Origin of the sequence: Enterovibrio gelatinilyticus (assembly GCF_028683095.1) — a bacterium.
GTDB lineage: Bacteria > Pseudomonadota > Gammaproteobacteria > Enterobacterales > Vibrionaceae > Enterovibrio > Enterovibrio gelatinilyticus.
Genome location: NZ_JAJUBC010000027.1, coordinates 1 through 57,671, shown reverse-complemented (window position 1 = coordinate 57,671; position 57,671 = coordinate 1). Strand labels below are relative to the sequence as shown.

Annotated in this window: 45 protein-coding genes (1 of these 45 running past the window's edge); 13 read left to right on the top strand and 32 right to left on the bottom strand. The window is 45.2% G+C overall.

Annotated features, from left to right (window positions below; translation table 11 throughout):
* A protein-coding gene (locus LRP50_RS19450) for a DUF2750 domain-containing protein (protein ID WP_274166115.1) crosses the window boundary here: on the top strand, window positions 1-76 show its final stretch. The gene continues 284 nt to the left of window position 1, outside the view; 76 of the gene's 360 nt are visible here — the last part of the coding sequence; its start codon lies off the left edge, out of view; the stop codon is at window positions 74-76.
* Between the two features lie 188 nt (window positions 77-264).
* Complete coding sequence (gene hppD, locus LRP50_RS19445; protein ID WP_274166114.1) at window positions 265-1,338, top strand: 4-hydroxyphenylpyruvate dioxygenase; 1,074 nt, start codon at window positions 265-267, stop codon at window positions 1,336-1,338.
* A 34-nt stretch (window positions 1,339-1,372) separates the two neighbouring features.
* On the opposite strand, the gene LRP50_RS19440 is transcribed toward hppD, so the two are convergent.
* Together LRP50_RS19440 and LRP50_RS19435 are read right to left on the bottom strand one after the other, a co-directional pair.
* Entirely contained in the window at window positions 1,373-2,053 is a 681-nt protein-coding gene (locus tag LRP50_RS19440; protein ID WP_274166113.1) for a flagellar brake protein, read from the bottom strand.
* Window positions 2,054-2,077: 24 nt separating this feature from the next.
* Window positions 2,078-2,860, bottom strand: coding sequence for a substrate-binding periplasmic protein (locus LRP50_RS19435; RefSeq protein WP_274166112.1), 783 nt, complete (start codon window positions 2,858-2,860; stop codon window positions 2,078-2,080).
* A gap of 154 nt (window positions 2,861-3,014) precedes the next feature.
* On the opposite strand from LRP50_RS19435, the gene LRP50_RS19430 reads away from it, so the two are divergent.
* Window positions 3,015-5,264 (top strand): response regulator, encoded by a 2,250-nt coding sequence (locus tag LRP50_RS19430; RefSeq protein WP_274166111.1) that lies wholly within the window; start codon window positions 3,015-3,017, stop codon window positions 5,262-5,264.
* 127 nt (window positions 5,265-5,391) lie between these two features.
* On the opposite strand, the gene LRP50_RS19425 is transcribed toward LRP50_RS19430, so the two are convergent.
* The 6 genes from LRP50_RS19425 to LRP50_RS19400 are packed head-to-tail and all read right to left on the bottom strand — an operon-like array spanning window position 5,392 to window position 11,320.
* On the bottom strand, window positions 5,392-7,125 hold the full coding sequence (locus LRP50_RS19425) for an ABC transporter substrate-binding protein (RefSeq protein ID WP_274166110.1): 1,734 nt from the start codon (window positions 7,123-7,125) through the stop codon (window positions 5,392-5,394).
* Between the two features lie 24 nt (window positions 7,126-7,149).
* Window positions 7,150-7,422, bottom strand: a complete 273-nt coding sequence (locus LRP50_RS19420; RefSeq protein ID WP_028021751.1) for a DUF2160 domain-containing protein — start codon at window positions 7,420-7,422, stop codon at window positions 7,150-7,152.
* An 11-nt stretch (window positions 7,423-7,433) separates the two neighbouring features.
* The gene (locus tag LRP50_RS19415; protein ID WP_274166109.1) at window positions 7,434-8,231 is read right to left on the bottom strand and encodes a carbohydrate ABC transporter permease; all 798 of its coding nucleotides are present in this window, start codon (window positions 8,229-8,231) and stop codon (window positions 7,434-7,436) included.
* 3 nt (window positions 8,232-8,234) lie between these two features.
* Entirely contained in the window at window positions 8,235-9,104 is an 870-nt protein-coding gene (locus LRP50_RS19410; RefSeq protein WP_274166108.1) for a carbohydrate ABC transporter permease, read from the bottom strand.
* Window positions 9,094-10,230 carry an ABC transporter ATP-binding protein gene (locus tag LRP50_RS19405; protein WP_274166107.1) on the bottom strand — a complete coding sequence of 379 codons (1,137 nt, stop codon included), beginning with the start codon at window positions 10,228-10,230 and terminating at the stop codon, window positions 9,094-9,096. The genes LRP50_RS19410 and LRP50_RS19405 overlap by 11 nt, the downstream gene beginning before the upstream one ends.
* Window positions 10,231-10,240: 10 nt before the next feature.
* Window positions 10,241-11,320 (bottom strand): ABC transporter ATP-binding protein, encoded by a 1,080-nt coding sequence (locus LRP50_RS19400; protein WP_274166106.1) that lies wholly within the window; start codon window positions 11,318-11,320, stop codon window positions 10,241-10,243.
* Between the two features lie 268 nt (window positions 11,321-11,588).
* On the opposite strand from LRP50_RS19400, the gene LRP50_RS19395 reads away from it, so the two are divergent.
* Window positions 11,589-13,460 carry a sigma-54-dependent Fis family transcriptional regulator gene (locus LRP50_RS19395; protein ID WP_274166105.1) on the top strand — a complete coding sequence of 624 codons (1,872 nt, stop codon included), beginning with the start codon at window positions 11,589-11,591 and terminating at the stop codon, window positions 13,458-13,460.
* Window positions 13,461-13,904: 444 nt separating this feature from the next.
* Window positions 13,905-14,969: a porin gene (locus LRP50_RS19390; protein ID WP_274166104.1), complete on the top strand. Its 1,065-nt coding sequence runs from the start codon at window positions 13,905-13,907 to the stop codon at window positions 14,967-14,969.
* Between the two features lie 188 nt (window positions 14,970-15,157).
* Here the strand turns inward: LRP50_RS19390 and LRP50_RS19385 are convergent, their stop codons facing one another.
* Window positions 15,158-15,466 carry a DUF496 family protein gene (locus tag LRP50_RS19385; RefSeq protein WP_274166103.1) on the bottom strand — a complete coding sequence of 103 codons (309 nt, stop codon included), beginning with the start codon at window positions 15,464-15,466 and terminating at the stop codon, window positions 15,158-15,160.
* A 204-nt stretch (window positions 15,467-15,670) separates the two neighbouring features.
* On the bottom strand, window positions 15,671-16,594 hold the full coding sequence (locus tag LRP50_RS19380; RefSeq protein ID WP_274166102.1) for a chemotaxis protein: 924 nt from the start codon (window positions 16,592-16,594) through the stop codon (window positions 15,671-15,673).
* A 329-nt stretch (window positions 16,595-16,923) separates the two neighbouring features.
* Between LRP50_RS19380 and LRP50_RS19375 the strand changes: the two genes are divergently transcribed.
* The 3 genes from LRP50_RS19375 to LRP50_RS19365 all read left to right on the top strand — a co-directional run bounded on the left by LRP50_RS19375 (window position 16,924) and on the right by LRP50_RS19365 (window position 20,899).
* Window positions 16,924-17,877, top strand: coding sequence for a chemotaxis protein CheV (locus LRP50_RS19375; protein ID WP_274166133.1), 954 nt, complete (start codon window positions 16,924-16,926; stop codon window positions 17,875-17,877).
* Between the two features lie 351 nt (window positions 17,878-18,228).
* Complete coding sequence (locus LRP50_RS19370) at window positions 18,229-19,587, top strand: hypothetical protein (RefSeq protein WP_274166101.1); 1,359 nt, start codon at window positions 18,229-18,231, stop codon at window positions 19,585-19,587.
* Between the two features lie 325 nt (window positions 19,588-19,912).
* The gene (locus LRP50_RS19365) at window positions 19,913-20,899 is read left to right on the top strand and encodes a PDDEXK family nuclease (protein ID WP_274166100.1); all 987 of its coding nucleotides are present in this window, start codon (window positions 19,913-19,915) and stop codon (window positions 20,897-20,899) included.
* A gap of 161 nt (window positions 20,900-21,060) precedes the next feature.
* On the opposite strand, the gene LRP50_RS19360 is transcribed toward LRP50_RS19365, so the two are convergent.
* From LRP50_RS19360 to imuA, 11 genes are all read right to left on the bottom strand, one after another.
* The gene (locus LRP50_RS19360) at window positions 21,061-22,632 is read right to left on the bottom strand and encodes a BspA family leucine-rich repeat surface protein (protein WP_274166099.1); all 1,572 of its coding nucleotides are present in this window, start codon (window positions 22,630-22,632) and stop codon (window positions 21,061-21,063) included.
* A 781-nt stretch (window positions 22,633-23,413) separates the two neighbouring features.
* Complete coding sequence (locus LRP50_RS19355; protein ID WP_274166098.1) at window positions 23,414-24,418, bottom strand: substrate-binding domain-containing protein; 1,005 nt, start codon at window positions 24,416-24,418, stop codon at window positions 23,414-23,416.
* A gap of 12 nt (window positions 24,419-24,430) precedes the next feature.
* Entirely contained in the window at window positions 24,431-25,351 is a 921-nt protein-coding gene (gene rbsK / locus LRP50_RS19350) for a ribokinase (RefSeq protein WP_274166097.1), read from the bottom strand.
* Window positions 25,352-25,551: 200 nt separating this feature from the next.
* Window positions 25,552-26,556, bottom strand: coding sequence for an aldose 1-epimerase family protein (locus LRP50_RS19345; RefSeq protein ID WP_274166096.1), 1,005 nt, complete (start codon window positions 26,554-26,556; stop codon window positions 25,552-25,554).
* Between the two features lie 48 nt (window positions 26,557-26,604).
* Window positions 26,605-27,927, bottom strand: a complete 1,323-nt coding sequence (gene fucP / locus LRP50_RS19340; RefSeq protein WP_274166095.1) for an L-fucose:H+ symporter permease — start codon at window positions 27,925-27,927, stop codon at window positions 26,605-26,607.
* Window positions 27,928-28,013: 86 nt separating this feature from the next.
* Window positions 28,014-28,433, bottom strand: coding sequence for a D-ribose pyranase (gene rbsD / locus LRP50_RS19335; protein WP_274166094.1), 420 nt, complete (start codon window positions 28,431-28,433; stop codon window positions 28,014-28,016).
* Window positions 28,434-29,100: 667 nt separating this feature from the next.
* On the bottom strand, window positions 29,101-30,579 hold the full coding sequence (locus LRP50_RS19330) for a DUF1501 domain-containing protein (protein ID WP_274166093.1): 1,479 nt from the start codon (window positions 30,577-30,579) through the stop codon (window positions 29,101-29,103).
* A gap of 57 nt (window positions 30,580-30,636) precedes the next feature.
* A complete protein-coding gene (locus LRP50_RS19325) occupies window positions 30,637-32,403 on the bottom strand; it encodes a DUF1800 family protein (protein WP_274166092.1) in 1,767 nt (588 codons plus the stop codon).
* 539 nt (window positions 32,404-32,942) lie between these two features.
* Window positions 32,943-36,056 (bottom strand): error-prone DNA polymerase, encoded by a 3,114-nt coding sequence (locus LRP50_RS19320; protein WP_274166091.1) that lies wholly within the window; start codon window positions 36,054-36,056, stop codon window positions 32,943-32,945.
* An 11-nt stretch (window positions 36,057-36,067) separates the two neighbouring features.
* Entirely contained in the window at window positions 36,068-37,474 is a 1,407-nt protein-coding gene (locus tag LRP50_RS19315) for a Y-family DNA polymerase (protein ID WP_274166090.1), read from the bottom strand.
* On the bottom strand, window positions 37,471-38,166 hold the full coding sequence (gene imuA, locus LRP50_RS19310) for a translesion DNA synthesis-associated protein ImuA (RefSeq protein WP_274166089.1): 696 nt from the start codon (window positions 38,164-38,166) through the stop codon (window positions 37,471-37,473). The genes LRP50_RS19315 and imuA overlap by 4 nt, the downstream gene beginning before the upstream one ends.
* 158 nt (window positions 38,167-38,324) lie before the next feature.
* Here imuA and LRP50_RS19305 point away from each other — a divergent pair, with 158 nt between their 5' ends.
* The gene (locus LRP50_RS19305; RefSeq protein ID WP_274166088.1) at window positions 38,325-38,648 is read left to right on the top strand and encodes a DUF4156 domain-containing protein; all 324 of its coding nucleotides are present in this window, start codon (window positions 38,325-38,327) and stop codon (window positions 38,646-38,648) included.
* Here the strand turns inward: LRP50_RS19305 and LRP50_RS19300 are convergent.
* The 9 genes from LRP50_RS19300 to cspE all read right to left on the bottom strand — a co-directional run bounded on the left by LRP50_RS19300 (window position 38,639) and on the right by cspE (window position 50,102).
* Entirely contained in the window at window positions 38,639-40,147 is a 1,509-nt protein-coding gene (locus tag LRP50_RS19300; protein ID WP_274166087.1) for a glycosyltransferase, read from the bottom strand. The genes LRP50_RS19305 and LRP50_RS19300 overlap by 10 nt on opposite strands.
* Window positions 40,144-41,745, bottom strand: a complete 1,602-nt coding sequence (locus LRP50_RS19295; protein WP_274166086.1) for an HlyD family secretion protein — start codon at window positions 41,743-41,745, stop codon at window positions 40,144-40,146. The genes LRP50_RS19300 and LRP50_RS19295 overlap by 4 nt, the downstream gene beginning before the upstream one ends.
* 376 nt (window positions 41,746-42,121) lie before the next feature.
* A complete protein-coding gene (locus LRP50_RS19290; RefSeq protein ID WP_274166085.1) occupies window positions 42,122-42,460 on the bottom strand; it encodes a hypothetical protein in 339 nt (112 codons plus the stop codon).
* A 181-nt stretch (window positions 42,461-42,641) separates the two neighbouring features.
* Complete coding sequence (locus LRP50_RS19285; protein ID WP_274166084.1) at window positions 42,642-46,664, bottom strand: PAS domain-containing hybrid sensor histidine kinase/response regulator; 4,023 nt, start codon at window positions 46,662-46,664, stop codon at window positions 42,642-42,644.
* A 10-nt stretch (window positions 46,665-46,674) separates the two neighbouring features.
* Window positions 46,675-47,679, bottom strand: a complete 1,005-nt coding sequence (locus LRP50_RS19280) for a hemerythrin domain-containing protein (protein WP_274166083.1) — start codon at window positions 47,677-47,679, stop codon at window positions 46,675-46,677.
* Window positions 47,680-47,806: 127 nt separating this feature from the next.
* Window positions 47,807-48,112, bottom strand: a complete 306-nt coding sequence (locus LRP50_RS19275; RefSeq protein WP_274166082.1) for an AzlD domain-containing protein — start codon at window positions 48,110-48,112, stop codon at window positions 47,807-47,809.
* Window positions 48,109-48,846: an AzlC family ABC transporter permease gene (locus LRP50_RS19270; protein ID WP_274166081.1), complete on the bottom strand. Its 738-nt coding sequence runs from the start codon at window positions 48,844-48,846 to the stop codon at window positions 48,109-48,111. Before LRP50_RS19270 ends, LRP50_RS19275 begins: the two co-directional genes overlap by 4 nt.
* Before the next feature lie 50 nt (window positions 48,847-48,896).
* Entirely contained in the window at window positions 48,897-49,721 is an 825-nt protein-coding gene (locus tag LRP50_RS19265; protein WP_274166080.1) for an AraC family transcriptional regulator, read from the bottom strand.
* 174 nt (window positions 49,722-49,895) lie between these two features.
* Window positions 49,896-50,102 (bottom strand): transcription antiterminator/RNA stability regulator CspE, encoded by a 207-nt coding sequence (cspE, locus tag LRP50_RS19260; RefSeq protein WP_016959796.1) that lies wholly within the window; start codon window positions 50,100-50,102, stop codon window positions 49,896-49,898.
* A gap of 629 nt (window positions 50,103-50,731) precedes the next feature.
* On the opposite strand from cspE, the gene mak reads away from it, so the two are divergent.
* The 4 genes from mak to LRP50_RS19240 all read left to right on the top strand — a co-directional run bounded on the left by mak (window position 50,732) and on the right by LRP50_RS19240 (window position 54,663).
* On the top strand, window positions 50,732-51,631 hold the full coding sequence (gene mak / locus LRP50_RS19255; RefSeq protein WP_274166079.1) for a fructokinase: 900 nt from the start codon (window positions 50,732-50,734) through the stop codon (window positions 51,629-51,631).
* Window positions 51,632-51,916: 285 nt separating this feature from the next.
* Window positions 51,917-52,864 (top strand): SPFH domain-containing protein, encoded by a 948-nt coding sequence (locus LRP50_RS19250; RefSeq protein WP_274166078.1) that lies wholly within the window; start codon window positions 51,917-51,919, stop codon window positions 52,862-52,864.
* Window positions 52,864-53,358: an NfeD family protein gene (locus LRP50_RS19245; RefSeq protein ID WP_274166077.1), complete on the top strand. Its 495-nt coding sequence runs from the start codon at window positions 52,864-52,866 to the stop codon at window positions 53,356-53,358. The genes LRP50_RS19250 and LRP50_RS19245 overlap by 1 nt, the downstream gene beginning before the upstream one ends.
* Window positions 53,359-53,715: 357 nt before the next feature.
* Entirely contained in the window at window positions 53,716-54,663 is a 948-nt protein-coding gene (locus tag LRP50_RS19240; protein ID WP_274166076.1) for an aminoimidazole riboside kinase, read from the top strand.
* 99 nt (window positions 54,664-54,762) lie between these two features.
* Here the strand turns inward: LRP50_RS19240 and LRP50_RS19235 are convergent, their stop codons facing one another.
* Window positions 54,763-57,435, bottom strand: a complete 2,673-nt coding sequence (locus tag LRP50_RS19235; RefSeq protein ID WP_274166075.1) for a hybrid sensor histidine kinase/response regulator — start codon at window positions 57,433-57,435, stop codon at window positions 54,763-54,765.
* A gap of 3 nt (window positions 57,436-57,438) precedes the next feature.
* A partial coding sequence (locus LRP50_RS19230) for a PhnD/SsuA/transferrin family substrate-binding protein (RefSeq protein WP_274166074.1) occupies window positions 57,439-57,671 on the bottom strand: 233 nt, incomplete at its 5' end.

Here is a 57,671-nt window from a genome sequence, read left to right as displayed (position 1 = left end):
AAGCGATCTCAGCGGTGAAGAAATTGAAGCGGCCGAACTGATTGCTCAATATTTACAGATTAGCCTTCCTCACTAACGTGCACACACCCGTACTGTCAATTTCCATTTACAGAATTTTCTTTACAGCGAGTGCTGCTGATGAGTGTCCCCTTGCGTTGCCGTTTCTGATTACCGACTGCTATTCCTTTTAGTGACTGTGTTGGCAATGCTGCCAACAAAAAAGGAATCGATTTGCTTAATTGCAAGCAGGCAGGAGAATTGAGGATGGCAAATACAACCATTAACCCAATGGGTACGGATGGCTTTGAGTTTGTGGAATATACCGCGCCGAATGCGGCAGGCATTGCTGAACTCAAGACACTATTTTCACTGATGGGCTTTGCAGAAATTGCGAAGCACAAACACAAAGACGTTTGGTTATATCGCCAAGGCGACATCAATTTTATTGTAAACGGTGAGCATGACTCGCAGGCCGAAGGTTTTGCTAAACAACATGGTGCGAGCGTGAATGCCATGGCATTTCGGGTGAAGGATTCAAACCACGCGATGCAGTATGCGGTGCAACAAGGCGCTGAAGCTTGCGAACCGCGTATTGGTTTAATGGAGCTCAACATTCCAGCGATACACGGTATCGGAGGTTCGTACCTGTATCTTGTTGACCGTTATGGTGAGAGCGAAATTTATGACATCGACTTTACCTTCTACCCTAATTGGAAAGAGACGCTAAAAGCAGCGGATGCGGGCCTGCAGGTTATTGATCATCTCACCCATAATGTCGAAAAAGGCAACATGGATGTTTGGTCTGATTTTTATGATCGGATTGCTAACTTCAAAGAGATCCGATATTTCGACATTGAAGGCAAACTGACGGGGTTGAAATCGCGCGCGTTGACAGCGCCTTGTGGCAAAATCCGTATTCCTATCAATGAATCAAGTGATGATAAATCTCAAATTGCCGAGTATCTCGATGCCTACAACGGAGAAGGTATTCAGCATATCGCATTGAGTACGGACGATATTTACCAGACAGTTGAAACACTGAGATCGCGTGGTATGCGTTTTATGAATACGCCTGATACGTATTATGAGAATGTCGACTCACGCGTGGAAGGGCATGAAGAAAGTGTCACCCAACTTCGTGATTATCGCGTATTGATTGATGGCAGTGTCAGCACTGGTATTTTGCTACAAATATTCACTGACACCGTTATTGGTCCTGTGTTTTTCGAAATTATTCAACGCAAGGGCAATCAAGGCTTTGGCGAAGGGAATTTCCAAGCACTGTTTGAATCTATTGAATTGGATCAGATTCGACGAGGCGTTTTAGACGCGGGCTAATACGATATCAAATAGAAAGAGCGATTAAGACGGCTTAAACCTCTAATGATTTATCGTTCTTACGCATATCGAACAGCAACTGATAGAAAAACTCTTTACGCAGAGTTGATTCACTGTCATCAAACTGAAGGCCTGCCGTTGGTGGGTCTTTTTCATTGTTAACCGCGACGACAGAGCCAGTTATCTTCCCGCTGATTGAATCACCATATTCCAAAACTATTTGAAGCGTTTCATCTTCGAAGAGTAGATGTTCATTAGCAGGAACTTCCAAACAGCACCCTGTTACAGAATAGTCTGTCATCGTCGCGTTGAACGTGCTGTCGCTGTCTTGGATACGAACTGACATGTTGGTGTCAATACGCGGTTGTTGACGAATTTGTCTGTGCGCGACGTTATCGGGAATGGACACAATTAGGAGCCTTATAGGCTTTTGAATAACGCCCATGACCAAGCAACGAAAAGCGATGACATCCCGAAACTCGCTGTCGGTAACGGCACGAATGATGACTTCATTGTTGGGTATTTGAAACCGTTCGATAACAGGATCTTGACCTGTGGGGCAATCAATAAGAAGAAACTGCTCTTTTCTGTATCCGACTAGCCGAGAGACGACCTGCGTTTTACGCGGATCATCAGAGAGTTCGATATTGAGTCGAGCCCCAACGGCAAGAAGTCGATAGAAACTGTCAGAGCCTTCGGTTTTGAGTGATTGCATGGCAATGTTCCGTCAGGGTTACGCTTAGAGATATTTATTAATGATAGTCTTTATCTCATCTGTTTCTGCCATTTGAATAATGCGTTTATCGATAAATTGCTTGATTTGAGGGGCTATGTCGGGTGAATACGCCAAATGAATGTTGTAGTTTGGGATCAGATTGCTCGCCTTATGAAGTTGGTAGTCTTGGTCAGTGAAGCCTAAGCGTTTTAAGTGGTACTTGAGGCGAATATCCATTTCGACAAACCCCCCAGTTTTTTTGATACGATCGACGACTCGAAATGCAGCATCATAATTTTTCACACGGACTTCGCTGACTTGCCCTTTGGCGATTTTCACATCAAGTCCTGGATAGTCGAATCCAAAGAGCAATACGGCAATCTTCCCGTTTAAATCATCGGGTGATTTATAAGGAAAGCCATCATTCGTGTTGCTGACAATACTGTGTTCGACCTCAAATAGGGGGGATGAAGATAAGTTGACGGACTGCATGCCTCCCCATTGTGGACTGCCGTATGTGATCCAGTTTGTGTTCTGGCTGTCTGATAGCAAAGTCATCATCCGATTAAATGGGTAAGTGTGGATACGCAGTTCATGTGGGCTGCCTTCTAGGGCTCTCATCAGAATATCCGTAATGATTCCGCGGTGATTCTGGCCTTCTTCTTGTATTTGTAGTGGCTCTGATTGGTCTTGTACGACGTAGTAATCAAGCGTTATTGCATGGGCGGGCGAATGAATAAAGAGCCCTAGCAGACAATATAGAGAAAGTAGGCAGATACGAGAAACCCACAGACATTTTTTAGACATAGCAATGTTCATCCAAGTTTGAGACTTTTGGCTACTATTAGAGATAGCTGCTTCTTTATCGGGACATCCATAAGCCTAGTCTATGTTGAATCAAAAAGAGAATCTCCCTCACCCTTCGAGTATGGCCGCCAGGTTGGTGAGCAGGGTGCTATTCGTGTGTAGTCTGTTGGCATTTTTGGTCGCTGCGTTTGCTCTATTTCTTGACTATCAAGCGCGCTCTGAGCAACTCCGTCAGAATGCGTTGCTGATCCATGACACCGATTTATCGAGTATCTCAAATAGTGTTTGGCAAGAAGATCTCGAGCAAGTTGGAGTGATCGTTAAAGGGATTTTTCAGCACCCCGATATCTCATATGTTCGTGTTTTTGATTCTGACCGTGTGCTAGCGGAAGCGGGGAAAAGCCCGCCAGAACCGAAAATTTCGTATCAATGGCCAATGGTCCATCAGCAATTCGGCAATAAATATAGCCTAGGCACTGTGCAGATCGAAGTGAGCTTGCAGCAAGTTTATAACGCGCTGACTGAGCGTTTTGTCATGCTGCTTCTGTTTTTAGGTGGCGCGATATTGGTACTGGGAGGTCTCGTCTTTTTCATTGTTTATATCGACGTGGTTCGGCCATTGATCTGGATTTCTCAAGGTGTGACGAAGTTTGATGCTGATAACCTACCCAAGGAAATAGAACCCCCCAAAAGTAGAATGGGTGAGGAGTTGGTGACCTTGTACACCCAATACAATAAAACCGTTGAAAAAATGCGTGAGTATAATGCTGAGCTTCATCAATCCAAAGAAACGGCAGAAGACGCAAATCTAAAGAAAAGTGAATTTCTGGCAAACATGAGCCATGAAATACGGACACCGATGAACGGCATTATTGGTATGTCCTCACTGCTTAAAGGTACGCCACTGAATGATGAGCAGCAAGAGTTCATCGATATGCTTGAAACGTCGTCATTGTCTTTACTGGATATCATTAATGATATTTTGGATTTTTCGAAAATCGAAGCGGGTAAGTTTGACTTGGAAGTCTTGGAGCTTAACTTGCTTGAGCTTAACCGCGACATAGAGCATCTATTTCGATTAAGAACGAAAGAAAAAGATCTTGCGTTTGAATGCCATGTGGATGAAAGCCTAGCGCCACTCTTGATGGGTGATGCGGTGAGATTGCGTCAGGTGATGATTAACTTGGTGGGCAATGCCGTGAAGTTTACGGAACATGGCAGTGTTCATGTCGGTATTCGACAGGTAGAAAGCAAAGACCAACAAGTTACTGTGCTATTTGAGGTTCGTGATACAGGAATTGGCATACCAGGGAGCAAGCAAGACAAGATCTTTGAGAAGTTTGAACAGGCGGATGGGAGCATGAGCCGTAATTTTGGCGGCACAGGACTTGGGCTGGCGATTTCTAGTCAGATTGTCGAGTTGATGGGGGGACGGTTACAGCTTGAAAGTACGGAAAATGAAGGCAGTCGTTTCTTTTTCAATGTGACTTTTGAGAGAGCGCAAGTACCGGAAGGTGCACCGTTCGACTCACTGTTATTTGCCGATGCAGCGATGTTGCTGGTGGACGATAGTCGATTAAATATGCGTATTACCAGCGCGCAACTGGGCAGTATGGGATGTCAGGTGTCTTGTTGCCTGCGACCAGAAGATACAGAAGAGATGATTGCAGAGCGGATGGACTCTGGGAAACCGTTCAAAGTCGTGATTCTCGATAAATTGATGCCAAACGTAGATGGTTTTTCGATTGCTTCTAGGCTGAGAAATCGCTTTGGGCAGCGCTGTCCAAGTCTTATGATGATCACGGCCGCGCCAGATATGCATGATAGTGTGAAACTCGATAATTTTCGCATCGAGGGCTACTTGTCTCGGCCTTATAAGTTTAACGACCTCAAAAATGTGTTAGCGCGTATTTTGCGAGGCCAGCAAACGCAACTGGGCGTCATTTCGCTAACGGGAGAAGTCACTGAACAAACCCAAGCAACGAGGGAAGTCGAAGTGTCTGACTCCTACCAAGGGCGAGTTTTGGTAGTGGAAGATACCATGGTCAATCAACGTGTCGTACAGGCGATGCTCACGCGCCTTGGTGTCGAGGTCGTGTTAGCAGAAAACGGCAAGGTCGCGATAGAGCTTTGCCAACAAGAGAGCTTTGATTTGATCTTCATGGATTGCCAAATGCCTATCATGGATGGGTATCAAGCCTCAAGGTTGCTTCGAGAGCATGGATACGCGCCTCAGACACCCATTGTTGCACTCACCGCCAATGCAACCTCACAAGATAGAGAGGCTTGCTTAAGGGCGGGTATGGATGACTATATTGCGAAACCGGTTAGAAAAATTGACCTAGAGCGCATGATAAAGCTTCACATGCCAGGGTCGGAGCAAGAGCAAGCCCAGACCAATTAAGTGAACAAAACGCATAAAAAAACGCCTGCAAAAATCCTGCAGGCGTTTTTGTTTTCACGTGGCTGTCTGCTTAATTTAGGATATTAAACGTTAAACCAGTATGTGAGTGTCATGTGGATCAGCGCCATTACATGGCGGATTTCCATTCCTCAAGCAAAGCATCATAATTGATGGTTTGCCCTTTGGGCTTCTCATTTTGCAGCTTCGCTTTTGGTGCGCCGGGAAGGTTTAGCCAATAGTCAGCATCGCGAGGTTTGTTGAGTTTAGGTCCACATTCACCTTGAACGTTGGCACGCTCAAGACGACGTAACACTTTATCTTGCGCCGCGGCTAAGCCGTTAAGTGCTTCTTGCGGTGTTTTTTCGCCGTTCGCGGCTTCTGCAATGAATTGCCACCAAAGCTGTGCCAGTTTTGGATAATCAGGGACGTTAGTACCTGTTGGCGTCCACTGAACACGTGCTGGGCTTCGATAGAATTCGACCAGACCACCGAGTTTCGGAGCAACATCGGTCATGGCTTGCGAGTTAATATCAGACTCACGAATTGGCGTTAAACCCACGAGCGTCTTTTTCAGTGAAACAGTTTTAGCCACTGTAAACTGCGCATATAGCCATGCTGCCATACGACGTTTTGGTTCAGTAGACTGCATGAGCGTCCAAGAGCCAGTGTCTTGGTAACCCAGTTTCATGCCATCTTCCCAGTATGGACCGCGAGGTGAAGGTGCCATTCGCCACTTCGGCGTACCATCAGTGTTAACAACAGCCAAGCCGGGTTTGGTCATGTCAGCCGTAAACGCGGTATACCAGAAGATTTGTTGAGCAATCGATCCCTGAGCGGGAACTGGGCCCGCTTCTGAGAAGGTCATGCCTTGCGCTTCTGGTGGTGCAAAGTCACGTAGCCAATCGACGTATTTGGTGGTTGCGAACACCGCAGCTGGGCCATTGGTAGCACCGCCACGCTCGACACTCGAACCCACAGGGGAACAACCGTCTACACGAATGCCCCATTCATCGACAGGAACACCGTTAGGGATACCTTTGTCACCCGCGCCTGCCATGGAGAACCATGCATCAGTAAAACGCCATCCCAAAGAGGGGTCTTTTTTACCGTAATCCATGTGGCCATAAACACGTTCGCCGTCGATTTCTTTTACGTGAACCGAAAAGAACTCAGCGATGTCTTCATAGGCAGACCAGTTGACAGGAACACCGAGCTCATAGCCATAAATGCCTTTGAATTTGGCTTTGAGATCGTCGCGGGCAAACCAGTCAGCGCGGAACCAATAGAGATTGGCAAATTGTTGATCCGGCAGTTGGTAGATTTTCCCATCTGGACCTGTGGTAAAACTAAGGCCAATAAAGTCATCAAGGTCGAGTGTTGGTAATGTGATGTCTTTACCTTCACTTTCGATGTAGTCACTGATAGGAAAAACTTTCCCATAGCGAAAGTGAGTACCAATCAAATCAGAATCATTGATGTATGCATCATAGATACTGCGGTTTGATTGCATCTCGGTTTGCAGTTTTTCGACCACATCACCTTCTTGGATCAAGTCGTGTGTCACCTTGATCCCCGTGAGTTCTTCGAAGGCCTTTGCAAGCACTTTCGATTCGTATTCATGGGTGGTGATGGTTTCGGATACGACCTTGATTTCCATACCGCGGAAAGGTTTGGCAGCGTTGGTGAACCACGCCATTTCCTTTAGCTGTTCATCTTTGTTAAGCGTTGAAGGGGTAAATTCATCATTCACCCACTTCGATGCTGCGTCGCTGTACTGATCGGCGTGTACCGCCGGTGCCAGTAACAACCCGATCATGAACCCAAGAGGCGTCCATTTGGTTACAGCAGGCAATTGCTTCATAGTTTCGCTCCTTTGTCGTTTTCCCTAACCCCAACGAAGAACGGTGACTAGCCATACAATGGCAATCCCAAAGGGATACCAAATGGGAAGGTCCGTCATTCCGATGAAGAGAAGGTGGATATAGGCACTGCCAAGCAGGCCTATAAATAGTCGATCACCCCGGGTTGTGCGGATAGGCAAAAATCCTTTCCTTTCCACACAAGGCCGAAGTACTTCGAATACGGTCATGGCTGTCAACATGCAGCCAATGGTGATAAAAAACAGAGCACTTGGGAGTGTCCAGGCCATCCAACTCATCGTATTTCTCCTTAAACGCGTCCTAGTGCAAAACCTTTAGCGACGTGGTTACGAACGAACCAAATCACCAATAATCCGGGTACGATGGTGAGCACCCCTGCCGCTGCCAGTACACCCCAGTCAATACCAGATGCACTCACCGTACGGGTCATGGTGGCGACAATCGGTTTGGCGTTCACTGAGGTCAATGTGCGCGCGAGTAAGAGCTCGACCCAGCTGAACATGAAACAAAAGAAGGCTGTGACACCAATGCCTGAGCGGATCATGGGAATGAAAATTCGCACAAAGAACCGCGGAAAGCTGTAGCCGTCTATGTAAGCTGTTTCGTCTATCTCTTTGGGAACCCCAGAGATAAAGCCTTCTAATATCCAGACAGCGAGCGGCACGTTGAACAAACAATGTGCAAGTGCTACCGCAATGTGGGTATCAAATAAGCCTACAGAGCTATAAAGCTGGAAGAACGGCAGCAAAAACACGGCTGGTGGCGCCATTCTGTTGGTGAGTAGCCAGAAGAACAGGTGCTTGTCGCCAATGAAACGGTAGCGAGAAAACGCGTATGCCGCGGGCAAGGCTACCGACAACGACAGCAAGGTATTAATGGTCACGTAGGTCAGCGAGTTGAGATAACCGTTGTACCAGCTTGGATCAGTAAAAATGATGATGTAATTTTCTAAGGTGAATGATTGAGGCCAGAAAGTCAGCCCTCCGAGGATTTCCTCGTTGGTCTTGAATGACATCATCAGTAGCCAATAGATAGGCAACATCAAAAATAGGATATAGGCAGAAAGGCCAATCGATTTTTTATTCATGACTTAATCCCTCCTGTCCATGCTGGTCATGGCGGTATAGAACATCCAACACACCAACAAAATAATTAAGAAATATATGATGGAAAATGCAGCCGCAGGGCCAATATCAAACTGACCTACCGCCATTTTCGTCAGGGCTTGCGATAAGAAAGTGGTGGAGTTACCCGGCCCACCACCGGTGAGCACAAAGGGCTCGGTGTAGATCATGAAGCTGTCCATAAAGCGCAGCAGAACACCCAGTAAGAGCACGCTTTTGAGCTTGGGTAATTGGATGTAACGAAATACAGCCCAGTTGGACGCTCGGTCGATTTTTGCTGCTTGGTAGTAAACATCGGGAATGGCGCGTAACCCTGAATAGCAAAGCAGTGCGACTAACGATGTCCAATGCCACACATCCATCACCAATACGGTGATCCATGCATCGACGGGGTCGGAGGCATAGTTATATTCCACACCAATGTTGTTGAGGAACCAGCCGAGCAGGCCGATGTCCGCCCGACCAAATATTTGCCAGATAGTGCCGACGACGTTCCACGGGATCAGCAGGGGGATAGCAAGCACGATCAGTACTATTGATGCTTTGAGTCCACGGGCTGGCATGGTGAGTGCTACGGCAATTCCTAGCGGTATTTCAATGGCGAGTACGCAAAAGGAATAGATAAATTGGCGCACAAGTGAGTCGTGTAAGCGTGGGTCGTTAAGGATTTCGCGGTACCATTCTGTACCGACGAAGTAACGCGTATTTTGATCGAATATGTCCTGTATGGAATAGTTCACCACGGTCATCAATGGGATGATGGCGGAGAAGGCGACCAAGAGGAACACGGGCATGACCAAGAGCCATGCGCGATTGTTTTCGGTTTTAGTTTGCATCCTGCTCTCCCGTTTCCATCTCTGATTGTTGCGGTTCACCGGCCAAAAATTCGTCGATGTATAGCTTTAACCATTGAGCGGGAAAGCTGATATGGGCGTGGTCAGCCGGAACAGGCGCTTCTTCTGCAATGCGCAGTTTTAACAATTGTTTGCCAAAGCGAACGGTAACGATTTTATACGTGCCGAGGTCTTCAACGAACTCCACGGGGACTTGCCACGCGTCGTCTCGCTTTTCCTGCCACAGGTGAACGAATTCGGGCCGAATGCCCACTTTGATATTGCTGCTATCGGTTTGGGCCAAGACATTGCGCTGTTCGTCAGTTAACAACAGCTCTATATCTTCAAAGCTGACATTGCCGTCGGGAGTTCTTTGTACGGGCAACAGGTTCATGCCTGGACTGCCAATAAAGAATCCAACGAAAGTGTGATTGGGTGACTCAAACAATTCGCGTGGTGTACCAAACTGCACAATGACACCGTCGTACATCACGGCGATCTCTTCCGCGAACGTGGCGGCTTCCAGTTGGTCGTGGGTCACGTAAATCATGGTGATGTGAAACTGTTCGTGAATCTGCCTCAGCTTACGGCGCAGTTTCCATTTGAGATGGGGGTCAATCACCGTCAGCGGTTCATCGAACAAGATCGCGGAAACATCTTCACGTACGAGTCCTCGTCCCATGGACACTTTTTGCTTTTCATCAGCGGTAAGGTTGCTAGCACGTTTGTCGAGTACAGGAGTGAGTTCAAGCAACTCAGCCACATCGCTCACGCGAGAGCGCACTTTGGCTTCAGGCGTTTTCATATTCCGTAATGGAAAGGCAAGGTTGTCATAAACGGTCATGGTGTCGTACACCACAGGAAACTGAAAAACCTGTGCGATGTTTCTTTCTTGCGGCGCTAGCTGGCTGACGTCTTGGTGGTCGAAAACCACCTTCCCTTCCGAGGGGGTCAATAACCCTGAAATGATGTTCAGCATGGTGCTCTTGCCACAGCCAGAAGGCCCAAGCAGGGCATAGGCACCGCCATCTCGCCATGTATGGGTCATTTTTCTAATGGCGTAGTCGTTGCGACCTTGCGGAGAGGACGAGTAAGAATGCGCTAATGAATCGAGAATTATTTCTGCCATGCTTATCTCCTCACAAACGGCGTGCAGATTGAATTAGCTGCTTTGACTGGTCGAACACATACAGTTTGTGTGTAGGCACATAGATGCTGATGCGTGCATCGACGGGGTAATCGTGAACACCAGGTAAGTGCAGAACCATGTTGATATCGCGGTTTCGTACGTGCAGGAAGGTTTCGCTGCCGCTGATCTCAGCCAGTTCAACGTCAACAGACAGCTCAAGGTCGTCGTCGTTATGTGGGACCAAACTCAAATGGTTAGGGCGGATACCAAATTGGTACTGTCCGTCACTGAGTTCTCCCAGATCGGTATTGAGGGGAAAGTGAATCGTTTCATTGAACGACACATTGCCAGCGCCAACACTGCCATTGATCAGGTTGATTGGCGGCTCGCCGAACAGATCTGCGCATGTGACAGAAGCGGGATGGTGATATACCTCCGCGGTAGGGCCGGACTGGATCACCTTGCCTTCATGAATGAGCAAAACGTTTCCGCCCAATGCGAGCGCTTCATTGGGCTCTGTGGTGGCGTACACGGCAATCGTGTTGCGTTCAGCAAATAACTCTCGCATTTCTTGGCGAAGCTCTTCACGAAGTTTGTAATCGAGGTTCACGAGAGGTTCGTCAAACAAAATGAGATCGGCACTTTTAACAAGGGCGCGTGCCATGGCAGTTCGCTGTTGTTGACCACCTGAAAGCTCAAGCGGAAGGCGATCGAGGAAAGATTCGATACGCAACATTTCGGCGGTTTCCTGCACGCGCTCTTTGATGATGTGTTCAGGGTGTTTTTCTAGGCGCAGTGGAGAAGCGATGTTTTCATACACTGTCATGTTGGGGTAATTGATAAATTGTTGGTACACCATAGAAACGTTACGCTCACGCACAGGTATGCCAGTGACATCTTGGCCATTGAACAAGACGCTGCCAGAAGAGGGTTTATCTAATCCCGCCATGAGTCGCATTAGGCTGGTTTTTCCCGCTAACGTTCTGCCGAGCAAGACGTTGAATGAACCGGGTTCGATACGCAGATCGATATTGTCTAGCCACACCTCGTTATTACTTATTCGTGTGACGCTTTTCAGTTCAAGTGACATGAAGGCTCCCTGAATCAGTGTTGGGGTCAATGTGGTAGCGTGAAATTTCTCTTTGCGAAAACGCGCGCATACATCACATTCCGAATGATATACGCTAGAACCGTGCCAATAGTTAATGAAATGTTATATCGTTGATTTATAATCATATAAATGAAATGTGAACATTGGTGGTATGAAAAAAGTGTCACCTATTGTGTTGACTGTTAACAAAATGTGAACAATGATTAACGCTCATTTTATGTTCGAATGCGCATGGTGGGATGTTGTAATGAGCGATAAAGCTCACTCTCATAGTGAGATAATCCAAGCTTCATGGCGGCGCTGTCAGTCATTTGGTTTGTCACAAAAAAACTCGCCTGAAATTGTGAAACTCGATACCGGAGATTGGGGAGATGTTCGCGATCGGTCTCATGACCTGATTGCGACGACGCAAGAACAAGTCCTACCTTTTTACGAAAATATTTTGGTAAACAGCAACAGCTTAGTGCTCTTGGCAGACAATGATGGCAACTTGCTGAGTCGCTGGGGGCGGCCAGGTTTTATTAATCAAATGGAGAAACATCTGTTTGACGAAGGAACGAACTGGCGAGAAAAATACAACGGTACAAACGCTGTGGGTACAGCCTTGCAAACCGGAGAAGCCGTCGCGGTGGGGCGAGATGAACATTATTTGATAGCAAACCGCTACATGACCGCATCTGCCGCCCCGATATTCAATAGTGATAGGCATTTGGTCGGTGTATTGAACATTTCTTCGGACGCTTATTTGCCGACATCACATGTCGCAGGCATGGTGAAGGTGATGACACAATCGGTTGAGAATCAACTGATCATCGCTACTTACCGTCATCACTGCCACATGCTCACCTTTAACACCAGTAGTGATAACCTCGCTAGCCAGTGGGCTGGGCTGTTAGTGTTTAATGAAACTGGCGACATCATTGCTGCTAATCGGCGAGCGGATTTGTTAGTCGGGCAGACCTTAGTGGGTTTGGACATTGGGTCAGTCACTGGAATTTCGGCGCTCAAGCTGTCGGCACATCCTGAACATCACCCTCTGTCATTTATTGGGTTGTCTAAATACCGCCTGTTTGGAACGATTAAGCGACCAGTCAACCGCGCAATTCGATCGCCACTCTCGGTACCGTTTCCTATTTCAGGGTCATCGATTCCCTCTCAAAAGGCGGCTATCAAGCCCAGCGAACGTCAGCTTCAACATTTGGACCTTGGCGACATCAAAATGCAAAAGGCCATTCGGCAAGCTCAGAGTGTAGTAAACAGTGATATTCCGTTGGTGATCCAAGGTGAAACAGGGGTTGGCAAAGAGGTGTTTGCTAAAGCAACCCATGCTTCATCAAGTCGCGCCCACAAAAAGCTGGTGGCGGTAAACTGCGCAGCGATTCCGGCTGATCTGGTGGAATCTGAATTATTTGGCTATGTGAAAGGTGCTTTTACAGGGGCGAATACGAAAGGCAGCATTGGCTATATCCGACAAGCAGACGGCGGCACCTTAATGTTGGATGAAATTGGCGATATGCCACTGCATGTGCAAGCTCGATTACTTAGAGTACTGCAAGAAAAAGCCGTGACGCCCCTTGGCAGCACCGAAAGTTATTCGGTGGATTTTCGTGTGATATGTGCAACGCACCAATCGCTACGAGAAGCCGTCGCGCAGAAAAAATTCAGAGAAGATCTGTACTATCGCATTAATGGATTGACGCTTTTCCTACCAGCTTTGAAAGAACGTTCTGACATAAATGCTCTTGTTAATGTATTACTGCCCGAGCTTGCAGGAGAGATCAGTACGCAAATTGATGATGAAGTGTTTGCGCTATTTAATCGCCACCCTTGGCCGGGCAATATTCGACAGTTGGTAAACACGCTTCGTGTTGCTTTGGCGCTGTCAAACAATGAGAGAGTGCAAACTCACCACCTTCCAGATGATTTCTTCCTCGACCTTCGCAATGACGTTATACCACTTTCATCACAGCCAGAAGTGACTCCTCGTGTTGCTAGCTGGCGCGAAAGCCTCCCTTTGTTGTATGCCGAAACGGAAGGCAACATTACCCGAATTGCAGAAATTTCAGGTGTGAGTCGTAACACTATCTATAAGCGCCTTCGGATGCTGGGCATCAAATAGCCAAAACTTAACCTGCACTATAAATGTCAATTAAATTAGTGTCTTGTTGCACGTTATTTCCGCATTGAGCCGAAAAAACTCATTACAACCCTAAATATTATTTCCCTGATTAGAGATCTGAGTCGCATTTATAGTTCAGGGTGATGTTAACCGTATTGCGTGTTTTTTACGCATATTTTGTGTGGGGATTAAGCGGCTTTGCTTTACGTTCTCATGAATGTTTAGTTGCATTAGTGCGCCATTTGATTCGTTTTAGCGACTTATTATTCGTTTTTGTGTTGTTTTTATGAATGTTTGATTGTTGGTGAAATGTTAGCCCAAGTGTCTGTCAAGTGCTTTAAATGTTAATAAATATATCGTTGAACTCTGTGTTTCTAGGATGTTAATTTTTATTCCGCAGCATCAATGCAAACGGAATTTATAAGAAATACAGGAACGTATTCTATGAAAAAGACAATCTTAGCAGTAGCAATCCCAGCAGTACTTTTGGCAGGCAACGTAAGCGCATTCGAAGCATATAACGGCGATGCAGGTTCAGTAGAAGTTTACGGCCAACTTCGCGCAACACTATCTAAGTCGCCAGATAAAGATATCACTCTGAATGACGGCAGCTCTCGTGCCGGTGTTAATGCGCTATACACTGTCACTGATGACGTTGATGTGTTCGCAAGACTTGAGTACAGCATTAGCTATGATAAAGATGCGATGGCAAACCGTTTAGGCTACTTCGGTTTTACGGGTGACTTCGGTAAAGTCATTCTAGGTAAACAGTACCTGACTGCTGATGACCTATGGGGTGTTGATAACTCTTACTGGTTCGGTGGCTCTCACGTAGTAGAAGGTACAGTTTCTGGCGGTAAACACGACAGCGCTATTCGATATATCCTAGAAACGGATTTTGCAACGTTTGACGCAAGCTATGGCCTTGCGGAAGATGGCGCAGCAGCACAGGTAGCAGAACTGTTCGTTAGTAAAGATATTGCAGGCTTCTCTCTAACTGCGGGTGTGTCTTCTGCTGAGCAAGAACATGGCGCATTCGATTATAAGGTTGACGACACGACAACTGTTAACGTTAAGGCGGGTGCCGTAGACGATCTTTACTACACATTGTGGGCAGAGCGTACTTTTGGTGACTTGACCGTTGGCGCGCAATTCGCGAGCAGCGCAATGGAAAGTGATGCGTTGGCTGTAGACATTGATCGCCAAGGTTACACATTAGCGCTGAACTATGCACTGTCTGCTAAATCAGACGTATATGGTGGCTATGAATTCACTGAAATTGAAGCGCGCGCTGACCAAGTTGGACTTGCTGAGAACGATGACTACACCAATGTTTACGTAGGTGCAGTACACAGATTTAATTCATACTTCCGCCTTTGGGCTGAAGCAGCTTACTCAGATGGCGTCACTTTGGGTTACAAGAACAACAAAAATGATGGTTTCAGCGTTTCACCTAGTGTTGTAGACGGTGACGCTCAGTTCGCCATCGGTGCACGTGTTTACTGGTAATCAATACCGTTAACAACGCTTAAACTTCACACTGTCTTTAAAGCTCAGCATTTGTTGGGCTTTTTTCGTTGTACTCGTTTAATGACCAAGAGCTGCTTGATGGCACTTGTCTCAATGCAACAAAAAAGGAGGCAGTAGCCTCCTTTTGTTCAATCTGATACTGGTGACAGCATCCTATGTATAAATGCTTACTTCTTGCCTTCTTTCTCTAGGCGCGTCAATTCTTTGATTTGACGACTGATTTCGCGGCGTTCTTTTGAAATCTCAGCGCTGCTGATAATGTGGTCATCAACACGATCTTCATAATCTGCTTTCATGTTCTTGACGATTTCTACGATTTCGTCAGGAGTCATGTTTGGCTGAATGTAGTCAAGCAGGTTCTCAAGCAAAGTAACGCGCTTTTGGTTGTCGCGGATTTTTTTCTCGTTGTCCTGAATTTCCCGCTTCAGTTTATTTTTGCGACGAGAGAACTTAACGATCTCGAATACATTGTTCATCTGTGTTCAACCTTCTATGTGTAATCCTGACGAAATTAAACCACATCGGGAGCGTTGGAAACAGTCTTTTGATCAAGGAAAAGTGAGTAATTTTGGAAGTTGTAATCAGCGTGGAGTGTACGGAAGTATTGGCGGTTTTTTGTCGTCATGCTGTGAAAGAAATTGTTTGGGTCGCAGACCTGCATGACGACAAATGAAAGTAAATTACTCGACGGTCCCTTCTAATCGAACAGATTCGTTTTGTGTTTTTAGTGTCGCCCCTCTCAACATAGCGGTGACTAACTCAGTTGCATCAAATTTCTCTAGCGCTTCGTGTGCCCCTACTTGGTGAGCGCGATCAACACTGATTTCACTCGAAAGCGAGGTATGTAGGATGAGGTATGCTTCAGACAATGAATTATTGCTGCGTATTTCAAATGCTAACTCGTAACCATCGATTCCCGGCATTTCAATATCACTGACTACAATGTCGAAGGGGCGTCCTTGCATGGCTGAATCTTTCATTTTCTCCAGCGCATCAAGGCCATTGGCGCTGACCACGTAAGGGATGTTTATGCTGTCGAGTGCCTCTGACAGTTGGCGTCTTGCCAGGCTGCTGTCATCAACCAAAAGAATATGCATAGGTTTGAGCTTTTCGCGATCAACATCAGCGAGGATCGGATGCAGTTTGTCTTCTGAGGTTGGAAAGACTTTAGACATGATGAGTTCGACGTCGAGTAACTGAACGATTTTCTCATCGACATTCATCACACCCGTTAAGAAAGCGTGTGTGCCAAGCGTATTTGGAGGCGGAGTGATATTTCTCCAATCGCATTCACTGATTTTTTCTATACCACGAACAAGAAAGCCGACCACGCGACGTTGACAATCGGTAATGATGATAAAGCAATTATCATATTCTTCTTTACCCACTGCGGGGTAACCAATTGCCTTTGCCATATCAATGATAGGTGTGGTGATGCCACGCATGTTAGCTGTACCAACAACAGTGTGATGGGAACCTGGCAGTGCTGTTAGTGAGCAATATGGCACTATTTCACGGACTTTCAGCGTGCCGATAGCAAATGTCTGCATGGCTGAGAGTTTAAATAGCAGCATTCCCTGAGATTCATTAGCCTTGCTTTTCATATTCGCGCCTGTCACTAACAGTAGTGTTTTTATAATTGTACTTTAATTGTAGCGTTTCGTTGGCATGATAACACCTAGGTTGTTCTGATTTTTTTTAAATCTTTAGCTAGTTGTTCTGCTCTAGCGGCATGTTTTGTAACGATCTGTTATTGTGTCTCTTCATTAGGACTTCGCATTATTCTCGAACTTTTTCTATGATTAATGGTGATAGATAACACGATAAATAACACTGCCTTGATGAGTGGAAGCAGTAAATGTGCTTTACTGTTACTCACTTGATAGACAAAGAGAAATCACACCATGATGTGATTAAACATTGGTTTATACCCATGACGAGTATTCTTGATTCTGTAGACTCCCGAACGCGCCTTGTTGGTGAAAATCGACTTGAACTGCTGATTTTTCAACTTGGTACACGACAGCTTTTTGCCATAAACGTGTTCAAAGTACGCGAAGTGCTGAAAGTGCCACATCTTAATCAGATGCCAGGCGCTCACCCCAAAATTAGCGGTGTTGCGACCATTCGTGGGCATTCGATTCCCGTTATAGATATGCGTCAGTCCATAGGTATGAGGCCACTGGAGAAAGATCAGGACTCTAACCTGATAGTCACCGAGTATAATCGGACAATTCAGGCCTTCATGGTTGGTAAAGTGGTGTATATCAAAAATATGGGGTGGGATGAAATATTGGAGCCGCCGACCACAGGGCGCGGAAACTACCTGACTGCAATCACTCGACTTGAGCATGAAGATGCGCTTAAGTTGGTTGAGATTATTGATGTTGAAAAGGTATTGGCGGAGATTGTTTCTTACGATATCGGCATTTCTGAAGAGGTACTCGATCAGGATCTCTCTCAGCACTTGATGGGACAGAAAGTGTTGGTGGTGGATGATTCTTCGACAGCGAGGAAGCAAGTCACAGAAACACTAGGACAACTCGGCATTGAATGCATAGAAATGAAAAACGGCGCGCATGCTCTGAATCTTCTGAAATCTTGGTGTGATGAAGGCAAAAAAGTGACCGACGAAATCTTGTTGATGATCACTGATGCGGAAATGCCAGAGATGGATGGATATAAACTCACCTCCGAGGTGCGTGCAGACACAAGGATGAGTAATCTTTACATTGCTTTGAATACCTCGTTAAGCGGCAGTTTTAATGAAGCCATGGTCGAAAAAGTAGGCTGTGATCGTTTTGTGTCTAAGTTCCAACCTGATTTATTGGTTGATGTTGTTCAAACTCGCATGAGAGAAGCATTGGAGAATAAAACGGCAAGATAGCAGATAGCATGCATAGGCAGATCGGACAGCTATTTTGTCTGTCGCTTAAGGCTTTGGCTTGGTTTTGTTGAAATGAGTCGTGAACTCATGAAATGGCTCCACTACAACGGCTACCCACAGAATAACTTATTCACTTTTTCTGTGGATAAGTGAGTGAATGTTCCCTTCTACTCTTGTCGTTACCCTTGTATTATGGGAACTCTCACCTGAATAATAGATGGTGGTTAGAAATTGCTCACTTATTGGTATTCTTTCCATCCTTCACTTTTTACTTCGGTTTTGAAAAGCAAATTCGTTAAAATGTACGGCATATCGCACAAGGCCGTTTAGATAAAAGTTTGGAGTACATCATTGATCTCTGTTGAAAAATTAGAGGGATTAACCGCACGGATAGCGATACTAAATGAAGAGATAAAACGACAGGATGTCGAATTCTACCTTTTTGTTCCTGGTGAACTTAACTTTTCCAAGAACGTATTAAGTGAAGATGATTTCTACAACACGGTATTGTCGAATACACGTACCTATTTCACGTCTCAATATCACCTTCCTCTCGTACATTCACGCTTGGCGAGCCGGGACAAACTCCCGTCGGACAAATATCGTGTCAGTTTGAGTTTGTACGCCTATCAGTATTCATTGTCACTTGAGAAAACTACCCACCGTTTTTTTGATTCGATGAAGGATCTTTCTGAAGAAGAGGCGGTTGAACAGCTAGAAATGATCACGGACATGGCGGTAGAAATTCTACGTCGTCTTCGTCGTTATAAACCCAAAGATGAAAGCCTGATCAAATACTTTAATAACATTGATAACTACTTGTCATGGCTTACTGAACAGCGCTTCCTCTCTTTGGTCACTCATATGCCCAGAAGCGCGGCTTTCAAACCGATTCGTGAACAGTTGATTGGTGTTTGTGAATCAGAAGCCGCCTATCGTATTGAGAAAAACTACAACTCAATGAAGGCGCAAAATGATCCAACGCGTATGGTTAATAAGATGCGCTTGGCACGCCGTTTGATTGAGTACCCAGTCACCATTCGACAAAATGATGTGGTGTTAGGACAAACATTGAACAAGTTGGCCAAAGGTACGGCAACGGGGCTTGTGATGATCTTCGTGACCATTGCGATTATCCGTATGCGCAGTTTCCTCGGGGAGATTACCTTGTCATTTGTTTTGGCTATGGCGGGTTTATATGCATTACGAGAAATCTTTAAAGATGATCTTCGTGATGTATTGTGGCGTTGGATTCGAAAAGGTCGCCCTAAATGGCGCAAGTTGTTTACGGACCCAACGTCAGGGCAGCGAATCGGCAATCAACTTGAATGGCTGGATTATATTCCGTTCGACAAAATCCCAGATGATGTTCGCAAAGTACGTCGCGGTAAGCTTCGCCAACGAGAAGAGTCAGTGGTGCGCATCAAGATGGTGACGCAGATGTCGACAACCAAATTTCTTAGTGGTTATGACATGACACGTGAGGTGTGGCGAGTTGATTTCCGTCCATTCTCGCGTTTGATGGCGCGAGGTAAGCAGCGCTTCTATACCCTCAATGAGGGTAAAGTCAGCCAAGAATCCATTGATAAACGCCACCAATTTAACTTGATTTCAAAGCAGAAAAACCAAGACGGTAGTGTGACACTGCAGCGTTGGAAAATCACAGTAAACCGCTCCAAAGTGGTGGATGTCGAAGAAGTCTTCGGCTGATCGACTATCAACGCTGTTGCTGTGATCAGTGAAAATCCTGTGGCTGGAACCATAAGATAGTACAAGTTACGGTGAAAACAGCCTGGAGCATTTTTACCAAAACCGTTTTGCTGAAATGTACGTGGCAGAAAACCAACAATTTCAGGTGTTGCGCGTATGAGTAATGGTGATCGAGAGTGGGACTTCGACGGTGGATTTCCGCGAGAGATTTATAAGATAGTTTGTCAGAAATTGGACCTACGGAACCAAGGCTCAAGATCATGGGTTGTTGGCTTTTCGTCATTCGGATCCATGAAGTAATTTTATTTTTCAGTATTGGACAAATATGAGCCTCTACAACATCTCAAACAAAAACCTAACCGCGTTAACTCAAACCACTTTTGCAGCCGAAGGGCTGCAAGAGCGGCAGGATCTTCAAGAAGCCCTTAAAAGATGCATCGACGCTATTGCTCCTGACTGCTTGGTGATCTCAGAAGAGTTTTCCGACTGGGAAGACAGCCGTCGTCGTATTGATCTGCTGGCAATCGATCGCAACGCGAACTTGGTGGTGATTGAGCTGAAACGCGACGAAATCGGCGCACACATGGAGCTCCAAGCGCTTCGCTATGCGGCCATGATTTCTACCATGACTTTCGACAAAGCCTGCGAATACTTTGAGCGCTATACCGTCAAGGAAGGATTGGAAATCAACGCGCGAGAAACCATTTTGGAATTCGTCGATTTGGATGAAAACAGCCTCGATGATTTCGGTAACGATGTTCGTATCGTGCTCGCATCTGCTGATTTTGGTAAAGAACTGACTACATCTGTCCTTTGGCTCCGCGACAAGGGCATTGATATCAGTTGTGTCCGCCTCACCCCTTATCGCTACAAAGACGATGTGTTGATTAACGCCGAGCAGATCATTCCTGTGCCGGAAGTTGAAGCTTATCAAGTCAAATTCCGCGAGAAGCAGGCAGAGCAGCGTACCAGCAAGAAAGGCCTGCGCGACTATTCCAAGTACCGTTTTAACGAACAGGTTTATAACAAACGTAAGCTGGCTTTAGCGGTGATTACCCATTGGATCAACGATAAACAACCAACGAGCCTTGCTGAAGTTCAGCGTTATCTTAACGGTTTCAATTTGCCGAGGGCCGTGTCGCTGTTTGAACACATTGCGGATAAGCACTTAAACCGATATCACTCATCAGAAAGTGACCTTCTCACTCTCCCTTCAGGGGAGCAAATCGCCATTTCTAACCAGTGGGGCGACAATATCCCGAACCTGCTACAAGCCATGGCGCCATTTGGTTACATGATTGAAAAGGTGTAAATATGAAGGAGGTGGGCTAAAACACACCTCTTATCATCGTTGGCAGTTTTCGGGAGAGAAACGACAAGAATATCTTGGTTTGATGTTTTTTAGTGAGTCCAACCATACGCCAAGACTTATATCATTGAATATAAATGATATAAGTCTTGGGTGTGGGAGCATTACTCTTGGCCAAGAATTTTAAATCCAATCCATTTCTGTAGAAAGTACTGCCTTACAGAGCCATTTCCCTCAAATAAGTCTTCAGCATACCTAACGTTTGAAAAATCCCATTCAGTAATTGATTGATCGAACTGATATGCGCCGGCGAATATTCTTGAGATTTCCCCCAAACTCGAAGTGTTCCAATTATCAATAGGTTGGTTGAACTGCACTGCATGTTCAAACATCGAACTCATATCAGTCACACTTGAGGTATCCCAGCTATTAATAGGTTGGTTGAACTGTTCTGCATGTTCAAACATCGAACTCATATTGGTAACACTAGAGGTATCCCAGCTATTAATAGGTTGGTTGAACTGTTCTGCATGTTCAAACATCGAGTTCATATTGGTAACACTAGACGTATCCCAGCTACTAATAGGCTGATTGAACTGCTCTGCATATTCAAACATCGAGCTCATATCGGTTACATTGGAGGTATTCCAATCATTAATGGGTTGATCGAAGCGATGTGCACCTTCAAACATCGAGCTCATGTTGGTTACATTGGAGGTGTCCCAATCATTAATGGGTTGATCGAAGTGAAATGCAGTGCAAAACATCGAGTTCATATTGGTTACTTTGGAAGTATCCCAGTCGCTAATAGATTGGTTGAACTGCTTCGCACGATAGAACATCGATCTCATATCGACTACATTTGAGGTGTCCCAGTTTTTTATTGGCTGATTAAATGCGGTGGAAAAAAAGAACATGGTGCTCATTGATTGTACTTTTGATGTATCCCAATTACCTATAAATTGATTGAAATTGTCTACCTGAGCAAACATCGATTCCATCGTTACAACGTTCGATGTATCCCATACTCCTATTGGCTGGTCAAATTGCTCTGCACCATAAAACATCGAACTCATGTTGGTTACATTAGATGTGTCCCATTGAGTAATATCTTGATTAAAGGAGACAGCCCATAGGAATAGTCCATGCATATTTTTTACTTTCTCTGTATCCCAGTCACCAATGTCCTGATTAAATGCTTTTGCAGCACGAAACATTGAGTCCATATTAGTGACGTTACTTGTGTCCCAAAGACCTATCGGTTGATTAAACTGTTTTGCAGTAGCAAACATATAACTCATGTCAGTCACTTTTGACGTATCCCAATTCGCAATAGGCTGATTGAACGAACCGGCACTGGCAAACATCCCTCTCATTGTAGTGACATTAGAGGTATCCCAGTTTCCAATAGGCTCATTGAACATAGATGTATAATTAAGAATGCTATAAAAAAGCTCTGACATATCCGTCACCTTTGAAGTGCAAACATGTAAGGAACCATTAATTATTTTCTTGAGAGTTTGTGCTTCTCTGATGGTTTGATCGTCGACAACCAAATAAGGTACGTCATCAATGACGAGGTGTTCGCCCGTAGGGGTTTGATTGCATTTTACAGTAGGGCTTGCTTCCTGTTCGGACTCAACGTCGATGCTTTTTACTGGATTAGTTGAGGCGATAGCGTTAGCACATGCAATGAGATAGCTAAACCCAACAAGTGTCGATATTAATTTTTTCACTTTTATATTTACTCTTCCGTGACCTATTACTGGGATATTTTTAATTCATTATCCATTAGGATATCGTTGTTAGAAGTAAGTACTAACTCGGATATCGTTGAACCAATTTCATCTAATTGGGTTTAAATGAATAGAAATTAAAAGACAACTCACTTCCACTGGTTTATGGCTAACTTATCTATTGTCATGTGTGTCAATAAACCAGAATAAGTGCTTTAAGAGAGCCATATTATCATTAAGGCATGTTAGTGTTTTGCCACTTAACCGAAAGTTCGGGTAACTCTCTGTTACGGGACAAAATCCAAAATGTACCTTGAAGGGAGTGGATAATAGAACGTCGTTGATAGTTGGCCTTGGCTTCATCTAACATGTTCGTGTCGTAGGGCTGTGAATAGCCATCAACTCGGTAGTCACCATTGAGCCTCTCTTCGACCAAATTCAGCTTATCCGAACCACATTGCTTAGATAATCAAACCTAACCTGTTTTTGTCCAATTTTGAGCTAGAAATTCAGATGGAAAGTGAAAGAAAATTACTTACATCTGATTTTCAAAAAATTTCGTGTATCTTGGAAAATGTCATCTTATGGTGACCAAAAATGTCAGAATATGGTTCCTACTGATTTCTAAGCTAATGATTTTAAAGATAGTTACATGTCACCTTATCGTCCTCGCCACAGTCACTTGCTTGAATGAGTAGCTGATCGAGCGTTGATGTTATTCAGCGTGATTAACATTGCGGTGACGAATAAGTAGATGTAGTGGGCAAATAGACGTAACCCGCTATGGTCGAATTGCGACACTGCAACGCTTCACCAGCGTTGGCTCGAGCTGAATCACCTTCGCCTCATCGCTATTTTTTTCGAGATTGGCAAGCAGTGTCTCCACGGCTGTTTGACCCAAACGATGTTTAGGCTGATGAATAGTGGTGAGTGAAGGCGTCATGTACTTGGAAATTTGAATATCATCGTAACCAATGATCGAGAGGTCTTTCGGTATCGCAATCCCTTTTTCATTGGCTGCATTGATAACGCCCATCGCCATCATGTCGTTACAAACAAAAATGGCACTCGGCAATGGTCCTTTCTGATAAATGCGATGAAATGCATCATAGCCACCATCACATTCGAAATTGGACTCAATGATCCAATTCGCATGAAACGCGAGACCTTCCTCATTGAGTGCCCGCTTGTAGCCTTCGTAACGCATATGGGCTTGGTAGCGATTCAATGGCCCGGTAATACAGCCAATGTTTTGGTGGCCGCATTCAATTAAGTGCTTCGTTGCTAAGTAACCACCATGAAGCGAGTTATCTTGGATTTTGTCGCTGGCAAACAGCATAGGGCCCCAGTCCATGACGACCACGGGAACATCAGGGTAGCGATCGAAAACGTCGATGTTTTCGCCTTCTAGCGAAGAGCACATCAGAATCATGCCATCTACACGCTTTTGTAATAGCGTGGTTATGGATTCTTTCATTCGCTGTTGATCGCCTTCTGTATTACACAAGATGAGGTTGTACCCTTTTTGGTAGCAACTGCGTTCTACCCCTTTTACCACTTCGCCAAAAAAAGGATTTGAAGACGTGGTCACCAACATCCCCAATGTTTTGGTTCGATTGGTTTTTAGGCTTCGTGCTAATGCAGATGGCGAATAGTTGAGCTGCAGAGCGGCTTGGTTTACCCGCTCTGCAATGTCTTCGCTTACGTAACGAGATTGGTTGATAACATGGCTGACCGTTGAGGTAGATACACAGGCCAGTTTCGCGATGTCTTTCATTGTCGCCATATTATCTAATCCTCAATACTGCTTAGTAAGAAACGCCTCAACTTCTTCACGATGAGGAATGGACGTTTGCGCGCCAAAGCGAGTGACACTGATCGCGGCGGAGGCATGAGCAAATTTAACGGCTGATTCTATAGGCATTTCTTCGAGCAAACCAGTGACGAATGCTCCATTAAAGGTATCGCCGGCTGCCGTTGTATCTGTCGCTTCTACTTTAAATCCTGCGATCAAGTGACCCACACCATTTTGGCTCAACCAAACCCCTTTTGCTCCAAGCGTGATCATCACTGTCGTAATGCCTTTTTGGTGCAAAATGTTCGCCGCTTGCTGCGCGGATTCATCGCACTGAACCGTGATGCCGGTTAAGACCTCCGCTTCGGTTTCGTTTGGGGTAATAACATCCACATTTTGCAATAACGCATCAGGTAGCGCGCGTGCTGGTGCAGGGTTCAGAATGACTTGCGTCTGATTGTCTTTGGCGACCTGAGCGGCTCGCTCAATGCCTTCTAACGGCGTTTCCAATTGCATGAGTAAGTATTGCGCGTTAGCAATCGTCGCCAAATCATCACTGATGGCATCCGCAGTGAGGTAATCATTTGCTTCTGCTGACAAGCAGATACTGTTCTCACCGCTGTCTGACACTTGGATCATGGCAATACCCGTTGGGCAATTTGGCTGCATCTTTATCCCGCTGATATTAATGCCGTCTAAGCGGAAACTTTCACGGATGTTGATCCCAAATGCGTCATCGCCCACGCATGCAATAAAGCCGATGTCAGCATTCAAACGTGCGGCTGCCACGGCTTGGTTTGCGCCTTTTCCGCCCGGAATAACTTGGTAGTTGCGACCATGTAAAGTCTCACCAGGACGAGGAAAAGAAGGGACTTGAAGAACGTGATCTGCGTTTACACTGCCTAGCACAACTAACTTGTTCATTGGGTAATCCTTGGTTCTCGAGGAACGTTTTTCGAACTTTGTGTATTAAGATGACTTTTAAAAAGCCTTTGGTTTTTCAACGCGCTTCAGCTAGAAAACCAAAGACATTTTCTATCTATCTATCTTTCCTTTTTTGCTCTCTTCCCAACAGGCGCTATTCGTGCGCTGAGAAGAGAGCAAAGAAGATAAATATCGGGACGTTAACGAATGCCCGTGCGCACCGTAAAGCTGCGCTCTTCATTCGCCTGTAAGTAAATTAACGTGCCTTTTTCTTTGGCGGTTAAAAAACCTTCAGGGCGACACGTAGCAGGCAGAGCATACGCCGCGACCTGCTGATCACCACTGCACAAAATCCAGCGTGTCGCACTATTGAATTCATCGGTACTAAACTCCGTCACCATTTGTTTGTCACCAATGGTCATGTTGAATACCGCGCGTTTTGCGTATTGTGAAATACCATCGATACAGTAAACAATTTCTGGGTCGTACATGTCCGGCGTGTTCAGGGTTTGAATAGGGGCTGTGGTATTTAATGTCTCATTATACGCGAGCCATTGTTCGTTTGGCTGAACATGAGCAGGAATCGTTTCGCGTAGCTTAAAGGCGTGGTCAGGGATATTTTGTGTCATCACCGCATCGGGAATGTAAGCGGCGTTGATATGGCACATGTACTGCAGTGGCATTGGCACGGTCGCGAGGTTCTTCACCTTCATTTGAATATCAAACATGCTGGCATCTTTTGCTAAGCAAACTGACGGTTGCGCCAAGTAATGGTCGCCAAAGCCCATCACATACTCATAGCTGCCTTTCATTGTGACCGCAGTATCACTGATTTCGAGCCAAGCACTGTCCATCGCTGCGCAAGGCATCTCGCCATGCAGCATATGGTCATCTTGAGGTGTTGGACACCCCATGCGAATCATACCTGCGTGGAACGCAAAACATCCGTACGTCTCAACAATCGTTTTCGCCGGCTTCGGCTCTGAAAACATGTTTTTCATGCACAAATCGGTACCAAGAAACTCAGCGTCCCAAATCATTTGTCCCATAAATGGCAAGATAACGAGGTGGCCTTTTGCGTTTTTGATCTCTACGGCGTGGATGCCGGAGTTGTAAATGAAGGAGTAGATTTCAAAGGAATCTGATTGTGCAATCAGCACTTTCTCTTTGCGGAACTGCTCTTTGTAAAGTGGAATAGTAAACATAGTCACCTCAAAAAGTGGTCACCCTCGTAGAGTGACCACTCTATTCAATTATGCTGTCGCTGCCGTGTAAGAAAAGGTTTGCTTGTATTTCTTCTCACTGAAGAAGTAGCAGAACACACCCGCAAAACAGACGGCGTTGACGATGAATGAGGTTTGCATGCCCATGTGATCCGCCATCAAGCCTTGTACGACAGGAATCGCTGCGCCACCGATGATGGACATCACCACAAAACCGCCCGCAGTTTCTGTGTAGCGTGTATCAACCGATTGCAGCGTCGACGCGAAGATAGTTGCCCAGCATGGTGCGAATAGTGCTGATGTACCCACAGCAACCCATACCGCGCTGAAGTTAGGCACAAACGTGACGTAGATTAAGCAGAAAACACCAACCGCTGAGTAGCCCATCAAGACATTTTCTTGCGAGGTCTTAGTGAATAAGTAGTTCGCTAGCAACTTACCTAAGAAGTACATAATAAATGCATAAAGCAGGTAGTTGGCTGCATCGTGCTCAACCATGGTTGAATCCATTTCAAGCGCGAGGCGAATGGTGAATGACCACACCGCCACTTGCATACCCACGTAAGCAAACTGCGTCACGATACCTTTGAAGAAACGTGCATTGCCAGCAAGGTATGCCAAGGTTTCACCAAATGATGGCTGGTCATCTTTCTTGTGTGACACCGCTTTACAGTTCGGGTATTCCGTTACCGCAATAAGGATTGCCACCGTCGCGATCACACCCACCAACCACTTGTAAGGCTCTAGTGTCTGTTGCAGCACTTGTTCTTTAAACACTTCTAGCTCTGGGCCTGATAGCGTTGCCATCATGTGGCCAACGTCGACACCTTCTTGGAAGATAAGGTGCTTACCAAGCAATAGACCGATGATGTAACCCATCGCATTGATGGTGTGAGAAACATTCAGACGAAGCGTGGCACGCTCTGGCTCACCAATCATCGCAGAATAGGTATTGCACGAGGTTTCAAGGAACGACAAACCAATCGCGATACAGAAAATTGCGGCCAAGAACATGGTGTAAGTGCCCGCGTGGGACGCAGGGAAGAACATCATGCAGCCAAAAATATACAGTGCTAAGCCCAGCAGTATTGCCAGCTTATACGAAGTTTTCTTCACAACCATAGAGGCAGGGATAGCCACTAGGAAGTAAGCACCGTAGAAAGCCGATTGCACCAATGCCGATGCAAAGTTAGACAAATCAAAAATCGATTTAAACTGTGTGATTAAGACATCGTTCAGCGCCGCTGCCGCAGACCACAATGCAAACACAGAAGACAGCAGTAAAAATTGGAATATTGGCGTTTTGTTCAGGAATCCGTCGGCATGTTGCACGGTATTATTTCGAATAAACATTATGTACCTTCCATTCTTCCCGTTACATTCAGTGACTCGCCACCTTCGGCAACAGGTTGTCGTTTAAATTTTGTTTTTTGGAATCTTTAGAAAACAACGCCAGCTTGAAAAATCACGTTGGCATAAGGCGTACATTCACCCGTGCGAATCACCGCTTTGCTATCGTGCGTGCGGCACTTGAATTGCTCGTGAGTGACATATTGGATATTGAATGTTTTGTTGCAACGCGCTTGTTCTGCTTCTAGCTCAGTCATGAGCGCTTGGTATAGCTCAGGGCTCACTGTCGCAAACTCTTCCGCCATCACAACCCCTTCGATTTGAGACTCTGTGAGGATTACTCGAACGGTATCAATGAAACTCGGTACGCCATGCGTAAGCGCTAAGTCGATACGAGAAACAGCATCGGGAATAGGCAAACCCGCGTCACAAATAGTGATCTCATCGGTATGGCCCAGCGTCGCTAGCAAATAAGAAATATCAGAATTTATTAGAGTTGTTTTTTTCATTACATCGACCTTTCGGTTACACGTCTTGCAACATTGAATAGAAGATGAGCGACAAATCGTGCTGTTTTGTTCATCGAACAAAGCTCATCGAAACGTTTCGATGGGATGATATTCCTCTAGATTGGCTTTGCATTAAGCTTCCGTCATATGTGTGATTTCGATCTTTCTGGCGGCAGTTTTGGATAGATTATTGAGATACTGATCATATCGCTGGGCTTGCGGCTGAGCTTTTAGTAGAAGAAAAGAGTGTTAAGAAAGGGAAAAGCAGTGTGAAAGCAATAAATTTTTAGATAACACGAATTATACAACTATCGAACAGGGAATTTACCTTGCTTGAGTTTACCGAAGTTACCTCTAGGTGCTAACACACCACTGAATGTTCAGCAGAGTCTGTTCTTTAATACAAAATGACTCCTGATTTGGCAAAGTGAGCGATGTTTTCAGGGAGGGGAAATCATTCGTTTCCTGTTCCGAATAAATACCTGTTCTTGTTCGATACTGACTTGAACCCCAGTTGGCAGGATACCCGCAGAATAGACCACTCCATAAAAATTAGCGCTTGTCTTGAAAGATTATAAGTTGAGATATCGATAAGGAATGAAGTCGTTCGAGTAGTCGCTACACACTCTAGAACACAAAGGCCGGGGGTACCCCCGGCCAAGATTACTTATAGATTGTTGTTTACAACGCCGGATGCGGAAATAACTTCAAAATGCGGATCGTTGCGCAGTAAAGGAAATACCTCCTGAATCTGATGAGCTTCAAGGCCTAACCAATTCAGCATATAGCCCGCATATTCTTCATGAGAAATCTTAGGGATAAGTCTACCCTCACCGTTATCATCATCACTTGCCTCATCGAAATCGGGGTATTTGCCAAAACACCTTCTCGACTCAATATCATCTTCAATTGGATGTGCAACAGTGGGGCCAAAGAGAAACTGTCCTCCTCCCCAACCATGATCTGTCCCGTTTCTATCATTGGTATGCATAGTTCGACCAAATTCCGACAAAGTACCTGTCATGACGCTATCTTTCATGGTTCCTAAAGACGCATAAAACAAATTAGTCACGGTTGAAAACTCTTTCATCAGATCACTTTGTCTTAGCTCTTGTTCTGCATGAGTATCAAAACCGCCTAATTCAACGAAAAACACCTGGCGGGTTCCGTTTGTCCCCCCAAGACATTTCCTAGCTTGAATCATTTGCCTTACCGCTCTTAGCTGAAGAGCAAAGTTAGATTCTGTGTTCCCTGATTTATAGGAAATGGATTCATCAGGCTGCACGTCACTCGATGAAAAAATAGATCTCAATTTATCAGAGTAAAAATGGGCACTCTTCATCGCATTCGCATAAGCAGCTGTTAACGGTGAAGGATGTGAAACGGAACTCGCCGACGGACTGTGAAGGTAATTGATACCAAAAATATTTTGGTAATACGTCCCCATTCTTCCAAATGATAAGCGAAGTGGGTCGAAGCCACTTTTACTCAAGTATACCGCTTCAGTTTTTTCAGAATCCATTAGCTCATGCGGACCGCCATAGAAGTTATTGGAAATTGCACCGTCTATATCGTCCTGAATTTCATCAATTGCTCTACCGAGCCAACCGTTTTTACTTTCATCTCCGTCACTATTAAGGAAACTTCTCTGCCACGCTTCTTGCTGTTTATTATGTGCAAACAAGTTGCTAGGTAGCTTCGCAGTACTCAGATTTTGATTGTTAGTGTCTTGAAGTAAAGTGCCGACATTAAGCACGACATTTGCGTTTCCAGTTTGGAAAAGTGTTGATAATTCACTCATATCATTATGAATAAAGATGGATTTTCCGTTTTCATCTTTAAGCTGAGCATCCCAGTATTGACCTTCTATCGTTGGTTCATTCGTACTTTCTGAGGTGGGAAGAAAAGCGCTCCTTCTCTGAGTATATTTGCTATAAACATTGTTGTCGCCTTCAATAACATTGGGCACAACTTGATGGAAAAAATCATTCCCACCCTTCAAAAAAACACAAATTAGAGCTTTGTAATCACCATTGCTTTCATCGCCATTGGTTGATGCATTCACATTGAAGCTAATGCTGGGAACCATAGTAGCTAAACCCGTTGCGCCAATTCCTCGAACAAAATTTCGTCTTGTTACTTTCATTTTAAATCTCCAAATTTTTTGATCACTTTGCTAAGAGTGTTTATCTGCAAAAAGGCTCTAGATATTGCAGTTGACATAACCGCTACCAGCAGGCTCAGGAAGTGTCGTTCTATAAGGGAATGAATTTAGGTTTTGTTGCACATGAAAGTATGGAGACGATAAAGCTAACGAAAGTAGTCTTTGTGTCCAGTTCGAGGCTTGCACTGATAAATCTCCGCGTGGGAATGCATCAATAATTTGGATTTCTAAATCTTTTGGCATGAGAGAGTTAAAAAACCGAGTTGAGACGGCATTCACAAACCCAATTTTATCTGACACTTTAACGGCATTATAAAAAGGCCCAATGTCAACAAATAGCAACTTCTGATAGGTGTTATAAATCCCTCCATCACTTGAAGTTAGGCAAGTGTTTGTATTGGTGATTCCCTCGCCATAAGAAATATTCCTATTAAACATGCCAAATATATGATTTTGAACAGAGACAATGTGTGACCAATCCATTATCTGCAGTTCCGGTGAAGTCAAGCTACTATCTTTGTACTCAAAAGGTAACAAATCGACTGGCTGATAATCAGGTAAGTAAAAATTAAAAACAGAAGGAGAACCAAGTGGGTATTGGTTACATGTTTTGGAATAGCTCAAATTGTTTTTAATTCTTTTATTAGACTGGTCCCCACCATTTCCAACGTTAGGGAGTACGTCGACATTCAAGGCACGATATATGTATACAAGCGACAACCAAGGCTCCCGAATTTTGCTCATATATGTTGGAGGAGCAGTATAAACTTCATTGTCAGAAATAATTGCCCAAATAACAGCTTTCAATTGGCCTTTCTCTTCTCCAGCCGCTGGAGCAGGGTCGCCCAGTTCTACGAGTTTTTCCGTGCCATCATTGAACACATCCACGATACGCTGTAAGTAAGCACTGCTCGGATTTGATGTAACCAAAAGCTGTATGAGTTTATAGCAGATATTAATCGCGGTGGAAGGATGGTTCTGTAGAGCCTCTAGTAGTATTTCTAAATCTGTTTCACTATTGTCTATACCTTCATTTTCGTCATAATTTTCATTACCAGCATTAAAAAAAAGTGTCCCATTAAATAAACTCTTGGATTCTGAATCACGGATTTCGGAGTCTTCTAACTGAATCATTGGGGTATGCCAGCTATCATTATTTCTCACCCAACCTGTGAAGACTCGAGCTAGTTCACGAATGTCATCTTCGGTATAACAAGGGATACGTTTGTTATCGGTATCAAGTTTGTAAGTGGCTTCAAGCCCATCTAAGTTATGGTCAATTTCCCTCTCATGAAGTCCACAAGAAAACAACTGGAGAATTTCTCGCGCATAGTTTTCATCAGGGTTATCTTTTGAGTTGTTAACCATGGTTAGGTAATGCCCCATGACTGGCGAGCGAGTAACATCACGAAGAAGATCTTTGTATGTACCAAAAGCATTCTTTACCAGTAGGTCATAGTAATTTGCCAGTGCAGTTTGTCTGCCACTCAGCTCGGCATCTTTATCGGAAACAACGAAAATCTGACTTAGTGCATAGGCGATACGTTGTCTAAGTTGGTCGGGTTTATAAAAAGCAATATCCAGCCATGCACGAATCCTTGCGTCTGATTCGACCCCGTCTCCAATTTGTAGTTCTGTTTGTGTTTCATGTGATGATTCATCAAGGCTAACTTGGTCATTGAACCAAGTCACCGTGCTTTCATTTAACAAGTCTACGCTTTCACCTTTTTTAGGTCCGAAAGTGCATAGATCTAACCACCTTAAAGTACGCGGTCGGATAGAAAAATTCAGCATTGCATTACTCATGATATTGATGTCCCATTTGTGATTGTTTATCCGTTGGTCTGATTTGGAATTAGACGAGATATTACAGGGGAGTCTTTTAGTATGTTCGAGTGAAAGTTAGTTCACCAACTCCAGTGTAAATTGAATAATTTTGAACTCTAACTTCACAATAATTATCGGTCAATAATAAAGTGTCTAATTATGTGGACATTAATGAGATTGGTATTTGTGGATATAAGCCCATGGTTTCTCATGCAACATGAGACATATTATAAATGTTGACAAATTAAATTTGGATTATAGAAAAGGTGTTTGAAAGTTAAGAATGATATGTATCAGGAGTCAAGAACGAGACTTTAATGATTAAGTGAAGTCTTTGGGAGGGTGCGAATAATGTTGAAGCATTAAAGTTTACGATGTTCAAAAATAATTATATTAAATTTCTTACTGAATAATTTTCTAACCGTTGTGTTGGTGTTGAAAATGTCGATGCTTTTTTTGGCAATTAAAATGTGTCTGTTGCTGGTTACTTCGGCTGATTCATCGCCAGTCTATACCGCTCAATGAAAGTCCCTCGCTTGTATGAGTAGCTGATCAAGTGCTGACGTCATGTCGATTAAACGGCCTGCGATGATATGAACGACTTCACCTTCGCGTTCGAGTATTCCTTTTATCTTTAATATTTTGGCTGTGACAAACGGGGTGTTCTGCGCTCTTGCTGTTGCTAACCACACCACCACGTTGATATTGCCGGTTTGATCTTCCAAGGTCATAAAAGTGACGCCACTTGCGGTACCAGGTCGTTGGCGACCAGTCACGATCCCAGCAACTGTTACGGCAGATCCGGATTTGACAGTGGAGAGTTCACTGGCAAGGCGATGCTTTCCCAATTTCCCACTTTCATCTAATAACGCAATGGGGTGCTTACCCAGCGTGAGCCCGATTGCGGCATAGTCTTCAATTACATCCTCAATGGCAGTGGGGGATTGAATGGTTTGTATGTCATTATCTGTAGGCGCGGTATTCGCAAGCAATGGCAGAGTGTGGGTGTCGTCCATCATTTGCCATCGCGCCGAAAAGCGATTGTTAGCAAGAACCTGCGTGGCATTAGCACTGGCGAGTGCTTGGAGATCACCCCTGTTCATACCACATTGGCGCAGTTCATTGATGTGCTGAAAGCCGTGAATGGGTCGATGGGAAAGAAGTAATGCCCCCCCTTGCGCAGAAAAGCCATTTATAAGACGAAGACCCAAACGTAGTGCGTATTGGTGGTTCTCTACAACTTGTTGGTGATCCCAATCGCTGCAGTTCACACATACCGGTAGGATTTTCACACCATGACGATTGGCATCTTGAAGTAGCTGGGAGGGGCTATAAAACCCCATGGGCTGGCTGTTGAGCAAGGCGCAGTAGAAGGCAACCGGATAGTAATGTTTGAGCCAAGACGAGGTATATGCCAATACAGCAAAAGAAGCACTGTGGGATTCGGGAAAACCATACTCACCAAAGCCTTGTATCTGCTTAAATATTTGTTCCGCGAACGCGATATCGTAACCTCGTTCTTGCATCCCATTGATTAGCTTTTCGCGAAACGGTGCGAGCTTACCACTGCGCTTCCATGCCGCCATGGCACGACGGAGTTGATCCGCTTCACCGCCACTGAAGCCCGCAGCCACCATGGCGAGTTGAATCACTTGCTCCTGAAAGATAGGCACTCCCATGGTGCGAGAAAGTACAGACTCAACCTCCTTTGAGGGATAGGAAACAGCTTCTTTCCCCCAGCGACGTTTTAAGTAAGGATGCACCATGTCCCCTTGGATTGGACCAGGACGCACGATGGCTATCTGTATAACCAAATCGTAATAGCAGGCGGGTCTCAGCCTTGGCAGCATGTTAATTTGCGCACGGGACTCCACCTGAAAAACACCCACGGAATCGCCCTTTTGTAGCTGTTGATAGACTTGTGGGTCGTCTCCCATGGCAGTAATGTCTGAGATTGATAAGGCACGTTTATCATGCTGGCGAATTATCGCAAATGCCTTGCGAATAGCACTTAGCATACCCAAAGCCAGAATATCGACTTTGAGTAATCCTAGAGATTCGAGGTCGTCTTTGTCCCATTGGATCACGCTTCGTTCTGCCATGGCGGCATTTTCAATAGGAACCAGTTCATACAATGGCCCAGCGGAAATAATGAACCCACCGACGTGTTGGCTTAAATGGCGAGGAAACCCGCGTATCTCTTCCACTAATTCCAATAACCAACGCCCGTGATGAGACTCAATGTCTAATCCTAGCGCTTTGAGTTGCTCGGCCTTATCGAGCTCTTTGTCCCTGTGGTTAAGGTTTTTGATGTAGTAATCGAGTTGTGTTTCGTTGATGCCTAATGCTTTTCCGACATCTCGAAATGCACTTTTAAACCGATAAGTGATCACGGTGGCAGCTAGTGCGGCGCGCTGACGACCGTATTTTTGGTAAATATACTGGAAGATTTCCTCACGCCGCTCGTGTTCAAAATCCACATCAATGTCAGGGGGCTCATCGCGTTCTTTGGAAATGAAGCGCTCGAATAGCACATTAACTTTGTCGGGGTTTACCGCAGTGATCTCTAGGCAGTAACACACCACTGAATTCGCCGCCGATCCCCGCCCTTGGTACAAAATCCCCTGTGATTTGGCAAACTGAACAATGTCGTAAATGGTGAGGAAAAAGAATTCATATTTTTGCTCCGCAATGAGCACCAATTCTTTTTCAATGATGGCGCGAATATCAGGGCGAATGCCGTCCGGAAATCGCAGTTTGATACCTTGTTCAACAAGGTGGCGAAGGTAATGACTAACCGTGTACCCATCGGGAACTAACTCTGCAGGGTATTCGTAGCGTAATTCGCTTAGACAGAAGTTGCACCGTTTAACAATGCTGGCGGTTTCTTGTATCCACGCTTGCGGATAGAGCTTAGTGATTTTGTCGAGAGGCTTTAGCGCTTGCTCTCCATTGCGAGGCAGTGACAGTCCGCACTCATGAAGCGGCTTTCTTAAACGAATAGCAGTTAGCACATCAAGGAGAGGCTGGCGTCTTGGGTGGTGCATGAGAATATCATTGGTGCACACGATTGGCAGGGCGAGTGAGCTAGCCAGTGTTTCTATCAAGGTAAGGTAGCGGGATTCATCAGGCAGTAGAAGACGTTCAGCGCCAATCCAGAGCCGCTCATCAAACTTGTTTTTTAGCCAATGTTGGAAAGGCATTTTCTCGTTGTTTTGTTCGTGATCAAGCGTTGGAAGCCAAATACACAGGCAGTGTTTGATATGGTCAAAATCATCACTCATAACTTGATAATGCCCTTTTTCACTGCGCATACGTGCTTGGGTGATCAGCCGCGCCAATTCGCCATAAGCCGTTCGACTCGGGCAAAGCAGAATCAATTTTTCTCCTTGGTATGTGATTTCCGATCCGACAATGAGTGTGAGCGAGAGTTGCTGATCCCGAATAGCGGTGTAAGCACGTACTACGCCAGCAAGTGAACATTCATCAGTAATGGCGAGGGCTTTATACCCCAAGGTTTCAGCGCGAAAGACCAACTCTTCAGGGTGAGATGCTCCCGTTAAAAAGCTGTAGTTACTTTTACAATGTAACTCGCCAAACCAAGGGTGTTGAGCTGATGGGCTATTTGTCATGTTGAATCCGTTTAGCAAAAAAGACCATGCTCAAACCACTCGCCTGTTGCCGTTCGAAATACCCAGCACCATTGCCCTTGCTGATTACGTGCGATGAAATAATCGCGTTGAATGGGGGTTTTGTCCCACCACCCTCCGCTGATGCGCTCAGGGCCTGTTAATGTCTCTGGTCGAGCGAGCAGGGGCCGTGGCGACATGTGCAGCAGTGATGGTCGCGATGGAAGATGAGTGGGTAGTGTTTGTTCGCAGGCGTGTAATGGAGGCTGTCGGCAAAAAGCATGTTCAGGGCGATGATCGTTTTTGAGCGTTAAGCTATACACCGCCTGCTTTCCCGCTTTTGCCTGCATAAGGCTAATGAGCTCGCCAGATGTCAGTTGCCCGCGTTTTCCGGCGAATAAGTCTTGTGTCGGGGATTGTTTGGGCAGCAAGGTGCTCGCTTCAAGGCGGATATGGGTAACGGGTGCATCGAGTGTGAGTTTTTCTAAGTGCAGTTGGAGTAAAGGCATCCATCGATTGGCGCGAGATTCAGGCGCCGCGGCCGACAGCGTCAGCGTTTTGTCATCCTTTTCACGCTGGGTGAATATCAGCATGACATTCGGAACCACCGCCTCTCTGGCATCTAGAAACTTCTCCATTTCTTTCAGCATGCGTTGGAGTGGGAAGCACAGGGTTTGGCTGTTGGCTATCTCATGTAAGAGCTCTATGGATTGCTGGAAGTGCTCTGGCGGTGTGTAAAAGGTTTGCTTGGCGGTTTGGGTCTGTGTCAGAGCGCGAAGTTGTTCAGGCACACTTTTCCCAAATCGCTGCCCTAAAGAGGAAATGGGTAAAGCAAAAAGTTGTTTGGCTTGGCGAAGTCCCATGCGCTCAAATTGCACGGCTTGTTTGTCGGTAAAGCCCAATTGACGAACATTAAGTGCATCCAAAGCACTTTGTGTGGATTCTGGTGTGAGAAACCCTTTGTCGGACTTGGCTTGCGCCAGTTTTAATGCAGCTTCAGGGTAGGGACTTAGCGCAAAGTGAAAGGTCACGTTTTCATTTGTTAATAACGGCAATAAGGTATGCCAGTAATGGTCGAGAGACCCATAGAGCTTGAGCATAGGGGAGACTTTCATGAGCAAGCCATTTGGGGGATAAAGCACAATGTCGGCGTTGACTTGATAAAGCACAGAAGCCAATTGCAATAAGCGTTCAGCCTCGTTTTTCCCATCGTAATTCACAACATGCAATGTATGGCAAAGCGCACTGGCTGTGCCTAAATCATTGCCAAGCGTAATGCCATGTTCAAAGGCGCTTTGATTGGCCTGACAGACGGAACCATTGCTACCCGATAGGATGATCAGTGGCAGTGTCGAACCGTTATCACGCTCCAAGGTATTGAGCAGAAGGGCGGGGAAGTAAAAAGAGATCCACAGCATCATCGAAATAAAGGCACAACGTTATTGCTTGATGGGAGAACATGAATGTTTTCTTGGCCTTTATTTAAGAGATGTCGTTGATAGACATGAAAGATTGGTGGCAATGATAAGTGAAAAGGAGGGATAGGCAGCCCGCGGCGTTTAACAACACGAACATTTAGCCCTTCTTCAGATGGTGTCATGGCAAGCCGACAGCTCACAGGTAAGCCTTGTGAGCTTGCTTGATAGGTGAACATAAACAGTAAGCAATCATTCTCTGTCGCGGCTAATTGTAAGCGCCTTGCTTGCGTGACAGAGAGGCTTTTTCCCCACAGCACAGCAGTTCGACAGCATCCGCTTTTGATGGCTTGTTCAATGCACCACAATGTTGATGGCAAGGTTGAATGTAGAATGATGACTTTGTTCAAATCCAAATCTGCTTGGCATAACGCGATAGGGTTTAACTCTCCGGGCGGGGCCGCAAATACCACCAGTTCGCTGTGTTTTAATGCGCTAGCAATGGAAGGGAGCACGAGGCGTAGTTCACCAATACCAAAGCAGGGAAGTTGAAGTTCAACTACCCCTGATTTTGGCCAGCCACCCTCTAGTTTTTCGTCAATAATTTCATGGCCGCTAGAGAGGTATTGTGTTTGGGGTTGGTAGAGGCGATTGGCTGTCCAAATCCCAGAGTGCAGAGCAAGAATGTCATCAAGCATAATTCATAATACTGTATGTATGTACAGTATTATTCTAGAGGGTGATAGCTGTTTGAGCAAGTCCGTTTTACACATGCTGCCCATAAGTTCTCAATGAATAATGAGGTCATTCGGGTATAATCTTATTGTGTAACCAAATAATAAACGTAGAGAAAAACATGAAGAAGTGGCTACTTGTTACTGCCCCATTTTTACTGTCAGCGTGTGTGACAATGCCTGAGCCTAAATCTGAAAATATCAATGTGTTGTGGGGCGACGCCCTAGAAATGACCGCATGTGAAGATAAAGGTGTTGTGGTTGGTTCTCAAGGCCATTGGTATGACTATTGGATGATTAGCGACGGTACGCTAACTGAGGGGGCTGTGAATCAAATGCGTAACAAGGCCATGGCGCTGGGCGCTGATACCCTCTTACTCTATTCACCTAAGCCGTTTTCTACCTCGGTTACCTTTCTCGCTAAGGCGTATCGTTGTCAGCCATAAAGCCACATGACAAAGATCAGTAAAGAACTGAATGCGGCGGTGGTTTGCAAATGTGGAAGCCATCGTTTGATTTCATGAGAGATAGAGTGATCTTCGATTTGCCCGCTTATTCCCTGTCGAGTCCAACGTTGAACATTCGGATGGAAGAAAAGGTACACTTTCACCAAGGATCCAATCAGCTGTTCGTACCATAGCAGTGGGACGAAAATAGGGTGGAATTGACCAGACTGCACGGAGATTAAGAGTACATTGATACTTCGCGTTGCGATCACCCAGAACAGATACGCGATCACCACTTTGGTTCCCATGTAAGTCGCAACGACCAATGCCAATGATGGGCCGATAAGGGTGGTCCACATGCTGATACGTTGGTCAAGCAAACAGAACCAGAGAAACCACCCCGCTTTTCTTGGACCAAGAGCAATAGCACGAATATTGCTTCTCAACATATTGCCATACCAACGAGTCATGAGAGACATGCTCGTTTTGACAAAACTTCCTGATGGGGCATCTTCTAAGCATGTTACAGATACATCCGGAAGATAGAGCATTTTCCATTGCTCTTTGAGCACGAAGTACCAGGTGCTCTTGTCATCGCCTGTCAGCATTCTGATGCGCCCATACCGCCAATGGTTAACGTGGTCATACCTCAAGCTATCTATAAAGTCCGGTGACAAAGCCAAGGAAGCGCGATAAGCCGAGAAGCGCCCGGTGAGAACCAGCACGCGATAAGTCAGGCTTAAGGAGCTCATGTAGAAATGACGTTGAGCCATGCGTTGGCGATACCATTGGCGCGTCAGGGAATTGCCTTTGACGATAGGTTTGTTATGCGTTGTTAATGCACCAAGGTCGTGATAACGCATGAGAAAACCAGACACTTTTGTCAGAATGCCCTCAGGGAGCACGGTGTCGCCATCCATCAAGATGAGAATGCTGTCTTTAGATACTGGGCGGTCTTCAGCCAATAGCGTCAGGGCATCCGCCATGGTGTTTCGTTTACCTGTGCCATCTTGATCGATGATATAGAGGCTGACAGGAACGCGTTGCTTGAGCTTATCAAATTGAGATTCGATGATGCTGATATCTGCTTCATCTGTGACGCAAGCAACCGCGCGACATGCGACGCCAAAATTTCCGATTTCGTCAATCAGTGCTTTAAATACGGGGGCACTAATTTCGGGCGTGGTTCGATAGCAAGGGATCACCAACAAAATTTCACTGGGTTTCTGGGTCATATCCGCTAAAACCGATAACGCTGGGTAGCGAACATACTGATAGTAGAGACCACGTAAGAGGTGAAGCGTTTTCCAACCGTATCGCCAAGCGCCAATGATCCCAAGAGTGTAGAGTACCTCAGGTTGTAATTTGTCAGACGGCAATATGGTGTAGAGAGCCCAAAGACCGAGAAGAAGCGCACCAAAGAATAACCACCATAAAATGGTGACGTGACGTGGGTCATCACGGTGAAAGTTTTTGACGACTAGGTTATTAACATTCATAGGTTAAACCAATGTTTGAAAATGTCTTTCCAACCCACAGTCGCCACCACCGTCACGGGTTCATTAACGATGGAATCGCGGTCAAACTCAGAAGGTAGAATTTTTATTAGCGAGTATTGTTGTAACCTTGGAAGCGTTTTTGGTAAGCCACTGAGAGATTCACCTTCCTCGTTGTATATATCACTGTTGGACGCGCTGTAGTATTGGACGTGATCAACAATACCTATCAATTTGTCATCTCGACTAGCCAGTCGGTATTCCACTGGCATACCTATCTTAATGAGCTCAGCACCTTCAAGTGGCATGAGAGCCAGAATAGAGCGTGCGGTGCGGTTTTGTTGTGAAGCGGGTGATAGTTCAAACACGGAGGTACCAGTTTGAACCACTTGACCATCAGATGCATTGATAGTGACGATGTAGCAATCACAAGGCGCGTAAGCGAGACCGCGGGTTTTAAGGCGCTCAATTTCTTCGAGTACTTGGTCTTTCTTAGTGATCAAGATATCGAGCTTACTTTGCACTTCAAAGGGAGAGTTAAGATCGCCCTGTGCTTCTCTTGGAGGAACGCCGATTAAAATTTGATCGAGTTTGTGTTCGATATCTTCAAGTTGATTGTCCATAGTGAGCAATTGGCGTTTTATCTCGAAGGTTTCTACGCGCTCTAACTCTCGTGAGACTTCATCAACTGTGCCTCTTTTTACACCATTGGTATAGAGAGCCAGAATACGCTCTCTCGTCACGAGCTCGTCTTCAAGTAATTGTTTTTTCTCGGTGACTAGTTGCAGTTCATTGAAGAGGCGAGAGTTGTAACGTGCGACGGATTCTTTACTTTGACGCAAAAGTGTTTGCAGATAATTTATTTGGCTGTTTATGCCATTGAGTAATTGTTTGTCTTTGGCTAACAGATCCGTCCCTTCATCAGTAAATACCGTAAACAGAAGTTCTCCTTTTTTCACGAGTTGTCCCGGTTTGTAGTCTCCCAATCGCAAAACGCCATTGTTATAGCTACGTTGGGTGAGCACGGGTTGGCTAACGGCAGCATGCTCGGAGGCAATAGATAAAATGCGGGACTGGATCATCAGCGCAGCAGTGACTATCAAAGTAAGGGAGACGAGAGCAACCAGCGCAAACCGCCACCAGTTTTGCTGCATACGCTTCACTTCTTCTTCGTGAAGTTGGGCTTTCACTCCATATGACGTAACACTTTCGAGGGAGATGGTTTCGCCCGTCAGGTAGGTATCTACGATGCTTTGCAGTGTTTTTTGGTGACCAGAATTTAAAGAATAGAATTGGCAACCAAGCGCATAGCCATGCTCGCTTGCCCTCATTACTTCGAATTGAACAGGAGTAGAAAAACGCCCTACAGGGAGATCGAAACACAGATTGCCGTGATGCTTGTCACCTTTTCTACCTGGGTATTTGTCATCACCAATGGAGAAGCCTCCGACACTCCACTCTTTTGTGGGGTAGAGAATGCCATCAATTTCGATTTGGGCAGCAAATTCAATCCGTGGAAATTTTCGAGCGCCAGATCGCGACTGAAAAGTATGAATTGAACCTGTGCTAATTGCTGCTACTCCCATAATGCCTCCAGACATTGCAACTGCTTATTGTTTCTTGCAATTGTTGCGCCAATGTAACTAGTGTCATTTTTATGAGCTCTTGCTTTAACAATGAAACGTATTGATAACTATATAAGTAAATGATGATTGTGGTGGGGAATGTGCACTCTTTTAAGCGTTCTGGACTAAGCGGGGGGATTTACGCACTGTATAAACGCCATAAAATTGCCGCGATATGTGATTGAATAAGCCGATATACGTGATTGAATAAGCCGATATACGTGAATGAATACCTGCATCCTTACTTGCAAACTGCGAGAGGAGTAAATCTATTTTCGCAAAATGAGTGTTAAAAAGTAGACAAAAAAAAGGAGCTAACAGCTCCTTTCTTCGTTTGTTGGTGTTGGATTTGTCAGATTTTCTTGGCGCGTTCGATATGGAACAAATGGATTTCATGAAGAATACGCTCAGAGATAATTTCTGAAATGATGCCATCAAATCGAGATTGAAGTGATTGCACTGCAGGGATCATTTGCATCACACCCGCTTCGTTGTCTGAGGTGATTTCAACATCTAATTCTAAATCGCAGTCCAGAGTCGCGATGAAGGGTTTCATCCTTTCTAGGATGCAATTGACCATATATTCATTGGAGCTCAGATGGCAAAGTTCATCACGGATGAGTTCAGTCAGGGCGCAAGATTGCGTCGCTGGTGGCACATTTTCTGTCGGAAAATGGATAACAGTCGGCATGGCGTACTCTCTAAAAATGTTGAAATCATTAAAATTATGTTTTTTATTGTTTGAGTTAAAATTAATAAAAAAATGCCTATTTGCCTAGGGTTACCTGAAGATAGTGGAGCTAGGTTTGCAATATTCGCAAAAAGGGTTCAAAAAGCAACCTTTTCAATCTTGCGTTATTGTTTATGTTCTACTAGCGCTTTGTGGCGAGCATTCTTTCACATAATAACGCTGATTTGTGTTGCACTTCGTGGAGTAAACTCTCTGGCGGGGCATCGGCTTCGAACTCGTATTGTTCTATCTCTTTGCATAGATCGCCGAAATCAATGGCGCCTACCATAAGGGCTGCTCCTTTCATTTTATGGGCAAGCTTCTTCACTTCATTGAATTGCTGGTTATTCCAAGCCCCTTTAAGCGCTGTTATGTCTTTCTCTTGTGTCTCGATGTAGCGGTCAACCAGCATGGCGATCAAAGCAGGATCGTCTCCTGTCGTTTCTCGCAGCGTTGTTAGGTCAAAGGGAGAAGTGTCATGATTATCCTCTTTGAGGGCACCCTGAGCGTTCTTAAGCGCAGTCACTGCTTGATCCTGTGTTTTGGCTGGGACATTGTTGAGAGCACGAGAGGAGGTGTGAGACGCTGAATGACTCTGTGCGTATACATTGCCCTCCATATTGGCAGTTTGTGGACTTGAGAGTGAGTCAGCGGCAATAGGTGATGCAGTGTCTTGATGACTATGTGATGAATCACCAACCGATGGCATCAGGTCGTTCATCATGTCAATCAAGGTTTGTTGTTTAAATGGTTTTGAAATGTACTCGGTCATCCCTTCTTGCAAACAGCGTTCGCGGTCTCCGACCAACGCATTTGCGGTCATAGCAATAATAGGTACGGCAGGGAGTTGATTGACGGTTTCTAATTGACGGATTTTTCGCGTGGCCTCATAGCCGTCCATGACAGGCATTTGGCAGTCCATAAATATCATGTCGTAACGGTTTGACATAAAGCGTTCAAAGGCAATGGCTCCGTTGTCCGCGATAGTGGTTTTACAGCCCAACCCTTTCAAAATAGTCGTAATGAGCTCTTGATTGACGGGATGATCTTCAGCAACCAAGATAGAAAGACCGCTGCGTGATAAGGTATTGACCGTTCGTTTAACTTGGTGTTCTTGCTGCATTAGGGAGCGATATATAGCTTCACGAGAATGGCCTTTCTGATCCATAGAAACAATGCTCTCGAGCATCTCTGTCATATTAAAAATATTGAAAGGTGCGGTCAGTGCTGCAGAGATAGATAGGCTGTTTTGAGTGACAATCCCTTTTATATCTGCGAGATATAGGACATTTTTGGTGCGGTTACTCTCCTCTAGCGAGGCCTTAATATCACTAATTGATACAGTGTGATCAATCAGTGTTATGCAAAATCCCGGCGATTGCTCAAGTAAACGTATCGCTGACTTTTCGTCCCGAGCGAACTCTGCACACATATCATGAAACGCGAGATATCGCTTAATATTGGTTATTTGACTGACGCATCGAGACACTAACAGCACTTTCTGATGTTTGAGTAATTTAGAAGGCTCGGCATGCACTAAAGTGGCAGCTTGTGAAATACCAACGCTTAAGCGCGTCGTAAACACAGAACCTTGACCAACGTGGCTATCAGCGCCAATTGACCCCCCTAATAAATCGACAAATTTACAACAAATCGGCAAGCCTAGACCTGTACCCTGATAACGCCGCTTGCTGGAATTATCGATCTGAGAGAAATTCTCAAAGACTTTTGCTAGGTTTTCTTCGCTGATACCAATACCGCTGTCCGTCACAGAAATCTCGATATCGCATTTATCTTCAGTTCGAGCCAATAGCTTGACTGATACATCGACAAAGCCAGAATCTGTAAATTTAGCGGCATTACCCGCAAGGTTGACGATGATTTGCCTCAATTTGGCAAAATCAGACACCATTTCCCGGGGTAAGGCTGGGTCGATATATGAGGTAAAACAGACTTCCTCCTTCACTCTCGGCGCAACAATGTTCGTGACGTTCTCCATGAGTTCCGTGAGCGTAAATATTTCCTCTCGGATGGTCATTTTGCCTGCTTCTATTTTAGACAGGTCAAGGACATCATTGATGATATCTAGCAGTGCATTTGCAGAGCTTGAAATGGTGTCGTTGTAGTGACGTTGTTCGTAGGATAGTTGGGAGTTATCGAGGACTTCTGACATGCCAATGATGCCATTTATTGGCGTACGAATTTCGTGACTCATCATGGCAAGGAAATTGGATTTTGCTTCGTTGGCGTGCTCCGCTTCTTCTTTGGTTTTGATCAGTGCCTCATTCACCTCTTGGTTCAATTGCGTTTGCTTGTCAGAGTACAGCATGCTGCAAATGCTTTTCACCACAGGAGAAATCCAATTGATTTGCTGGTCTGAGTAGGGCTCTTCGCGCCCTGCTAGGACGATAACACCAATCGCTTGGCCCTTTGTGATCAAAGGGAGTAATGCGTAGTTAGGATAAATAGTGTGGTTATTGCCGTTGGCCTGCGATGTTGAGGTTGAAAATTCCGTCCGTCTTTGGCTAATGGCAGATTCAGCAAGGGGTAAAAGATGCTCTGGTAGTTGCTCGAAACTGCTCGTAAGCCCTGTTACCTGATGCTTAAAAAGTAGTTTTTGTTCACCATTTTTAATTTCGAGCATCGCGGTGACTTTACTGTCGGTGAATGTCGCTAATACGATCAGGGCTTTTCGGAACGAACGCTCAGAATTCCCTGTCGTCATGTACATGTCTTGTACGGTGTTAAAAACAGAATACAAGGCATTGCTTCGGCTGAGCTTAGCTTCCGTATTGGATTGCTGGGTGATATCTCGGATGTTGAGAACAACGTAATTGCGTTTCCCAATGAGTTGATGACTTGCTTTTATGTTGAGAAAAGTAGCGTCTGTCAGATTACCTTGTTGTTCTACTCGACTGAACTCACCTAATGCGATTGCTCGCTCTTTTGAATGCTCAAGTACGTCGATCAAAGCTGCATTGTTGTCCGATCGGTATTCATCAAGTCGTACTTTTTTTGGCATGTACTGAGGAAGCCCCACAAGCGCTTTGGCTCGGTCGTTGACCGTAATGGCTTGTCCAGATTCATTGATGACGATGACGCCGTCAGCATAGTGGCGAAGGATCGACTCCAGATAGCGTTGGCTAAAACCAATTTTCAATACTGACTTCGCGTGCCTCCAAATAAATAGGGAAAAAGCAAGCGTCACTACAAGAAAAGCAAAGGATAAGTAAGTACGGGTTTGTGCAACGATACTTAGCGCTTTTTCCGCACTAAATTCAATGACGAGGCCAACGGGGTAAGTTTCGTGCCATTGCCACACACCAATAGATTGATAGGGGAAGTGGCCAGCAAACCCCTGGGTATTGAGTTCAAAAGTGTTTGATTGAGAACTTAATAAGTTCGACGGTGTTGCATGTGCCGTGGTTATTTTACTGGACTCGAGACTCTTGTGGTCAATGGACGAAGCAGACGATGATGCAACCACGTTACCTAACCGATTAACCGCGAAAGCAAGTCGTGTCGGTTCACCGTTATGCGTTTCAAATAATTTGTTAAAGTCATGACTGCTCCTCGTGACCAGTAATATAGGAGCAGCGAATTCCGTTTTTTTACTATTTTTAAGCACGACCCCCATAGTGATGGTTGGATGAGTCTTGGATTTTTGGAGGTTTTCGGGAGGGGCGACATACAGCTTGTTCGATAAGATGGCAGAGCTATGGCGTAGGTAAGATTGGATAGTCTCACTTTCGCTTTCATCGTTTAAATTGATAACTAATTTGCCACTTGGTGAAAAGATAGCAATGTTGCTGAATTGAAAGCTCTCTGCATAGAGTTCTAATGCGGTATAAATGGAATCTTCAGCGTGCAGCTCCCTTCCTTCGTAGACCCCAGTATCTCGAAGAATTCGTAGTACTTGTTTGTCACTGGCAATGATTTGCAGCTCTCTTGTTCTGTGTTCTTGCCAATCACCAACCGCACTGTTCAAACTGACTATTTCTGCCTGCAAGAAGTAGTTCATTTTCTCTTCAGTATCTTGGTAGATAGAGCGGTAAAACCATAAAAAAGAGAGCAGTAGGACAATGATTACTGCGCTACCACTGAGAAAAAGTTGTGCGAGAGTATGGCGAGATTCGCGACTGGAGAGTAACAAGTGTGTACGCATTTTTTCCTCGCTATCCACCTTGAGACAAGGTTGACTTGTATTGCGTGTCTTCTTGAACGACGTGTTTCACCCACCAAAATCGTAACAGCCGGAAAAAGTCTGTCTTGTAAAAACTCGGGTCTGCCTGACATTTCAGGACGACAAAATCTGCTTGTTTTAATAGCCTTGCATGAATGTCTCTATGGACTTTTAGCCGAGCGTATCCATGCTCTTCTAACAGTGATTCTTCGCGGAAAATGTGTTGATTAATGTAGTGCTGAAATCTTTTCGATATATCTTCAAAAACAGCTCCCTCTTCATGATTTACGATTAAATCGTAGGTGTCATTGATGATGTTTAGTAGTTCCTTATTGCTGGCATCGAGTTCTTCATTACCAACGGTAAAACGATCTTGCCATTTGATGAATCTTTTACGGTTATCTTCATTTTTTGGAACGAACTGTGGCTCGCTAGATTTAGGCACAAATGAAGCGCTGGAAGTCATTATCGGGTCGGGCTTTTGCCCATGTATTAACATGTCGAACTCTTTGAGATCTTCGTCGTTAAATGCCACCGTCCCGTTGACTTGAAAGGCTGTAGACTTGGCAGGATCTTGTTGGTACATGGAAAAATAATGTTCGACGGTTTTTTTTGGTTTGGCTTGTTGAGAGAGTTGGTTGATACGTTCTTGCAAAGATAGGCGATTGACAGGCTTGACCAAAAAAGCATCAACATCAAACGAGATGCATTGGGCAATGACACTTTCTGACGCGTTTGCAGTGAGAATGATAATGGGAATGTCGTGAGGTAAGCCGTATCTCCCACTTCTGATTAGACGCAACATTTCTAAACCGTCAATGGGCTCCATCTGTAAGTCTGTAATGATGAGAGAGGGCCTAGAGTGGTAGAGTTTTGATATCGCATCTGCACCATCAACGGCCATGATGCATTCTTTAAATCCGAGCGACGTCGCCATGATCGCGATTGTTTCGCGAATCATCTCATGATCATCAACGACAAGGCATCTCTCTAACATCTGGGGTTCCCAATAAATTACATTTCACTATATAAGAGATAGCCTATATTGCTGATTTTTCAATAAAAGAGACATATGTCTCATAACTATTTTTTTGGTGTTTGAGGAGTATCCCGTTCTGATGATGTTATCGAATAAACCAAAAGAAAATCATAGAAATAACAACCGTAGTTAATGTGTTTAAGCGAAGGAGGCTAAGCACACACACAAAGACTCCTGCAATTAAAAACGGGTTTTGGTATGAGACAAATAACTCTTCTTGCGGAAAAACCAAGAAAGGAACCGCTAATGACGTTAGCACGGCGGGCGCACTGTATTTTAAAATACGCTGCATCACGGGGGTAACGCGAAAAGGAACACTCTTGGAAAGGAAAAAATAGCGTACCGAAAACGTAATACACGCCATGCCGATGATCAAAGACCATGTGTTCATTGTTTATCCTCCATGACCGATTTTCTCTTGGAAATAAGGCTTTCGCAGACAAAGCCCGACACCATTCCGATGATTGCGGCAACAATCAGTGCATTACTGATTCCTACAAGGGTGAGGAGAACAATGGCGATAGCAGATACCACCACACTCACCAAGATCGGAATATCTTTTATTGTCGGAATAACCAGTGCGATGAAAGTGGCAGCGATGGCAAATTCTAGCCCAAGCTCTTCAATATTATCGAATTGCTTCCCCCCGAGGACGCCCACCAAGGTGGCAAGGTTCCAGCAAATGTAAAAAAAGACCCCGCTGATCAACGCGTAGTAGTGATCAAAATGGCCTGTTTTTTCGGTGTGGACCGCACTAACTGCGTACATTTCATCCGTTAGCACAAACCCCAGCGCCAATCGCCATCGTAGAGGGAGAACTTGAATGTGTTGGCGAAGATTCACTGAGTAGAGTAAGTGCCTTGCGCTAATCACAAACGTGGTACCAAACAGCGTACTTATTGGCGTACCTGCAGCAATCATAGTGACGCCAGAAAGCTGCGCCGCTCCTGCGAAGACAAGTAATGACATCGCTTGCGCTTGCCATGGAGTTAGCCCAGCCTGAATACCTAAAGAACCACATAATACCCCCCATGGCAGTACAGCTAGGCTGAGGGGCAGCATATCGGCGCAGGCACGAAGCCAGAGATGAGAGTTTGGGCGAGACACGGGAAGTTCCTTTTGCATGTTTATCTCTTTTGTTAAAACAACGTAATTTGTGTTTTATCAAAAGAGGATCAAGAAAACTTGGATGATATTGCGCGCTGATACTGTTTTGGTGTGACGCCAATGGTGCGGCGAAAGTGGCGATGTAAATGGCTTTGGTCGTGGAACCCGCTAGATACAGCGCAGTCAACGAGAGAGAAACCATTTTTTAGCATGGATTGAGCAAGACGAATGCGCTGTTGAATTTGGTAAGCATGAGGCGGTAAACCGAACCGCGATTTAAATTGCCTAACCAGATGATAGGGGCTAATACCAGACAGTGTACTGAGGGTTTCAAGACTCACCGTGTCGCTTGCATGCTGATGTAAATACTCTCTGACCAGTTCGAGTTGAGGGGCGATTTTTGCGATGTCTTTCGGTAGCTGTGGACGCTTATTGAATCGACACGTCAGAGTGAGCAATAAATGATGCGCATAAGTCTCCGTGAGTAAGGTGTCTTCAGAGTTACGTAGCAATGAAAACAGTGTCAGAAGTTGGTGGGAGAGCTTGGGATCTTGCTCAACAGCATAGGGAAAATAAGGGGTAGTTGACGCTAGCCCTAGGTCTTTTGTAACGGCGTCGAATTGTGCTTCGGTCGGGTACATGGCTTCGTATGTCCAGCCCCCTTCACTGGCTGAATGCCCATCATGAATTTGATCGGCATTGACCAAGATAATGCTACTCGTTGGTGCGATATGATAACCACCATTGCGCCAAAAGCGCTGTGCACCATGACGAATAACACCGACAGTGTATCCTTCATGTGTGTGGCGTGAAAACGCCTGCTTCTCATAGGTTGCTTGGAGTATTTCTAACCCGCCAAGCAAAGGGGAAGCGTCAAATTTTGCATGTTCCATTGCAGGCCTATCTCGTCATAATGCTTAAAGTATAAAGCAAGGCCGTCACAAATTTTTGTACAAAATTGCGATGTTTGTTGAAAGAGGAGTGTGCGGTGCAGTGGTTGGCTACGTGACTAAAACGAAGAAAGGACGCTCAAGAGCGTCCTTTTAAATTCTCTGCGATTAGAAAAATTAAGCTTTTTCTACGTTTGCAGCTTGTGGGCCTTTTTGGCCTTGCTCGATTTCAAATGTTACTTGTTGGCCTTCAGCCAAAGTTTTGAAACCGTCGCCAGTGATAGCGCGGAAGTGTACGAATACGTCAGGGCCATTTTCTTGCTGAATGAAACCAAAACCTTTTTCTTCGTTAAACCACTTCACGGTACCGGTAGATTTAGACATGTTGTCTCCTGAATATATTTCTATCTATTACTTTGCAAATTAGCATGTAGACCTACTAATGAATCATTTATGGTGGCAAATTTTACGAATATCTTCAGGACAACTTACTTATGCGAAGGTAGTGTGTAACGAAGTGAGTATTCAATTGCAGCATAAAACGCTCTATTAACCAGGCCGAACAATATTACCACAGAGAAGCCGATTGTATAGCTGTTGTCGGTTACCTCTGCATCACCTTGTGCGTTTTGTCACCAACTTGACGGCAAAAATGACGTGGTTGGTAACACGGTGCACTTTCTAAAAATAGTCGTTAATCGCAGAAAAGAAAGTGAGTTACATCTCGAAATTTAAAAAAAAACTTCAATTTTTTCGATTAATCAATTGCTTATATTTTTATTGTCAATTTTTCGTTTCGTGTGTTTAGGGCATTTATCCGTAGATTTTTCAGAGTATTATACTCATTCAACTTGAAGAAACCTTCACACCGAGCCCATCGGTTGTTCACTTTTAAGCGACGATTCATAGGATTAGCGATTTGATTTTGAAAAGGTCTAACAACAAAGTGGATGCACTGATTTGGGCTAGTTGAGAACGATGGTATTTGTCGCTTTTGCAAGCGGAGGATGATTGTGAAAATAGGTTTAGATCTGGGCGGCACTAAAATTGAGGTTATGGCGATGACGGATTCTGGCGAAGAAGTTTTTCGACAGAGAGTCCTTACACCTCAACATGATTATCAAGGTACTTTGCAGGCCATTAAAGGGCTTGTGGACGATGCTGAAAAAGCGGTGGGTGAGCCATGCACCGTGGGGTTAGGTATTCCTGGCACGTTATCACCAGTCACTGGTTTGGTTAAAAATGCCAATTCAGTGTGGCTTAATGGGCAAGCACTCGATGTCGATCTAGGCCGATTGTTGGGTCGAGAAGTACGCATAGCGAATGATGCCAATTGCTTCGCGGTGTCGGAAGCTGTTGATGGTGCTGGCGCCGATAAACACGTCGTATTTGGTGTCATTATTGGCACTGGGTGTGGTGGGGGTTTTGCCATTGATGGGCGGGTTCATGTTGGTGGCAATGGTGTGGCTGGGGAATGGGGGCACAATCCACTGCCTTGGCAAAATGAAGTGGATACCAATCACGCCGAGTTGACTCCCTGTTATTGTGGTAAGCCTGGTTGTATGGAGGTGTTTATCTCCGGAACCGGTTTTTGGAAAGACTTTGCGCTGATGACTTCACAAACCTTACGTGGTGCGGACATTGTTCAACTGGCTGTTCAAGGTGATGTTGAAGCAGAAGCTTGCATTCAGCGCTATGAAGATCGCTTGGCCCGTGCGCTTGCATCAGTTGTTAACCTTATTGACCCTGATGTGATCGTTCTTGGCGGTGGTATGTCAAATGTCGAGCGCCTTTATACTAATGTCCCGAAATTGATGTCTAAGTGGGTGCTAGGTGGCGAGTGTGCAACACCAGTACTCAAAGCAAAATACGGCGACTCGAGTGGCGTTCGAGGTGCGGCGTGGCTTTGGTGATGTTGTTATACCCGACAATTAACTAGCCAATATTAAATAATATTAAATATAGAGAAGAGATGTTGGCATCTTCATAAGCTCTCTTCTCTCTTCTAACTTGTCAGCCTCACTTTTCCGCGTATCAACTCAGCCCTCAACAAAAGTTCATGCACCATGCTGTCGTCTTGCAAACAGTTCTTTCTTTAATAATCGAGGTCGAGTCCCATTTTGCACAGATTGATGCTTTTGTAGTCGAATCCATTCGTTATGATGGACTCAGATTTCAAATGGTTATGAGGATTTTCAATGGACGTTTTTACGTTGTTACCGCTTCTACTAAATACATGGGTCATTCTGGCTGTGCTTGTGGTTATCTTCCTGCGATCTGCGGTGAAGTTTGTACCTCAAAATACGGCATATGTGATCGAGCGTTTTGGGAAATACAATAAAACCATGGAGGCAGGGCTTAATTTCCTTGTGCCGTTTATTGATCGTGTCGGCTATGTTCGAACATTGAAAGAGCAAGCGTTTGATGTGCCGAGTCAATCCGCGATTACTCGAGACAACATTTCATTGATTGTCGATGGTGTGCTTTACATCAAAGTTGTTGATCCTGTGAAGGCATGTTATGGCGTAGATGACTATATTTTCTCTGTCACACAATTAGCTCAAACGTCAATGCGTTCTGAAATTGGTCGCATGGAATTGGATAAAACGTTTGAAGAACGTGAAAGTTTGAACACTGCAATTGTTTCTGCCATCAACGAAGCGGCGCTTCCTTGGGGTGTACAAGTGCTACGTTATGAAATTAAAGACATTGATCCACCGCGTTCTGTTTTGGATGCGATGGAGCGTCAAATGAAAGCTGAGCGTGAAAAACGTGCAGTTATCCTTGAGTCTGAGGGTGCACGCCAGTCGGAAATTAACGTGGCAGAAGGTCATAAACAAGCTCGCGTATTAGCGGCTGAAGCAGAAAAATCTGAACAGATTCTACAAGCTGAAGGTGAAGCACAAGCGATTCTTGCCGTTGCACAGGCACAAGCTGAAGCTCTGGAAGTGGTCGGTCGCACCGCGTCAACGGAAGAAGGTCAAAAGGCGATTCAATTGGATCTTGCAGTTAAAGCCATTGAAGCCAAAAAAGCGATTGCGAAAGAGTCGTCAGTGGTGCTACTACCCGACAGCCAATCAAGCGCGGCGGGTGTCGTTGCTGAGGCAATGAGCATTATTAACACTTTGAATGCAGGCAAAAAATAATGGATGTGATGGCGTATATTCAAGAAAATCTGGCTGAAGTAACTGTGATCATGGGCTTGGTGTTTTTGATCGTGGAAGTCTGGCTGCTTGGGTTGTCGACCATTGTTTTGCTGGCGTTGGGTTTATCCACCGTGACTACTGGTGTATTGGTCTGGTTTGGGGTTTTACCTGCTACGGTATCTGGCGTGGTCGCTGCGTCTGGTATTGGAGCGGGGGTGTTAACGGCTGCGTTGTGGCTACCAATGAAGAATTCTCAGAAAACGATCAAGCGTGAATACAATATTCACAGTGATTTGATCGGACTGAATTTTGTGTTGGACGCTGAACTAGACGCGAGTCACCCAGGCACTGTGCGATATTCAGGGGTCAGTTGGAAACTCGTGCTCGCATCGCCTCACCACAATATGACACTGCCTACTGGAGCGTCGGTTAAAGTGGTGGCGGTTGATGTGGGGAAATTTACCGTTGAACCAGTTGAAGGTACGGCTGAGTAAGTCATAGCTTCGTTGAGCGGTGTACATCTATCGCCATTTTGCATGAGCGATACACACATACGGTTTTAGAATATTGGGGAATACTGGCTCAAACGCCAGTATTCTCCGTCTTAAATTACCCCTCGATAGCTTTTTACGTTTCTTGATGCATTAGCTTTCTCTCCATTTTCCGATTTGCTTTCCCCAAAAATACTTTTTGTACGCCATTGGTATACTTTTCTTCTCTATCTTCATGGCTTTGTGGCTGCTATTTTTCCTCATGCAGTCGAGGTATCGCTTCGAACCATTGCATCCTCAAATAATGAGCGGAAAGTAGTCTATGACGTGAAGCAGAGTGCACTTAGGAGAATGAATAGAATGAGCAAAGTGTGGTTGACCGGTGATGCGGTTGTGGATTTGATCCCTGATACTGAGATGACGTACTTGAAGTGTCCTGGTGGTGCACCCGCTAATGTTGCTGTAGGTGTTGCTCGTCTTGGCGGCAATGTGGGGTTCTTTGGTCGTGTCGGCGATGATCCATTTGGTCGTTTTCTGGCTGATACGCTTAAACAAGAAAATGTGAGTGTCGATGATTTAGTGCTGGATCCAGATCAGCGTACCTCAACCGTAGTGGTTGATCTCGATGCCAACGGTGAGCGGAGTTTTACCTTTATGGTAAAACCGAGTGCTGATCAGTTTATGACATCAGGAGATGTTCCTGTCTTTTATAAAGGTGACTGGCTGCATACTTGCTCGATTTCTTTGGCGAATGAGCCTAGTCGGAGTACTACCTTTGAGGCGATGGCAGCTGTGAAAGCAGCTGGAGGCTGCGTGTCGTTTGACCCCAATTTGCGTGAAGAAGTATGGCGAGATCCGCAAGAGATTATTCCCACTGTGATGCAAGCGGTCGCTATGGCGGATGTGGTGAAGTTTTCAGATGATGAATTGTTGTTTTTGACGCAAAAAGACGAGTTTGATTCAGCATTAGAAGATGTCATTGCGTTAAGCATTCCTTTGATTTTGGTGACACAAAGTGCGAAGGGCGCATTGTTGGTGCAAGGGGGAGAGCAAACGCTGATTTCTGGTACAGCAGTAAAACCTGTCGATACTACAGGGGCAGGAGATGCTTTTGTGGGTGGGCTACTTGCATACTTAGCCAATGCGGAAGATTGGAAAACTGCACAAGGTGTTAACAAAGAGGTCGTTGAGGAGGCCGTTATATGGGCGAATGCCTGTGGCGCGTTGGCGACGACTCAAAAAGGGGCGATGACGGCATTACCTGATTTACCGAGTTTGGAGCGATTTATTGGTAAAAGTGCGCCATAGAAGATATTGCGCCAACGTAGTGCGATTTGGTTTCTTAAAGGAATGGCCAAATGAAGTGGAAACAGGGGGTAAGGCATCGTCCCGTTACCCCCTGTTTTGTTACTGCTCGTCGATGAGTTGCGATGCTACCTCACCAAGAACTTGGAGAAGGTCGGCGCGAATGATTGGCTTGGTGAGATAGGTGTTCATACCCGCCTCTTCTGCTAACTTGAAGTCGCTCGAGTTTGCATGTGCTGAGAGGCCAATGATGAAGAGAGCGGGCAAATCATGCTCTTTCTCGAACGTGCGGATTTGCTGGGTGATTTCATAACCATCAATGTATGGCATGGAAACGTCGGTGATCAAAATGTCGAAATGGCCTTGTTTGTAGTGAGCAATGACGTCTCGCCCATCATCAAAATATTGGATGTTATCTGCAATCTCTGACAGATAGAGACGAATGACATCTCGGTTATATTCAATGTCATCCACCACAGCGATCGACAGTGTTTTCAAAAAAGGTAGCGGCTCGAGGATGGCATTGGCATCAGTGCCAGCGGATAGCGTGATTCCAGGTTGGCTTCTTGTTGAAGGGTTCAGCTCGTTCACAGCCTCACGCAGTTCAGTGAGTAATTGACCCATGCGCAATGGCTTGGAAACCATATGGGGGTTGGAGCACTCACTCACACGTTGAATCTGTTTGAGTTCAGTGACCACTCCAACAACGGGGCAGTTGTCGGTGTCCTTCCATTCATCATCGTTTGAAAGCATTACCACGGCGGCATCGAAGTTTAATCGACTATGCGGAATGTCCTCGACAGCAGTGAGATAAGTGAACATTGCGCCCCAGTGAACGAAATAGCGATCCAAAATCGGCCGATGAAGTGGGTCTGTGTTAACAATCGCAATATGCTTACCTCCTAATGCGTTTTCGTCAGATTGCGTTGGTTGAATGTAGGGCAGAGCAAGCGTAAATGAAAATTGGCTACCGATGCCTTCTTGGGACTGAATGTGCAAGCGGCTGTCATTCAGTACAAGTAATCCTTGGGTAATCGAGAGTCCTAATCCTGTTCCTTCGTAGCGTCTTGTGGTTGTTCCATCTACCTGTTCAAAAGCGTTAACCACATGGTCTAGTTTATCTTCGGGAATGCCAATGCCTGTGTCTTCAATGCTGATGGTGAAATTGATATAGCCTTTTCGCTGGCTGTACTCACCAGTCACAACAACTTTTATATACCCTTGATCGGTAAATTTGACAGCATTACCAAGCAAGTTGTTCATTATTTGACGGATACGCAGCTCATCGCCAGTGACATCAGTAATGAGTGTTGGAGGAATATCTATCACGAGTGATAGCTCTTTTTCCGATGCCGCGAAAGCACATAAAGTGGTTACATCTTCAATGGCGTTCCGAAGAGAAAAAGGAGCGCTGTTGAGCGTGAATTTACCGGCTTCAATTTTAGAAAAATCGAGAATGTCATTGATCAACTGAAGGAGGTCTTTTGCGGACCCTCTAATGATATTGATATAACTACGCTGGTCATTGCTTAAGGTCGACATATTGAGCATTTCGGACATGCCAACAATGCCATTCATTGGCGTACGGATCTCATGGCTCATATTGGCTAGGAACTCAGATTTGATCCTGTTTGCATGCTCGGCGTTTCTAACGGCTTGTTTAAGTTCTTGTTCGAAGCGATGGCGTTCACTGACGTCACGAACAATAAATGCGTACCGGTCTATGGCTCCAGTGCTGTCCAAAATCGGAAAAGCACTGATCTCTGTCCTTATTGTTTTGTTTGCTTTGGTCGTGCACAGTGCCCCAATGGTAATCGTTTCACCCGCTTCCATGGCATCAGAAATATCAAAAGCAGCATCAATACTTGTTTGTTTTCCAAAGAGTAATGTTGTCAGCGGTTGAGATACGATGTCTTCCTCTTGGTGGCCGATTAACGTATTCAGAGCGTTGTTTGAATGCGTTATTTTCCCTTTGAGATCGGTGATCAAATACGCTTCATGGGACTGTTCAACAATGTCAGCTAGCAGCTTGTTTTGGACAGCCAATTGTTGGTACCTGTTCTTCTCAATCGATAGCTCCTCATAAGTTTTGGACAAAGACACTGACATGTCGTTGAAAGCGCGTGAAACTTGAGCCACTTCATCGTTACCTTTGACGGGAACAGATATCCCTGGGCCATTTTTCTGAATCTCTATCGCACCATGTTGAAGTTGTAAAAGCTGTTTAGTTAGGAGCGACCCAAATGCTAACGAGAACAATGCAACAAGCACCATTTCGACCAATGCCAGTGATATGGCGTATTTTTTTGCGTCATGGAGCAGTTGGCTGAAAGCGCTAACGTCCAACCCCACCTCAATATGACCGACGGCCCAATCATCAATCGTAATGTTAGCAAGAATGTCATAGATTCCATCCGGTGATTCGGAAGGACGTTGATTGTAGTTTGGCGCCACTGCATCGCTGGGCAATATGGAAGATTGGGCTAAGAGTTGACGCTGGTCATTGAAGATACGTATGTACGCAATGTCGCGGTTACGCGTTGCTTCTTGGCTAAATGAACGAAGGTTTGCCAAGTCCGTGGCGATGATGGCATCACGAACAGCAATGGCAAAAGTGTTGGTAAGCTGTTCTCCGCTGGCGATGATTTGTTTTTCGTTTGAGTCGCGTAACCATCCGATGCCAGAAGCAATCAGTATTGCCAGCAACACGACTTCAATTATCGCGATGCCAAGTATGGTTTTGAGGCGAAAAGTCATCGTCTTTTTGTTTTTCATTTCCTATTTGGGGGAGATCACCGAAATATCGAGCTCGCGAACATCATCCCAATCGGCGTCTTGGGCAGATTGAAACCCTTTGATTTTCAATTTTTCAAGGGCTTGGCTTCCTTCTTGTGTTTCAGACAACATGACAAATGCCTTTTGTAGACGCAGTCTCGCGTCTTCTGACATTGACGGGTGCGTTGCGACAGCGTGCGGCGTATATCCTTTAGTTTTCAGAAGAACATACAAAC

Excerpts from the sequence above, each read along its gene's own strand:
- hppD (WP_274166114.1), top strand. The coding sequence starts at position 265 with ATGGCAAATACAACCATTAACCCAATGGGTACGGATGGCTTTGAGTTT.
- LRP50_RS19440 (WP_274166113.1), bottom strand. The coding sequence starts at position 2,053 with ATGCAATCACTCAAAACCGAAGGCTCTGACAGTTTCTATCGACTTCTT.
- LRP50_RS19435 (WP_274166112.1), bottom strand. The coding sequence starts at position 2,860 with ATGTCTAAAAAATGTCTGTGGGTTTCTCGTATCTGCCTACTTTCTCTA.
- LRP50_RS19425 (WP_274166110.1), bottom strand. The coding sequence starts at position 7,125 with ATGAAGCAATTGCCTGCTGTAACCAAATGGACGCCTCTTGGGTTCATG.
- LRP50_RS19420 (WP_028021751.1), bottom strand. The coding sequence starts at position 7,422 with ATGAGTTGGATGGCCTGGACACTCCCAAGTGCTCTGTTTTTTATCACC.
- LRP50_RS19415 (WP_274166109.1), bottom strand. The coding sequence starts at position 8,231 with ATGAATAAAAAATCGATTGGCCTTTCTGCCTATATCCTATTTTTGATG.
- LRP50_RS19410 (WP_274166108.1), bottom strand. The coding sequence starts at position 9,104 with ATGCAAACTAAAACCGAAAACAATCGCGCATGGCTCTTGGTCATGCCC.
- LRP50_RS19405 (WP_274166107.1), bottom strand. The coding sequence starts at position 10,230 with ATGGCAGAAATAATTCTCGATTCATTAGCGCATTCTTACTCGTCCTCT.
- LRP50_RS19400 (WP_274166106.1), bottom strand. The coding sequence starts at position 11,320 with ATGTCACTTGAACTGAAAAGCGTCACACGAATAAGTAATAACGAGGTG.
- LRP50_RS19395 (WP_274166105.1), top strand. The coding sequence starts at position 11,589 with ATGAGCGATAAAGCTCACTCTCATAGTGAGATAATCCAAGCTTCATGG.
- LRP50_RS19390 (WP_274166104.1), top strand. The coding sequence starts at position 13,905 with ATGAAAAAGACAATCTTAGCAGTAGCAATCCCAGCAGTACTTTTGGCA.
- LRP50_RS19385 (WP_274166103.1), bottom strand. The coding sequence starts at position 15,466 with ATGAACAATGTATTCGAGATCGTTAAGTTCTCTCGTCGCAAAAATAAA.
- LRP50_RS19380 (WP_274166102.1), bottom strand. The coding sequence starts at position 16,594 with ATGAAAAGCAAGGCTAATGAATCTCAGGGAATGCTGCTATTTAAACTC.
- LRP50_RS19375 (WP_274166133.1), top strand. The coding sequence starts at position 16,924 with ATGACGAGTATTCTTGATTCTGTAGACTCCCGAACGCGCCTTGTTGGT.
- LRP50_RS19365 (WP_274166100.1), top strand. The coding sequence starts at position 19,913 with ATGAGCCTCTACAACATCTCAAACAAAAACCTAACCGCGTTAACTCAA.
- LRP50_RS19355 (WP_274166098.1), bottom strand. The coding sequence starts at position 24,418 with ATGGCGACAATGAAAGACATCGCGAAACTGGCCTGTGTATCTACCTCA.
- rbsK (WP_274166097.1), bottom strand. The coding sequence starts at position 25,351 with ATGAACAAGTTAGTTGTGCTAGGCAGTGTAAACGCAGATCACGTTCTT.
- LRP50_RS19345 (WP_274166096.1), bottom strand. The coding sequence starts at position 26,556 with ATGTTTACTATTCCACTTTACAAAGAGCAGTTCCGCAAAGAGAAAGTG.
- fucP (WP_274166095.1), bottom strand. The coding sequence starts at position 27,927 with ATGTTTATTCGAAATAATACCGTGCAACATGCCGACGGATTCCTGAAC.
- rbsD (WP_274166094.1), bottom strand. The coding sequence starts at position 28,433 with ATGAAAAAAACAACTCTAATAAATTCTGATATTTCTTATTTGCTAGCG.
- LRP50_RS19330 (WP_274166093.1), bottom strand. The coding sequence starts at position 30,579 with ATGAAAGTAACAAGACGAAATTTTGTTCGAGGAATTGGCGCAACGGGT.
- LRP50_RS19325 (WP_274166092.1), bottom strand. The coding sequence starts at position 32,403 with ATGAGTAATGCAATGCTGAATTTTTCTATCCGACCGCGTACTTTAAGG.
- LRP50_RS19320 (WP_274166091.1), bottom strand. The coding sequence starts at position 36,056 with ATGACAAATAGCCCATCAGCTCAACACCCTTGGTTTGGCGAGTTACAT.
- LRP50_RS19315 (WP_274166090.1), bottom strand. The coding sequence starts at position 37,474 with ATGATGCTGTGGATCTCTTTTTACTTCCCCGCCCTTCTGCTCAATACC.
- imuA (WP_274166089.1), bottom strand. The coding sequence starts at position 38,166 with ATGCTTGATGACATTCTTGCTCTGCACTCTGGGATTTGGACAGCCAAT.
- LRP50_RS19305 (WP_274166088.1), top strand. The coding sequence starts at position 38,325 with ATGAAGAAGTGGCTACTTGTTACTGCCCCATTTTTACTGTCAGCGTGT.
- LRP50_RS19300 (WP_274166087.1), bottom strand. The coding sequence starts at position 40,147 with ATGAATGTTAATAACCTAGTCGTCAAAAACTTTCACCGTGATGACCCA.
- LRP50_RS19295 (WP_274166086.1), bottom strand. The coding sequence starts at position 41,745 with ATGTCTGGAGGCATTATGGGAGTAGCAGCAATTAGCACAGGTTCAATT.
- LRP50_RS19290 (WP_274166085.1), bottom strand. The coding sequence starts at position 42,460 with ATGCCGACTGTTATCCATTTTCCGACAGAAAATGTGCCACCAGCGACG.
- LRP50_RS19285 (WP_274166084.1), bottom strand. The coding sequence starts at position 46,664 with ATGCGTACACACTTGTTACTCTCCAGTCGCGAATCTCGCCATACTCTC.
- LRP50_RS19280 (WP_274166083.1), bottom strand. The coding sequence starts at position 47,679 with ATGTTAGAGAGATGCCTTGTCGTTGATGATCATGAGATGATTCGCGAA.
- LRP50_RS19275 (WP_274166082.1), bottom strand. The coding sequence starts at position 48,112 with ATGAACACATGGTCTTTGATCATCGGCATGGCGTGTATTACGTTTTCG.
- LRP50_RS19270 (WP_274166081.1), bottom strand. The coding sequence starts at position 48,846 with ATGCAAAAGGAACTTCCCGTGTCTCGCCCAAACTCTCATCTCTGGCTT.
- LRP50_RS19265 (WP_274166080.1), bottom strand. The coding sequence starts at position 49,721 with ATGGAACATGCAAAATTTGACGCTTCCCCTTTGCTTGGCGGGTTAGAA.
- cspE (WP_016959796.1), bottom strand. The coding sequence starts at position 50,102 with ATGTCTAAATCTACCGGTACCGTGAAGTGGTTTAACGAAGAAAAAGGT.
- LRP50_RS19250 (WP_274166078.1), top strand. The coding sequence starts at position 51,917 with ATGGACGTTTTTACGTTGTTACCGCTTCTACTAAATACATGGGTCATT.
- LRP50_RS19245 (WP_274166077.1), top strand. The coding sequence starts at position 52,864 with ATGGATGTGATGGCGTATATTCAAGAAAATCTGGCTGAAGTAACTGTG.
- LRP50_RS19240 (WP_274166076.1), top strand. The coding sequence starts at position 53,716 with ATGAGCAAAGTGTGGTTGACCGGTGATGCGGTTGTGGATTTGATCCCT.
- LRP50_RS19235 (WP_274166075.1), bottom strand. The coding sequence starts at position 57,435 with ATGAAAAACAAAAAGACGATGACTTTTCGCCTCAAAACCATACTTGGC.